Below are 57,671 nucleotides of genomic sequence, written 5' to 3'. Positions count from 1 at the left end.
GTTCTGCACATCCCTCACCCCTATCTGCCTACAATGGTTTCTTCGGAAACAAGCATTTCAGTAGAGCTAATGAATACTTAAAGACATACGGAGAAACAGAAATCGTTTGGTGACGACTTTGTCTAAAATTATAAGTTGAGAGTTGAAAATTGCCGTACAGCATAATAGCACAGCAATCTTCAACTCTCAATTTTTACTTTCCTGAGAACCATAACTTCCGTTCTCAATCCGTTAACTGATATACCCTATCTTTTTCCACCTCTCTTCTCCAATCAGGCTGCACAGAACAAGCAATAATGCATAAATATACACTCAAGAATTGACATTTTAGACTATTTAACACTACACTATCACACAAAAGATAGCTTTACCGATGCTTTAGAACATATTATAAAGATGTTTTAATAACCATTTGTTATTATTACAATGTTTCTTCATAAACAAAATTGTTATTTTCATATTTATTAATATATTTGCATTCAGAAATGGCATAATATACAAAATTAAACCTCAAGAAACTTATGATTAAAAAATTAATGTTATTATTAACATGTTTGCTGGCTGGCACAAACATAATAATAGCGCAAACCTCCAAAGTAACGGGCGTAGTAATCTCTGAAGAGGATAATTTACCGGTCGTTGGTGCCTCCGTTTCAATTATTGGTACTGATATGGGGACCATTACTGACATAGATGGCAACTTCACTTTATCAAACATTCCAAGCGCTGCACATAAAATACGAATATCATTCATCGGTCTGGCAACATACGAAGGTGAAATCAAACCCAACATGAAAGTTATCCTAAAATCGGATTCACAATTGGTTGATGAGGTTGTAGTAATCGGATATGGTACGGGCAAAAAATTAGGTTCGGTAGTAGGTTCAGTTTCTACGGTTAATAACAAAGTATTAGAAGCAAAACCAACTATGAATTTTGCAGATGCACTCCAGGGACAAGTTGCTGGTATGCAGGTATTCACTTCTTCGGGAGAACCTACAGCCACTTCTTCGATGCGAGTACGTGGATACACCTCCCTCAATGCAGGAACTTCACCTTTATATATATTAGACGGTGCACCGGTTTCAAATGACGTTTTCACTTCTCTCAATCCAAATGATATAGAAAATGTAACAGTATTGAAAGACGCCTCTTCAACCTCTATCTACGGTGCACGTGCAGCCAATGGAGTTGTCTATATTACAACCAAAAAAGGGAAAATGAGTGAAAAGGCAAATATTACGATTCGCGGACAATACGGAATCTCCCAATTACCAGATTTCAAAAAGGACATGATGAATGCACAGGAATTTATTCAGTTCAAATTAATGTGTGACCCTTCTCTGGCTAATAATGCACAGTTTCAGGCTGATAAAGCCAAGATAGAAAAATATGGTTTAAGTATGGATTGGGCCGACTATGTATTGAGAGATAACACTCCAACCTATTCTATAGATGCGAACATAAGCGGTGCTTCAGGTTCTACAAATTATTATGTAAGTGCAGGTCATTTTGATCAGGAAGGCACCTCATTCCAATCGGGCATGACTCGCGAGAACTTCAGGGTTAATCTCAATACTAAATTAAAAGACTGGTTAAAGTTTGGAGTAAACTCCGCCATTTCCTATCAGGATTACGCAACCACTCTGGGTATCAGAGACAACAATGAAGGCGCCTGGGTTAATTCACCACTTATATTGGCACGTACAGGCCGCCCTATCGATTTTCCTTATGAAATCATAGAGAACGAAAATGGAACATGGTCACGCGGAGAAGATTTACTATATTTACCGGGAACAGGATATACTAACCCAATGATGATTTTCCGGAATTCATCTATCAAGAATGAACGAATTTTAGGTAACCTAAACACATTCATTGAACTAACTCCACTAAAAGGACTGACCATAAAAGGAGCACAGGCTTTTGAAGGATATATATATAAATACAGAGGAGTAAACTACCCTTGGGAAGATAATGAATTCAACGGAAATGTCTCTGAGCAGTTTCAAAGAGCAAGCAACTGGACTTTCACCAACACAGTTGAATATAAACATACATTTGCAAAGAAACATTTCGTGACGTTACTAGCGGGACAAGAATCAATCATACACAATGCAGATGGTTTCTCTGCTTCAGGCAAAGGTATTGAGGACAAACGACTGACTCAATTATCCGCCATTTCGGCTTCATCGGCAAAAGTTGACGGTGCACGTTCCGAGTACGTATTCAATTCCTATTTTTTCCGTGGAGAATATAACTATGACGAAAGATACTATCTGGATGCTTCATTCCGTAGAGATGGCTCTTCACGTTTCAGCAAAGATCATCGTTGGGCTTCTTTCTTCTCTGTTGGAGCCATGTATAATATCAAAAACGAAGCTTTCCTTAAGGACACAAAATGGTTGAATGATTTACGGCTAAAAGTCAGTTATGGAACCACTGGAAATTCAGAAATCGGAAACTATGCTTCCTTAGGTATGGTAGCTGGTAGTGGTAAATATAACTATAATAATCAAAGTGGCTGGGTAATTGGTACAGTTGGCAACTCCGATTTGACATGGGAAACTTTGAAAAACTTTTCAACAGGTATATCTACCCGGGTATTCGATCGTTTGGATTTCAGTATTGAATACTATCGAAAGAAAACTGTTGATATGCTAATGGACGTACCCTTCTCACTCACTACCGGACATTCCACCGGTATGGGAAATGTAGGTACTCTCTTGAATACCGGAGTTGACCTGAATATGAATCTTGACCTTTTGAACACCAACAACTTCAGATGGAGCGTATATGCCAATTTCAACTATAATAAAACCAAAATTGAATCTCTGTTCAATGGGCTGGACGAACTGGCATTTCCACAATATGGTTTGAAATATCAGGTAGGGCATGATCCCAATGAGTATTACTCGGTGTTATGTGCCGGAGTAGATCCCAGAGACGGTTCGCTCATGTACTACGACTTAAATGGTAATAAAACCAAGACATTCACCATGGACAACATGCAATTTACCGGAAAGAAAATGTTTGCTCCTTGCAGTGGTGGTTTCGGAACATCTTTGGGCTGGAAAGGAATAACCATGATGATAGATTTTTCATGGATAGGTGAAAGATACCTCATTAACAACGATCGCTTCTTTACAGAAAATCCAACCAATTCAAATATGGTTAACATGAATAAACGCATGCTCAGCATGTGGCAAAAACCTGGTGACATCACTGATGTACCGCGCTATGGCACTGCAAGCGAGAATTTACTTCGTACCAATTACTTTTTAGAGAATGCAGCGTTTGTCCGTTTAAAAAACCTGACTATAGCTTATGAATTACCCAAAAACATATTGAAGAAAACCAAAATCATAGAAGGAGTCAGAGTATTTGCTACCGGACGTAATCTACTCACATTCACCCAATTCTCTGGTATAGATCCGGAAATTGATTCGAACCTGGCATTAGGAGACTATCCCAACTCAAGGCAATACACAATAGGACTGGAAGTTAAATTTTAAAGAACTACAAATATATGAAAACATTAAAGTCAATTATATTAACCTCTATCTTAACACTAACACTGGTATCCTGTAATATGGACAAGTATCCTTATGACAAGATCCCTTTAGATAGTGCTGCCAAGTCATTTGCTGATTGCCAGAAATTGCGCACAGGGATGTACCGCGACTTGCGGATCATCGGAGTTTCAGTCAATGCACTGGCATCTGAAATACAAGCGGATGGTTTTATTCCGCTCTCTTACTTTGGCAATCAACTCGGAGCCATCTACCGTTGGGAAGCAAACGCCTCAGAAAGTACTTTTTCTACTGTATGGAGTAATTGCTACGTCACTATTGCCCAATGTAATTTACTCATTAAAAGCATAGAAAAACTTCAGGAGGAAGATATATTTGAGGTAAGTGAGCAACCAATAATAAAAAACTATCTCGGAGAAGCATATCTGATCCGTGCTATTGCTTACTCTCAGTTAGCTGAAAAATTCTGTGCAGCTTATGACCCGACTACTGCAGGAAACCAATATGGTATCCCCTTGGTAGACGAATATGCTCCAACATCCGATAACACTAAATATCCTTCACGTGCTACTTTAGCTGCAACCTATGACTTTATCAAAGAAGATATCAGGTTGGCCAAAGAAAACCTAAGTGCTAAAGGAGCGCAATCATCGGAATACCTGACAGTAGATGCCCTAAGCGCATTCGAAGCACGAATAGCCTTACTAACCAAAGACTACGACACCGCCATTGAAAGCTCCGAAAGCTTACTTAAAAGTGCACGGTATCCACTCATCAATAATGAAGCGAAACTCAAAGAGATGTGGAAAAATGATATTACTACGGAAGTAATCTGCCAACTATTCTGTTCTAAACAAGAATTGGCTCCTACTATTGGAAACTACTTCCTGGACGATATCAACGACAAACCGGTATTCCTCCCTTCTAAAGATATCATCAACTCGTTCAGAGAGAAAGATATACGCATCAACTGTTATTTTGCTTTCAAAGAGATAGCTTTCTCAACAAATCAAAAACAGAGATTAATAGTCTTCACTAAATATCCCGGAAATCCGGAAATGTATGAAGGGGTTAATAACTATGTGAATAAACCCAAAATTTTCCGTATTGCTGAACAATATCTTATCACAGCCGAGGCCTATTACCTGAGAGGAGAAGCGGGTGACGAATCAATGGCATATGATATATTATTTGAGTTAATGTCAGCTCGTGATGCCTCCATCCAATATGCACCGGTGACAGGATTGACCCTCAGAAATCTAATCCGTGCCGAACGCGAACGTGAGTTATTCGGCGAAGGATTCCGTCTTGTTGATTTAAAACGATACGGTGAAGAGTTCAGACGTCAAACACCTCAATCAGTACAACTATCCTATGAACTAGCTTTAGATCTGAATGTGAAAACGGATAACATACGTTGGGTATGGCCTATCCCTAAAGCGGAGATAGATGCTAATCCTCAAATTAAGAACCAACAAAACCCAGGTTACTAATCTCAACACATAAAATGAAACTGTTATGAATTATTTCAAATTACTAACCATATTCCTCTTATCATTTACTATGATTGCTTGTAGTAGTGATGAAGATTTTAATACCAAAGAAGCTACTGTTGAATTTCAATCGGCTGAAATTGAGGTAAAAGAGCTTACCTCCATCCTTAATCTGCCCATCGTAGTAAAAGGAGAGCGTAACGGACTCATAAAAGTACACGTTATCCTGAAAGAAAACAATAGTGGCTTTGAAAGTGAAAAAGCGATCCTCATAACGGAAGACCACCTATCCATTCCGATGCGAACAGAGTCAGTAAATGTGGAAACCCTTCTTTCAATAGCCAATGAGCAGATAGTGCAGAACCGTTCTTTTTCAATAGCAATTGCAGATGTAGAAGGGGCAACTGCCGGTTCAATAAATACGTGCAAAATTAATATAGTAGAAAACAGTCCTATAGAAGGAAAATACTCGATGGAAGGAAAAAGCCAGCTTCCGACTCCAACCGGAGTAACGGGCTATGCATGTACTCTTACTTCTGTAGACAATACCTTCCAACAGATATATTTAGACTTTGGACATGGTGGAGCTGCTATCGCAGATGTAGAAGAAACAGAAAATGAAGGAGAGTATAAATTGACTATTATAGCCAGCCAACCTGTAGGAATGTATAGTGATAACAGAGTCGAACTCACTCACAAACAGATATCAGGTGGTATGTGGGTTAAAACCTCCGACCCTATAACAGGTATTTACAAAGACAAGGTAATCAGCTTCGAAGTTGGTCATGCTCTCGGTTTAGAAATTCCGGCTTTAAACAGCTGGTTAGGTCTTGTAGGCAGTTACACTGATGACAATGGAAAATCGGTTCCATTAAAGTTCATTAAACAATAAATAGATTACTCACAATTAAAAAAACATGCGCTTATGAAAAGATTATTACTTTTGTTGGCATTGCAATCAACAGCACTGGTAGCAATGGCCGAAGAGCCGGCAAAGCACCTCTTCTATGAAGACTTTGCAGCTGAAGAGAATTTCACCAATAATTGGGTGGTACTTGATAATAATAATGACAAATCAACCTGGCTGAATGACAGAGACAGTAACCCCGACGCTGATGGCGGAATAGGAATAGCAAGGTATCAGTATAACAGCAAGAATGCAGCAGATGATTATCTCACTACAAAAAATCCTGTTACCCTGAAGGCCGGAGCTAATTGTATCTCTTTTTACTATCGCACATCATCGTCAACTAATTATCCGGAAAGATTTGAAGTACTCTATGGAAAATCAAGTGACGTTTCCACAATGACGGTCATAGCGTCTTTGATAGACAAAAAATCCAAAGAATGGGTTGCCAGTATCAACGACTTTGAAGTAGCAGAAGCCGGAGACTATTACTTCTCTTTTCACGCTATATCAGAAAAGAATAAAGGAAGTATCTATATAGATAATATAGCTATTGATGAAGGTAGTTTTAATGGAGTTCCGGACATTGCTTTGGAAAATCTGATACTTCCTCCTTCCGATTGTACATTGGGAAGTAGCCCTATCAAAGTAACTGTCAAAAACTTAGGAACAGGACCTATCAACGGTTTCAGCCTATATTATGAACTGGAAGATGAAGATATCAAAGTAACACAAGAATTTACCGACATAATAGCTGTAGATGCTTCATTGGATGTTACTTTTACCACACCTGTTGATTTTTCATCTGTAGATCAAGGATACAATATAAAAGTAGTAGCTCAGTGTGCAGGGCAAACGAATTTTGCCAATGATACGGTGGCTGGTCGTGTTATCAATCTGTCACCTGCCCTATTACCGTTTGAATCTAACTTCGAGAAAGCCATTGATCTGCTAAACTGGAATCCTATAACCCCTAATGGTTGGATTTATAAGTCCGGAGCTTATAAAGCAGAAGTACCTTCTTCTTTATTATCCAGATGTATTCATATGGAACCGGGTAACTATCGTCTCAGCTTCAATTACAGTGCAGGAAGCGAACTGCTTATCGGAGGTATAAAATATGACCTGTTTAACATTACATTTGGAAAGAGTGGAAGTGATATGGCTAACTGGAGCGAATTAGGGAAATTCAAAGAATTTACTAATTATACTACAGTTAAGAAAGATATAACATTTACTGTAACCGAAGAAGGTAACTACGGTATCAGCTTCAACGCAACCGAATTATCTTATCTTGAGATATTCAGCATCAGCGTAAGTAAGATTTTGGAACATGATATTAAGGTAGAATCAATCACCAGCGAAGAGAAATACCCAAGAATGATTCCTCAATTCCACATCAAAAATACAGCACAGAAGTTTGAAGTAACTGTTGCAAACTATGGACAACAGGTTGAAAACAACATCAAACTGAACGTGAAAGCTTATGATGATGTTTTAGCAACTACCACCATCCCGACCCTGGCTGTAGGAGAAACGAAGAAGGAAACCTTCAATTTCAATCTGGATAATATAGTAAGCAGTAAAGAGCAAGTACCTGCTTTCTCTGTCGAAGCTAGCATTGCTCAGGATGATGACCTTGTAAACAATACAGCTCAGCTTACAACGATTGTAACCGATTCTATTTATGCCTGGGATAACCCAACCGATTTCAAATTTGGTGTAGGTAGTGGTAGCGGTCCCGTTGCATTTGGTGCAGCATTCACTATACTGAAAGAGGACGTATTAACCTCACTCAGCCTTGGTTTCATGCTTAAAGAAGAACAAGCCAACGATAAAATCACCCTGAACGTATATAAAATAAACACTAATAATAACTCAGAGATAGGAGCAACGATGGTTACTAAATCTGTACTCAGAGGTAAAGGTGGAGAAGAAATCGTTTACAAACTCCCTGAAACAAATCTTGCTCCCGGTAAATATATGTTTGAGGTAAAACAAGAAAGTGCAGTGAACATGGGATTAGTATGTGACCAATCAAAAGATGGATTAATTGCAGCATCCAAAAATGGATTCATGAGTGAACTACCTGGTTATGGTGCTCCTTATATCCGTCCAAACTTTGGCAAGAATGCTCCTACTGGTATTAAAAATGATACTACTGTGAAAGCAGAATTATCACTTTATCCAAACCCTGCAAGCGAGCTGGTCAACATCAAGACCAATGGAAACCAGATTAAAAATATTACGATCCATAATCTACTCGGACAAACTGTACTTACTGCTACAGGTAATGAAACATCTGAACAGAGTATGAATATCAGTACACTTAGTTCAGGAACTTATCTGGTTGTAATTGCTACCGATGCAAAAACAGAAACAGTAAAACTGATTGTAAAATAGAAATATTCTATAAATAAAAAGATCAAAGCCAACTAGTCATCGAACTAGTTGGCTTTTTTATTTCTTTAAAGTTCTATGGAATATATACTTAAAAGCAGAGGGAGTTTTTTAATACCACTGTATATTACTCTGCGTCTGACTTCTTTGCTCCCACTTTAAATCCTGCAAGATACTTGCATTAGCACTGATCTTAAAGTTATAGTATTTCCAACGTCCAAAAGGAGAGAGACTTGCTGACATATTGAAACAGTGTAAGTCACGGGAAATAGTCATTGACGTCTGAGTTACTTCTTTCGCCTGAAAATCGTAACCGGTATTAAAAGACACCTGCCAGTTATTTGAAAGCTTGATATTACCGGAAGCATTAATATTGTGCGTATAAGTAAACGGATAACGCATTGAATGCACATTAATAGGCTTACTCTGATCTTCACGAATATTAAATGAATAGTTCACACTCAAAGACCATGGCATCTTGAACACCTGATAACCATCAGCGTCCGCCTGTGCCTTCTCCACTTTTTTTGTGGTTCCGGTATCATTTCCGGCATCCATATCTTCGCTGTCTTCCCCATTCTGATCCTTGTCTTTATCCTTCTGATCCTTGTCGTCTTTAGGCCCAAACCATTTCTTCCAAGTTTCATTATTGAAGGTATAATTAAATGAAGATCCCCAACCGGAGAAACGTCCGAAACGTCCGTAAGACCATTCTGTACGATCACCAGTCACAACCCTGCCCTCTTTATCAAACGTATAGGCATATGTAGCAAACGTAGAATTCAGATTGAAAGTATAGTTCTTCGTCAGTTTTAAGCGTAGACGCAAAGTAAGGTCACTCCACGGTCTCTTCTCAGCAGCCATATTATAAGAAATATAACCTCCTAATTCATCAATCAGACTTATCTTTTTAATAGAGTCATTCCGGTCCTTAAACTTCATCTCTATATTGTTCGACAAATCAAAAGTCACTGTCCCCTGTTTCTCACGTGGCGCTGTACCGAACTGCTGACTGGTATAAGGAGAAAAATACGACATGTTTCCATTGGCATCTTCATGTTCCTGCCAATACTTCCCAAAACCCGGCGCACCGCTCACACTCACCTGCGGAGTAACAACATGACGAATCTGTATCTCTTTCTTCTTCATAAAAAGAGGCTTATACATACCATAAAGTTTCGTACTCAATCCCAAAGAGAAATTATAATTGGACACGCGATTAAATCCATAAATAGTATCGGTAGCCACCCATTGACGCTTTTCCTCATCATAATAATTATCAGTCTTATGGGTATACCAGCGTTCTGTGTAATTGAATGACGGGGTCAGATTGAAATATTTGAAAAGAGTAAATGTAGCACTTACTGGTATGGTGTGCTGCATAGCATTTTTCCAATCCTTTACCAGATTTGATTTAAACAACCGATCATCTTTAGTTGTAATAGAATTTGTCAAACGACCGGTATATTGAAATGAAATCTTTTCATACCAACGCTCTGCACCTGTTGCTTTTTTCCTCTTGAACGGAAAACGGCGGGTCAATGAAATGTTAAGGTCAGGTAATGTTACCGCAATAGAAGAATCCTTCATTGTTTGCGCTATATTGGCAGTACCCGAAAGTGTCAGACCGATATCCGGAAAAGTGCGTGAGTAACTGACGCTTGATGTTTTGGTATTCTGTGTCAATAACTGCGAATTATACAAATTACCGATATTGGTACGTTCGTAACTACTGGTTGAGAAGTTTACACTTGCCGAAAAAGTAGCATTGGGGGTTGCTTTAGGATCCTGCCGATGACTCCATACAATCTTAAAGTCTTTTGATACCGAATAGTCCGGCATATTCTTATCTCCCGTCTTCGTCACTTGATAATCGGCCATCAAAGAACCGGAAAACTTATAACGCATGTTGTAATTCGTCTCCAACCCCAGCCTCCACGAACCTTTCGTAAAGATATCACCTGTTACTTTCAAATCCATCAAATCACTGATAGCAAAGTAATATCCTCCATCCGATAGACCAAATCCACGGGCAGAATCATCAAGAACAGTAGGCATAATAAACCCGGAAGAATAACTGCTGGAAAAGGGAAAGAAGAAAAAGGGTACAGCCAATGGTAACGGTACATCTTCCACCACCAGATAAGCGGGCCCCGTTACCACATTCTTTTTCGGACGGACTTTAGCTTTTGTTAGTTGAAGATAAAAGTGAGGATGATCATGATGATCACAGGTAGTATACCTACCATTCTGCATAAACAGCTCATCATCAGCACCTTTTTTCGCATTATTACCGGTTACATATCCTTCACCTTGCTGACTGACAACGTTATTAATATATCCTTTTTTACTCTTAAAATTGTAGCGGATAGCCTCGGTGTCATAAGAAGTATCACCGTCTTTAAAAACAGGTTTTCCGGTTTCTACTCCCAGTGAATCTTTCACACCACGAGCATACACCGTACTACTATCCATATTCATAGTGATAATTTGTGCTCCCAGCTCTACCTTCTGATAGTTCACTTTTCCATCTCCGTAAAGGTGAGCATATCCTCCTTCTTCAAAAACAATGGAATCGTTTGCCGAATAGATCACCGGAGCATCCAGCGGTTGTTTCTTAATGGGTTTAGCAACAACAGAATCTGTTCTTACCGAGTCAGTCGTCAAAGAATCTGCATTCAGAGCTGCCGGAGGGTTAAATGTCTCTACACCTCCTTCTACTCCCCTGTTTCGGCGACGTTGAGACATGGCCTCATCAGGAAGCACCAGTAAGACAAACAGTAGTATAAATGATATTAATGTATTTGCTTTCAATGGCGTCATTAACTAATAGTTTACGCTTGAAGGGGCAAAAGTACACAATCTTCATCAATTATACATCGGAATCTCTCTTTTTAATTATTTTTTAGTGCTACAAGAATAGCTCACACCAGCGATTGAAACGGCTCAGTCCCTCCTCTCCATACTTCGCAATACTTTTCCGGGCACCTTCTACCGTTTTTTCTCTGTCAAGATGAGTCTTTGAGTAGAATTTATCCGCAAAACATATTACCTGTTCTTCCATACTCACAGGAAGCATTTCGCGATGAGGAATCGGAAGCTGTTGACGAATAATTTCCTTCAATGAAAGCCCGGCACCCGTATGCCTTTCACATACCAAAGCATGTAACGGAAAACCTTCTTTACGCATTAAATCCGCTCCCAGATAACCATGGCAGATGTAAGGTTCTGTTCCAAAACAATAAATAGGAGCAGCATCCGTCAGAAAAATACCAAGATCATGAAGCATGCCTGCTTCATAAAGAAATGTTTCATCAAGATTTAACTCCGGATGCCGCGCAGCTATCCACAGTGCTTTGTCGGCCACCGACTGGCTGTGTACTAATAAAATATGTTTCAATTCATTATCCTGCGGATAGTATTTATCAATTATATCAATCGGATTCATAACTTCACCTATTATAACTTGTAATAATCAATACAAATAGATATTTTTGTGCAATATTACTAAAAAATACCGAGATGCACCGAAAAATAATCTTCATTCTCACCAGCCTGTTTATCGGCATTAGCACCCTCTTTGCAGAAGGCACTCTCGTTACCGGAGCAGAACGTACCGAAGAATACCTGCCACTGTTGAAAGGGAAACGGGTAGGAATGGTAGTTAACCACACCTCCATTGTTGGTGAAGAACAAACCTGCCTGCTCGATACCCTTTTACAACTAAACATTAATGTAGTGAAAGTGTTCGCCCCGGAACACGGCTTCCGTGGCAATGCTGACGCAGGTGAAACGATAAAAGACGGAAAAGACAGTCGGACAGAAACTCCCCTCATCTCACTCTATGGGAATAATAAAAAGCCTACCATGCAACAATTGCAGGATATAGATATTATTATATTCGACATACAAGATGTAGGAGCACGATTCTATACCTATATCAGTACAATGTTTTATGTAATGGAGGCTTGCGCTGAGAATGGGAAAGAGATGATTGTACTTGATCGGCCCAATCCTTGCGACTATATAGATGGCCCCATTCTTCGTCCTGCTTTCCGTAGTTTTGTAGGTATATTGCCTATCCCTATACTCCACGGTTGTACCATTGGCGAACTGGCTCTCATGATAAATGGTGAAGGGTGGATAAATAAAACCCCGGACGCTTGCCGGTTGACAGTCATTCCCATGACGGGCTGGGAACACGGCCAACCTTATTCTCTTCCCATTAAGCCCTCGCCTAATCTGCCCAATGATCAGGCTATACGGTTATACGCTTCTCTCTGTCCGTTTGAAGCAACCCGTATCAGTGTGGGGCGGGGTACAACCTTCCCATTTCAGGTGCTCGGTGCACCGGATAAAAAGTATGGTGACTTTACATTCACTCCGCATTCACTACCCGGTTTTGACAAGAATCCCATGCACAAAGACCAACTGTGTTATGGAGAAGATTTAAGAAGAGTTGCCAATATAGATGGATTCACTCTACGTTACTTCCTGCGCTTTTACTGGAAATCAAATGCCGGGAGCGCATTCTTCGACCGGGCACGCTGGTTCGATCTTCTAATGGGTACAGATACTGTACGTAAAGAGATTTTAGCAGGAAAAAGTGAAACAGAAATACGGGCAGGATGGAAGACGGAACTGCAAAAGTACAAAGAAATGCGGGAAAAGTATCTACTATATTGATTCGGAACACGAATGTTTCATCTTGTTTCAATCCTTTGAGAAAATATTCTCAACGCATTGAAACTAAATTCTCACCGTATTGAGAAATCTTTCTCAATAGATTGAAACAAAATTCTCAACTTAATGAAACAAAGCGAAACCTTAAAGGACAGCATATACTCCCTCCCATCAAACAATTAATAAACAACAATTATAGACACATAGCAATATGGAAACAATTCAAATACAATACTATCAATCCATATGCGGGAAGTTAATACTTGGATCTTTTGAAGAGAAACTCTGCATGTGCGATTGGATGAATGAGGAACGTAGAGCAGTAATTGACAAACGACTACAGAACACACTACATGCTAAATATGAAATAGGAAATTCTGAAATAATAACGGAAGCAATGGCGCAATTAGATGAATATTTCTCTCGAAAAAGAACTGCATTTGATATTCCATTAGCCTTTATCGGAACAGACTTTCAAAAAGCCGTATGGAATGAATTACTTAATATTCCTTACGGAACAACCATATCTTACGCAAAACTATCGCAAAGATTAAACAATCCTAAGGCCATCCGTGCAGTAGCAGCAGCCAATGGTGCAAATCCCATTTCCATATTTGTCCCTTGCCACCGTGTTATTAGCAGCAATCACAAATTAACCGGATATGGTGGTGGGCTAGCAGCCAAAAAGATATTATTAGAATTAGAAGCAGGCATAAAACACCTACTGTAAGAGAATAACAAAAAAACTAAGAAAGCTTGGATAACGATTTATCAATCGTCCTTAATGCCCTTTTAATGATATATTTTGTTTCTATCGTGTCGCTTTCTTTCTCCCATCGTTTACAAAGTTCTCTCACAAATTCAGGTTGTGTCTTGCTTGCATCGTTCAACCAATTCCCAACGCTGTTCTGAACATACTTGGATTTATCGGATTTTAATGGTTCTAATATAGATAATCCTAATTTAGGATTTTGTTTCAAAACCTCAATATGTTCACACCAAACACCTCGTGGCCTGGTTGCTTCACTTGCAAACCGTCTTATGTTTTCATCACTATCCATTGCCCATGTAGACAATATCGCAATGCTTTCAGATAGATTTCGTATAATACTTTTCCTCACATCAGCCCAAGCACACTCTCTAACATTAAAATGTCTGTCTGTAGCAAATGGTCTTATTTCCTGAAGCATTTGCCCAATACCCAATTCTGTGTTTTTTCCTATAATGTAAGTTGCCCAGCATCTAACTATATCCGATTGATGCGTTGAAATAATATATAAAAGTTCGCTGTCATTATGAACCTTTATCTGTTCAAAAATCCCTGTTGCAATTATTTCATAAACTGTTTTTGGAGTTCGTTTTTCCAGCTTATCTATCTGATTCAAAATCGGTTGTACATATTTCCCCCTGCAGCATTGGCCTAACAGGTTCTCGAGCAATTTCATCCGATCTACCCCAAGATACTCCACCAAGTTGGCCGATTCTATTTCGCCATGATTCAGTTGATTCAATACATCTTCAGGAATATCTTTGATAGATCTTGCTCCTTTCCTTTTAATTTCTGCCATTCTGATTTTTTTAGATTTTCATCGGTTTGAATTAACCGATTGATGAATAAACTTTTAAATACTGTTCCAAGATACACCTAAAATTGGTAAAGTCATTTATTAAATGATAAAACGTATATCTGTTTTTCCGAATTATCCTTAAATGCTTCTTCTTCAAAACCGCCAAACTTGTGAAGAACATTAAATCCAGCACATTCCAGATATGAATCTAATTCTTGAGGAAAAAACAATCTCATATCCATATTTTGGATTGAATGAAACTCACCATTTATAAAATAATGCCATTCGATACGATTTATTTGGGTTGCGCTTTCATAATGCATTATTTGTTTTATCAATACTTCTCTTCCATCGCTGGTTGTATATTCAGCAACTACTTTTTGTTCTTTTTCGCCTTCAACAATATATTGAATATTAGGGTTAAAGCAATCAAGCAAAAATAAGCTCCCTTCTTTGAGATGATTCTCAACCCTCTTTAACGTCTTAAATAAATCTTCATTTCTATATAAATGATGGATTGAATTGAATGGGATAAAAATAAAATCAAACTTTTCCTGCAAGTTTAATGTTCTAATATCTGCTTCAATGAAATTAATCTCTAATCCTGCTTCAGAAGCTTTTACCTTTGCCTGTTCAAGCATGGATGAAGTGTAATCAACCCCACAAATATTGTATCCTTCCTTTGCAATTGAAAGCGTAAGTCTGCCTGTACCACAGCAAAGTTCAAGTATCCTAGCATCCTTATTTTTCGGCAACCACTTTTTGTAAAATTGCAAATCAGACAGGAAGGTGTTTAATCCATCATAAATATTTGCGTCATAAATCAAATCACCTACCTTATAATCAGTATTCATCTTATCCCCATATTATAAACTATTAATTATCATTACTTTACAACTATCACCCTATTTCTTTCTCTTTTTCCACAACTGATAACTATTGATAATATTTTGCCACAAAACATAACTTCCCGGAGCAACAGAGGAAAGAGGATTCAAATATGTATGGGCCATCCAAATAGCTAAAATGGTATTCTTTTGCCCTAATGCCTGACCACCACTAATACGATCATTATACAAACTACCAAGTGTTTTTCCAAAAAAGAATTGCAGGCAGCAAACTACCAAAGCTGCAAGAGCAATCATGATTTCAGTTATCCCATCTGCCGAATCGTTAATTAAAGAAGAGAGGGTCTGTGCAGTAACAATAGCTAGAGATACAGCCCAAAGATAGAATGCCAGTTCGTGATAATTCAACAATGTACGGTGTACGCGAGGTACAAAACGTTGTAAAAACCATGCAACTAAAAAAGGACAAATCAATAAAGGGAAAACTTTACTCAATATCAACAAAAAAGAATCAAAGAAACTAATATCGGCATGTACCTCAATCAATGGAAACAAAATCGGAACAGCAATAGCAGCACCAATATTACCGATCAATGTATAAGTAGTCAAGCTGGCAGCACTCCCCCCTAATTTAGAAGTAATTACAGCAGCAGCAGTAGCTGTAGGGCAAATAATACAAACCATTGCTCCTTCTGCTACAATCTTATTAAAACGGAAAAGAAGTAAATAAACAGCAATAGCTCCAAATATCTGAATCAAAAGTAACCATAAATGCAGAGGCTTCGGCTTTAAATCACGAGGAGACACCTTACAAAAAGTGAGTAGCAACATGGTAAAAATAAGTACCGGAGTCAAGAAAGAAAGAGTGATAAATAATGGATAACCAACGGCCCCCACCAACATGGCAATGGGCAATGTCCAATTCTTCAGGAACTTAAGCATCGCTATATCATTTATAATTTTAAAACACAAAGTAACAACGAATCATGGAAATAAACCCATGAAATATGGAAAAAAATACAAAACTTAATAGTGAATAGCAAGTTTTCAGCAAAATTCTGCTACATTTGCATCGTCATTCCATATAAAATGAGACGTCATAGATACTACATATTATATACATTCATTTGCCTTTGGCTACTTAGCTCCCCGCTTTGTATCAGTAATTCATGGGCAAAAGACTTTGTTGTCGTGATTGACCCCGGGCACGGTGGGCATGATCCTGGAGCCGTAGGTAAGATTTCTAAAGAAAAGAATATCAACTTGAACGTTGCATTAAAGCTGGGAAACATGATCAAAAAAAACTGTGATGATGTGAAAGTAATCTTTACCCGCACTAAAGATGTATTTATCCCACTGAATCGTCGTGCAGAAATAGCCAATAATGCCAAAGCCGATCTGTTTATTTCCATACATACCAACGCATTAGCCAATAACCGCACTGCCAAAGGTGCATCCACCTGGACGCTCGGTCTTGCCAAATCGGACGCTAACCTCGCTGTTGCACAACGTGAGAATTCAGTAATCCTTTACGAAAGTGATTATAAAACCCGTTATGCCGGCTTTAATCCCAACTCGGCCGAGTCGTATATCATCTTTGAATTTATGCAGGATAAATATATGGAGCAAAGTGTGCATTTGGCGTCCCTGGTACAAAAACAATTCCGCCATACCTGCAAGCGAGTAGATCGTGGAGTGCACCAAGCCGGATTTCTTGTACTAAAAGCAAGCGCAATGCCAAGTATCCTGGTAGAACTGGGATTTATTTCAACTCCTGAAGAAGAACGTTATCTCAACTCCGAAGAAGGAACCGGTACATTGGCTAAAGGAGTCTATCGTGCTTTTCTTACTTATAAGAAAGAACATGAGATTCGCCTGACAGGTGTCAGCCGTACTATCATTCCTGATGACGAAGAGATGTCGGAGAACGAACTGGCAGCCACACAGCCCAAAGAAGAAAAACCAGACAGTGCACCAGTCCAAACGGAGTTGGTAGCACAAGCTAAACCACAGCAACGTCCTATCACAGTAGAAAGTGCAACAAATAGTGGAGAAATAACGTTTAAAATACAGATACTAACTTCGTCAAGTCCACTGACCAAAAACGATAAACGTTTAAAGGGATTGAAAGACGTAGATTATTATAAAGAAAAAGGATTGTATAAGTACACTTATGGAGCCTCAACCGATTATAATAAAGTATTAAGAAGTAAACGTGCTATTACAGATAAATTTAAGGATGCTTTTATTATAGCTTTCCGGGATGGAGAAAAAATGAATATTAACGCAGCAATTGCAGAGTTTAAAAAGAAACGAAATAAATAAGAGAACAGAAATGAAATACATTACAAAAGAAGTCAGAATAGGAATAGCGGGAATCATTGCCCTGTGTATACTCGTTTATGGTATCAACTATCTGAAGGGAATCAATATGTTCAAACCTTCAAGTTATTTCTATGTAAAATTCCAGAATGTAAACGGATTGGCTAAATCAAGCCCCGTTTTCGCTGACGGAGTACGCGTCGGTATTGTACGTGACATTTATTATGACTACAATCAAGCTGAAAATGTAATAGTAGAAGTAGAATTGGATACAGAGCTCCGCATCCCTAAAGGAAGTTCTGCCGAATTGGTATCCGAATTGATGGGTGGTGTAAGAATGAATATCCTTCTGGCAAATAATCCCCGGGAAAAATATGCGATAGGAGACACAATCCCAGGTAAATTGAATAATGGAATGATGGAAAGTGTAGCTGCACTCATGCCACAGATAGAACAAATGTTACCGAAATTGGATTCTATTATGATCTCCCTAAATACCATCCTGAACAACCAAAGCATTCCCGCCACGCTGCACTCTGTAGAAAAGACTGCTGCTAATCTTGAAGTAGCAAGTGGACAACTAAAGGTATTAATGGGACGCGATATTCCACAGTTGACAGGTAAACTAAATACAATCGGAGATAACTTTATTACCATCAGTGGAAACCTAAAGGAAATAGATTATGCTACTACATTCAAGGAAATTGAACAAACACTAGCCAACGTAAAAATGGTTACAGAAAAGCTTAACAGCAAAGACAACACAGTAGGATTGTTACTAAACGATCCGCAACTTTACAACAATCTGAATGCAACAACTGCTAATGCTGCAAGCCTGCTTGAGGACTTAAAAGAACACCCCAAACGATATGTACACTTCTCTTTATTTGGAAAGAAAGATAAGTAAGAAATTAGCGTTATATAGATTTTATCTAAATAACATCACATCCAATTGCAAGTCTTAAAAGCTTTGAAAAGTGCATAGATAGACTGAAAGAAATAAAATATAGGAATACTTATTTAAATATCTTTTTCCTGCGATATCACCATAACATTCTATTAGACAGAATATTATAAAAAAGCAATAGCCCCAACAATGGGGCTATTTTATCGGAGGATCATAAGTATCTGAAAGTAAAGACATTATTCTTTCAGCGAGAAACACAAGAAAAAATAGATTTGTTTTTCTCAAATAAGATTCCCAATTTTGCAAACGTAGAAGTTTTGCTTAATTAATAAATGTATTATAGCCGTTATGAGTGAATCCAATCATGTCGGGCTGTGGAACCGCTGTCTTGAAATAATTAGAGACAATGTTCCCGAATCGACATATAAAACTTGGTTTGTTCCCATCGTACCATTAAAATATGAGGACAAAACGTTAATCGTACAAGTACCCAGCCAGTTTTTCTATGAATTTCTGGAAGATAAATTCGTGGACTTGTTACGCAAGACTTTGTATAAAGTCATAGGCGAAGGAACCAAGTTAATGTATAATGTAATGGTAGACCGGACTTCAATACCGAATAAAACGGTAAATCTTGAAGCCAGTAACCGTTCTATAGCCGTGCCACAAACAAGTGTAATTCGTGGTAGTGGCAATAAAGCACCCAACCTATTACATGCTCCTGCACCGCAAGACCTGGACCCACATTTAAACCCCAATTATAATTTTGAAAACTTCATTGAAGGATACAGTAACAAGCTATCAAGAAGCGTTGCTGAGGCCGTAGCTCAAAATCCGGCTGGTACTGCCTTCAATCCCTTGTTTTTACATGGTGCATCAGGAGTAGGAAAAACTCACCTGGCCAATGCCATCGGAACAAGAATAAAAGAACTGTATCCCGGAAAAAGAGTATTGTATGTATCAGCACATCTTTTTCAGGTACAATATACCGACTCTGTTCGTAATAATACTACAAACGATTTCATCAACTTCTACCAGACAATCGATGTACTGATTATTGACGATATTCAAGAATTTGCAGGCGTTACCAAAACGCAGAATACTTTCTTCCATATTTTTAATCATCTGCACCAAAACGGCAAGCAATTGATTCTAACTTCTGACCGTGCACCTGTATTATTACAAGGAATGGAGGAGCGCCTTCTTACCCGTTTTAAATGGGGAATGGTAGCTGAATTAGAAAAACCAACGGTAGAATTACGCAAGAATATTCTGCGTAATAAAATTCATCGTGATGGATTACAGTTCCCTCCGGAAGTTATTGAATATATTGCAGAGAATGTAAATGAAAGTGTACGCGACCTTGAAGGTATCGTTATTGCTATCATGGCACGTTCTACTATTTTCAATAAAGAAATAGACCTCGATCTGGCGCAACACATTGTACGTGGTGTTGTTCGTAATGAAGCCAAAAGCATTGGTATTGATGATATCATCAATGTGGTATGCAAACATTTCGGACTAGATACTACTGCCATTCATACTAAATCACGAAAAAGAGAAGTGGTACAAGCTCGTCAGGTAGCAATGTATCTGGCCAAAACACATACAGATTTCTCTACTTCAAAGATTGGCAAGTTTATTGGTAATAAAGATCATGCAACTGTACTCCATGCCTGTAAAACCGTAAAAGGACAGTGCGAAGTAGACAAAAGCTTCCGTTCTGACCTGGAGAATATAGAATCATTACTAAAAAAGAAAGGAAATTAAATAAAAAAAGAGAGGCAATATCGTAATATAAGTATTGCCTCTCTTTTTTTTATTGTTTATATAAACCCTTGCTGTTTCAACACCTTCAACAGATTCTCAGACATAAACTCATTATCCTTTTTCGTATAACGGACATCTGTAAACACCTGAGCCAACGTTTCCTTCCGGTTTTCTTCTACAAATTGTTTACTTTCAGGTAACGACTCCTTGTAAGCATACAGTTTATCAATATCCTTCTCCGTATAATCATGATAATGCTCCTCATGAATAGCAGCCTCTAAAGGCAATCGATCTACTTGGGCAGGAATACCATCGGGATAACCTACCGTCACTGTAGTTATCGGGAAAACAAGTTCCGGAAGCTTCAAGATATCAATAATCATTTGTGGATTATAAGTAGTAGTACCCAAATAGCAAATACCCAATCCTGCTTCTTCTGCCAATGTGCAGAAAGTTTGTGCTACCAGCAATGTATCCATCGCCGCGTTCATAAATGACATCAAGTTATTATACCCCGGTATTGCTTTACGTTGCTCGCACCATTTTGTGAAACGGCGAAAGTCTGCGCAAAATGTAAGTACTACCGGTGCTCCTTTCACCATTGGTTGATTAAAGTGTGCAGGAGAAAGTTTTTCTTTCATTTCGCTGTCACGTGTGATAACAACGCTATATAACTGCATTCCTCCCATAGTAGAAGCACGGAAAGAAGCTTCAAGCAAATCATTTAACAAATCAGATGAAATATCTTTTTGTAAGTACTTTCTGATTGTTCTTCTATTCTTAACGGTCTCAATCATATCTTTTTTCCTGCAAAGATATAAAAAGAATTTTTATTTTGCCATTCATGCTAAATAGATTAATTTTCTTTTTGGAAAACTTTAAGCATTGAACAAAACAACCATTTTATTGTTTATCAATAGCTTATCATTTAGAAATGGAAAACTTGCAGCCATCCAGCAATTTGTCTCATTTTTATTTTGATATACCAAAAAACATTCATAGCTTTGCAGCACGTTTGTTAATGATAGGTAAGCTTCTACACATTTTCTTATTTATTAAAGTAATCTAAGACACATACCAACGTGGAAAAACAAATTTATTCTTACGAAGAATCCTTTGAAGAATCTTTACGTTATTTCAAAGGAGACGAACTTGCTGCCAGAGTTTGGGTAAACAAATACGCAGTTAAGGATTCTTTCGGAAATATTTACGAGAAATCTCCGGAAGACATGCATTGGAGAATTGCAAATGAAGTGGCACGTATCGAAGCCAAGTATACAAATGGCCTTAGTGCAGAAGAATTATTCAACCTGCTCGACCACTTTAAATACATTGTTCCCCAGGGTAGCCCAATGACAGGTATTGGTAATGACTATCAAGTAGCTTCATTATCCAACTGTTTCGTAATTGGAGTAGATGGTGCAGCTGACTCCTATGGTGCTATCATCAAAATTGACGAAGAGCAAGTACAATTAATGAAAAGACGTGGGGGTGTAGGTCATGATCTTTCACATATCCGCCCTAAAGGCTCTCCGGTAAAAAACTCGGCACTGACTTCCACTGGATTGGTTCCTTTCATGGAACGTTATTCTAACTCCACCCGCGAAGTGGCACAGGACGGACGTCGGGGTGCATTAATGTTGAGCGTATCTATCAAACATCCGGATTCAGAAGCATTTATTGACGCTAAGATGACGGAAGGAAAAGTAACCGGAGCCAATGTTTCCGTAAAATTGGACGATGCATTTATGCAGGCCGCAGTAGAAGAGAAACCTTACATACAGCAATATCCGATTGATTCGGCCAATCCAACTACCACTAAAGAAATTGATGCTTCTACCTTATGGAAAAAGATAGTGCACAATGCATGGAAATCAGCAGAACCGGGTGTATTGTTTTGGGATACAATTATCCGTGAGTCTGTACCCGATTGTTATGCAGACCTGGGATACAAAACCGTTTCGACTAATCCTTGCGGCGAAATCCCTTTATGCCCTTACGACTCTTGCCGTTTGCTGGCTATCAACCTTTACTCATACGTGGTTAATCCGTTCAAGCCAGATGCTTACTTCGATTTCGATCTGTTCAAGAAACATGTGGCACTTGCGCAGCGTATCATGGATGATATTATCGACCTTGAACTTGAAAAGATCGAGCGTATCATGAAGAAAATAGACGAGGACCCAGAAAACAGTGAGGTAAAACGTACCGAACGCGAACTATGGGAAAAGATCTATAAGAAGAGCGGTCAGGGAAGACGTACCGGTGTAGGTATTACCGCCGAAGGTGACATGCTTGCCGCGTTGGGTCTGCGATACGGTACAGAAGAAGCGACGGAATTCTCTGAAGAAGTTCATAAAACTGTAGCTCTTTGCGCTTATCGCTCGTCAGTGGAAATGGCCAAAGAACGCGGTGCCTTTGAAATATACGATACAGAACGCGAAAAGAATAACCCGTTCATCAATCGTTTGCGCGAAGCAGATCCGGAACTGTATGAAGATATGAAAAAGTACGGACGCCGTAACATAGCCTGTCTTACTATCGCTCCAACCGGAACAACAAGTCTGATGACGCAAACAACTTCGGGCATAGAGCCTGTGTTCCTGCCTGTATACAAACGTCGCAGAAAAGTAAATCCGAACGATACCAATGTCCATGTTGACTTTGTAGACGAAACGGGAGATGCCTTTGAAGAATATATCGTATTCCATCATAAGTTTGTGACCTGGATGGAAGCTAACGGATACGACCCTGCTAAACGTTATTCTCAGGAGGAAGTCGACGAACTGGTAAGCAAATCACCCTATAATAAAGCTACTTCTAACGACGTAGACTGGTTAATGAAGGTAAAAATGCAAGGACGTATCCAGAAATGGGTAGACCACTCCATCAGTGTAACGATTAATCTGCCAAACGATGTAGACGAGGATCTCGTAAACCGTTTGTATGTGGAAGCTTGGAAATCGGGCTGTAAAGGTTGTACAGTATACCGCGACGGTTCACGTTCAGGAGTATTGATCTCTGCCAAACCTGAAAAGAAAGAGGGCTTGCCTCCTTGCAAACCACCTACCGTAGTTGAAACCCGCCCATCTGTATTGGAAGCCGACGTAGTACGTTTCCAGAATAATAAAGAGAAATGGGTAGCATTGGTAGGTTTACTCGATGGACATCCTTATGAAATATTCACCGGTTTGCAGGATGATGACGAAGGTATCTTCATTCCGAAGAGTGTCGTTTGCGGACGCATTATTAAGAATGTGGACGAAAACGGAAACAAACGTTATGACTTCCAGTTTGAGAACAAGCGCGGATATAAGATGACAATCGAAGGTCTGTCCGAGAAGTTTAACAAGGAATACTGGAACTATGCAAAACTGATTTCCGGAGTGCTTCGTTACAGAATGCCAATTGAACAGGTTATCAAACTGGTAGGTTCGCTACAACTGGATAGTGAAAATATCAATACCTGGAAAAACGGTGTGGAACGTGCATTGAAGAAATATATCCAGGATGGTACGGAAGCCAAAGGCAAGAAGTGCCCGAACTGCGGAAACGAAACATTAGTTTATCAGGAAGGATGCCTGATATGTACGACGTGTGGGGCTTCAAGGTGTGGGTAAATTGATATTCTTTCTTTTGCCTTGATGCAAAAGAAAGAACCAAAGAAAAGATCAAGGCTGCATTTACTTCGCTACAAAACTCCGGTAAAAAGCTAAAGGGGCTCGAACTCGCTTCGCTCAGACAATCGCCCCTTTGACGCTTTTTGCCGGAGTTTTGTTTAACGCTACGTAAATGAGGCCGAGGAACCATTCGGCAGGAATGCGCTGATATGGTATGAATGAGACTAAATCATGGAGCGATTTATTTGCTATCTGTTACAGAATAAAAGATAGATAGGTTCTAAGATTCTATCTGCAAATAGAATCTTAAAGCATAACCAAAAGAATCAAACAATCCCCCTGCCCTATCATAACCGTTGCGGCCTCATTTTTTCTCCGTTAAGCGAACGCCCGTAGTGAAGCGTTAAAAAGGGGCGATTGTCTGAGCGAAGCGAGTTCGAGCCCCTTTAGCGGAACGAAGGAAGTGAGTAGGAGAAAAAATGCAGCCTTGATCTTTTCTTTTGGTATCTTTTCTTTTGCATCAAGGCAAAAGAAAAGTACATCCCAACACAAACGTTTGCATAACATTTTAAATTACTTCTAAGAATTCAGATACACAATATATAAAAAGAATGTCTTATACTTGCATAATCAATCGTTCATAATCAAAATCTAATATATATGATAGTATCATTTAATATTGAATATCGTACCAGCTGGGGAGAAGAAGTAAGAGTCACGGGCTCCATCCCCGAATTGGGAGAAGACAATCCCGAATGCTCCATTCCCCTTCACACTGTAGATGGAATTCACTGGACAGCAGAGACTGAAATACAAGTCCCCAATGAAGCATTTGTGAACTATAGTTATCTCATCTGGCAAGACGGGAAAGTGGTCCGCAATGAGTGGAATAGTTTTCCCCGCCGCCTATATCTAACAGATGACAGTAAGAAAAGATACTGCATCAATGACTGTTGGAAGAATCTTCCGGAACAGCAGTACTTCTATAGTTCAGCTTTTACCGAATCATTGCTGGCACATCACAGTAGAGCAGGCGTACCTCAAAGTTACAAAAAAAGCTTAGTGATAAAAGCATATGCTCCACGCATCAACGAAGACTATTGTGTGGCTATCTGCGGCAATCAGAAAGTATTGGGCGATTGGAATCCTGACAAAGCATTGTTAATGAGTGATATCAATTTCCCAGAATGGCAGGCTGAGATGGATGCAAGCAAACTTAAATTCCCGCTGGAATACAAATTCATTCTCTACAATAAAAAGGAGAAACGTGCCGAAACATGGGAAAATAATCCAAATCGCTATATGGCTAACCCGGAATTGAAAGCGAACGAAACGCTTGTCATCTCCGACCGGTACGTCTATTTTAATATCCCCGCATGGAAAGGTGCCGGCGTTGCTGTGCCCGTATTCTCGTTAAAATCAGATAAGAGCTTTGGCGTAGGAGACTTCGGAGACCTGAAACGCATGGTTGACTGGGCTGTAAGTACGAACCAGAAAATAGTACAGATCCTGCCAATTAACGATACGACGATGACTCACACCTGGACGGACTCTTATCCGTACAACAGTATCTCTATCTATGCTTTTCACCCCATGTATGCCGATCTCAAAAAGATGGGTACACTGAAAGACAAAGAAGCAGCTGCCGCCTTTAATCAAAAGCAGAAAGAGCTGAATGCACTTTCTACAATTGACTACGAAGCAGTGAATCAGACAAAGTGGGAATACTTCCGTCTTATCTTCTGCCAGGAAGGTGAAAAGGTGTTAGCTTCCAAGGCATTCAAGAAATTCTTTGAAGCCAACAAAGAGTGGTTGCAACCATACGCTGTATTCAGTTATCTGCGCGATGCTTTCAAAACGCCTAACTTCCGCGAATGGCCCCGCCATAACGTATACAACGCAGAGGAGATAGAAAAGATGTGCCAACCGGGAGCTGTCGATTATCCCTTTATCTCAATCTATTTCTATATCCAATTCAACCTACATCTGCAATTGCTTGAAGCGACTACATATGCCCGCGAAAACGGGGTAGTACTGAAAGGTGACATTCCTATCGGTATCAGCCGTAACAGTGTGGAAGCCTGGACGGAGCCCTACTATTTCAACCTCAACGGTCAAGCCGGTGCCCCACCCGATGACTTCTCTGTAAACGGCCAAAACTGGGGATTCCCAACCTATAACTGGGATGTTATGGAACAAGATGGTTACAGCTGGTGGATGAAACGTTTCCGTAAAATGGCGGAATACTTCGATGCCTACCGTATCGACCACATTTTAGGTTTCTTCCGTATCTGGGAAATACCGATGCATGCCGTTCACGGACTATTAGGACAGTTTGTACCCGCCCTGCCAATGAGCCGGGAAGAGATAGAAAGTTATGGACTTCCTTTCCGTGAAGAATTCCTGAAACCTTATATACACGAATATTTCTTAGGACAAGTGTTCGGACCACACACCGATTATGTGAAACAGACATTTATCGAGCCAACTGATACCTGGGAGGTATACCGTATGCGTGATGAGTTTGACACGCAACGTAAAGTAGAAGCCTTCTTTGCCGGAAAAACAGACGAGGATAGTATATGGATTCGTGACGGACTGTACGCACTGATCAGTGATGTATTGTTTGTCCCCGACCGTCAGGAAGCAGATAAATACCACCCGCGTATCAGCGTACAACACGACTTTATCTACCGTTCGCTGAACGACTGGGAAAAAGCTGCCTTCAACCGTTTGTACGATCAGTATTACTATCATCGCCATAACCAGTTCTGGCAGCAGCAAGCAATGAACAAGTTGCCACAGTTGACACAATCTACCCGTATGTTGGTATGCGGTGAAGATCTCGGCATGATCCCCGACTGCGTCCCGTGGGTAATGAACGACCTGCGCATTCTCAGTCTTGAGATACAGCGCATGCCAAAGAATCCAACTTATGAATTCGGTCATTTGAATGAATATCCGTACCGTTCTGTCTGTACCATCTCAACACACGACATGTCTACTTTACGTGGCTGGTGGGAAGAAGATTATCAGCAGACACAGCGTTACTACAACACCATGCTTGGTCATTACGGTGCTGCTCCGGCAGTAGCTACTCCGGAATTGTGCGAAGAAGTAGTCCGCAACCATCTGTACAGTAATTCCATCCTCTGCATCCTCTCTTTGCAGGACTGGTTGGCAATAGATGGAAAATGGCGTAATCCAAACGTACAGGAAGAACGTATCAATATACCTGCCAACCCACGGCACTATTGGCGCTATCGCATGCATCTGACGCTGGAACAGCTGATGAAAGCAGAAAGCCTGAACGAGAAAATAAAAGAGTTGATTAAACAGACAGGAAGAAAGCCGGAAAAATAAGCTCCTGTCATCTCCTGATTTTCATAAAAAGCGCCTCTCCCTATTAAATCAACCGGGAGAGGCGTTGTTATTATCAAGATATCCTGTATCTTTGCGGCCATAAAATGAGACAAACACAACAATGGAAGATAACAAAAGCAAACGCATTGACTTTGTAGACCTCACCAAGGGCGTTTGCATCATTCTGGTAGTTATGGCCCACATTGGCGGAGCATTTACCAGGTTTGATGAAGACTCCATGGTATCTTGTTTCCGCATGCCGCTTTATTTCTTCATATCCGGTATCTTCTTTAAATCTTATGAAGGCTTCTTAGGGTTCTTCCTTCGTAAAATCAACAAGCTACTTATCCCATTCACTTTTTTTTATGTCGGAGCTTTTCTGCTAAAGTATGTCGTATGGAAAATAGCCCCCGGTGTATTTCATCTGCCGGTACAATGGAGTGAATTACTTGTTGTGTTTCACGGGCACGATTTAATCAAGTTCAACCCTCCTATCTGGTTTCTGATTGCACTGTTCAATTGTAATATTCTATTCTATTTACTCCATTTCTTACGAGACAGACATCTGAAACTTGTATTCGCCCTCACTCTGCTCATCGGAGCAATCGGTTTCTTCATGGGGAAATACCGTTTTGAGCTGCCACTGTATGTAGATGTGGCCATGACAGCTCTGCCATTCTACGTTGCAGGTTTCTGGATACGCCGTTACAATTTCTTTCTCTTTCCGCATCGGCTCGACAAGCTGATCCCTCTGTTTATCATTGCCGCACTTGCCATCATGTATTTCGTTGCTTTCACCCCGGGGATGCGTACCAACAGTTATCATGGCAATATCTTCCAGTTCTATATAGCCGCTTTTGCGGGTATCTTTATGATTATGTTGCTGTGCAAGAGGGTAAAACACATACCTGTAGTCTCTTACTTAGGACGTTATTCGGTAATCACGCTTGGTATTCATGCACCGATACTTCATTTTTCCGGTCAGTTCGCATCACGGTATATTCATAACGAATGGGCATTAGCCTTCACACTGCTATTCATAACATTGGGCATCTGCATTGCCGTAACGCCCTTCTTCCTGAAAGTAATGCCCCAGGTGGTGGCGCAGAAAGATTTGATAAGAATCAGGTAAGAGTTCTATCCGGTTTGTTGTATCTTTGTAAAAGTATTCATCTTTTCAAGCCAAAATACAGTCATGAATATAAACGCCAGTTATATACATTTAGAGAATATACTCTTCTTTGCCCATCACGGAGTAGCTACACAAGAAACGATTGTGGGGAATGAGTTTTATATCAACCTGAGATTAAAAGTCGGTTTCGCACACGCCATTGAGACAGATGCAGTAGAGGATACGGTGAGTTATGCCGACGTATATACCCTATTGAAAGAAGAAATGGGAATCCCCTCCAAGCTGCTGGAACATGTATGCGGACGTATTGCAGAAAGATTATTCCGGGATTTTCCTGCCATTGAAGAAGTAGAAATAAAGTTGTCCAAACGGAATCCACCCATGGGAGCAGATATTGATGCGGCAGGTGTGGAGATGTTTTGCACCAGAAAATGAGCGATGAGGGGGAAGAATTTCACCCCATTATTGAGTACTTTTCCCCGGCTCCGGGGAAGGACATCCTCGGCTCCGGGGAGGAAGCTGTTCCCCGGAGCCGGGAATATCAGTCAAGAATCGATTGAATTCAGCATGGGGATAACGCAGAAGGGAACTCATTTTTGAGTCCCCCCATCGCCTGCCGAACCTCCCCGTGCGGGAAGCACTACTTCTTTTTCTTCCGTTTGTTTACCGATGCTACCGCTTCGGTCACTACCGGTTTATTTTCAAACCGCTTGGTATAGCCGGAATAATCGGGATGAGTCCGTTCATAATCGGGATCCATAAACAGAGGACTTGATATGATATGGTCAGCTGTAGAGCGGTTGCAGCAGAATACAATGTTCTCCACACCAGCCAAACGGGTCAATGCTTTCACATCCGTGTCGTGTGGTTGCAGCGTCATCGGATCAGTAAAGAAGAACAGATAATCGATCTCTCCGTCCACAATACGCGAACCCATCTGCTGGTCACCTCCCAACGGACCGGATTTCAGAATCGTAATATCCCATTCAACATCGGGATGCTTCTCTTTCAATGCTTCAAGAATCAGTGTGCCGGTTGTACCCGTACAATAGAACTTATGTCCCATCAACAGTTCTGAATTCCAAAGCACCCATTCAATCAGATCTCTTTTCATGGCATCATGTGCCACCAGACCTATTTTTCTTACTAACTTCTTTTCCATTTGCGTTATCCTTTAAAGTCAGACAATTGGGAGAAACGTTTCCGTCCCTTCACATAAAACTGCCACAAGATACTGCTTTTTATTCGTTCGGGAATAGAATCGACATAAGTTTTTCTCAGATTTTCTTCACGGGCCTTCAGGAAATAAGAACGAAGCCGCTTATATTCACTCCGTGCATAAAACACAGCTTTAACATTACCCAACTGCCCTTTCAATAAGTATTGAAGGGCGGCTACATAGTCGAGAAAAGCCCGTACGCGCATCACCTTATTCAGCTCCTGTGGAGGAAGATTTTTATAAAGCATGACAAGATTATTACGAAAATTGAGATAAGTCTTCCGTGGACTCTCTTTTTTCAGAGTTGCCGCCCCCACATGATAGACAACACTTTGAGGGATACAAACAATACTCCTCCCGCGTGAGCGAAGCCGCCAGCAAAGATCTATCTCTTCCATATGGGCAAAAAAGCGGGCATCGAGTCCACCTGCATCCATATAATCCGCCCGGCGGATAAACAAAGCTGCTCCCGTAGCCCAAAATACTGGAGCAATCGTATCATACTGCCCCCGGTCCTCTTCCACTTCATTCATCACACGTCCCCGGCAAAAAGGATAGCCGTAACGGTCTATGTATCCACCAGCCGCACCAGCATATTCAAACATCTGCTTCTGTCGCCAACTACGTATTTTGGGCTGGCAGGCAGCTACTTCAGGATGGGCATCCATATAGCTGACAAGTGGTTCGAGCCAATTCTCCGTTACTTCTACATCCGAATTAAGCAGAACCACATATTCTGCATCCACCTTTTGCAAAGCAAGATTGTATCCTTCTGCAAAGCCGTGGTTCTCTTCCAACAAGATCAAACGAGCCATTGGGAAATCATCCCGAAGCATGGCAACAGAAGAATCCGTAGAACCATTATCGGCCACACAAACCTCTATATCATCACTATCGGAATGGCAAAGTACCGACGGAAGAAAAGAGCGAAGCATTTCACAACCGTTCCAGTTTAATATAACAACAGATATCTTTTTCATAGTCTTTATAGAATAGTGCCTTTCAATGCTGTACCATCTTCATTAAGCTCTCCCAGCAATACATTGACCATTTTGTTATCCAACGAAGGGTCATTTTCCACTTCTACCCGGATATAATTGGCTGTAAAACCATGCATCGGCATGCCCGCCTTGGTCTTTTCCATAAGTACAGGCATTGTCTGCCCGATGTGACGGACATAAAAAGCCTGCGTTTTTTCGTCCGAAAGAGCCAGTAACCTCTGGCTACGCTTATGCTTTTCTTCGGGAGCTACCACATAATCTATCTTCAAAGCCTGAGTACCGGGACGTTCCGAATAACTGAATACATGCAGCTGGGTCACGTCCAATCCGGCAATAAAGCGGTAGGCATCTTCAAAATATTCCTCCGTTTCGCCACGTGTACCCACAATTACATCTACTCCAATAAAGGCATCGGGCATCACTTCCTTGATCTTCTTTATTTTGGAAGCAAACAAAGCCGTGTCATAACGACGCCGCATTAACTTCAGTACATCATCCGATCCGGATTGCAAGGGTATATGGAAATGTGGCATGAATCTGCGGGAATGGGATACGAATTCAATAATTTCATCCGTCAGCAAATTGGGTTCTATGGAAGAAATCCGATAACGCTCAATGCCTTCCACTTCATCCAGCGCTTTCACCAGATCAAAGAAAGTCTCTCCGGTAGTTTTACCAAAATCACCAATATTCACACCTGTAAGTACAATCTCTTTTCCACCTTCGGCAGCTGCCTGACGAGCTTGCTCTACCATAGAAGCAATCGTTCCGTTCCGGCTCCGCCCGCGGGCAAAGGGAATCGTACAATAAGAGCAGAAATAATCACAGCCATCCTGTACCTTCAGGAAAAAACGAGTACGATCCCCGCGTGAACATGAAGGTGCAAACGAACGAATATCTTTTGTAGCCGTTGTATACGCTTCTCCGGCTTTATGCTTTTGCAAATCGCCCAAATACTGAAGCAGATCCTTCTTTTGCTCAGCGCCCAGCACAACATCAACTCCCTCAATCTTCGCCACATCGCCCGGCTTAAGCTGCGCATAACATCCCGTCACCACAACAAAAGCTCCCGGATGCTGTTTCACCAACCGATGAATAGCCTGCCGACATTTCTTATCTGCCATCTCCGTCACCGAACATGTATTAACCACACAAATATCCGCACGCTCACCTTTACGTGCCGTACGCACACCTGCTTCACGCAGGATTTTACCAATAGTCGAGGTCTCTGAGAAATTCAATTTGCAGCCTAAAGTATAGTAAACAGCTGTCTTATCCTGAAATACAGTGGTATCTATCATAATTTTAACAAACGCATATTGGATGCAAAGTTACACAATCTATGAGAATTAAGTATTAAAAATTAGGAATTAACAACTAAAGGATTTAACCTCTCCACAGACTTTAATTACTATTTTTTAATTCCTAATTAAATTATTATTCCTATTTTTGCACAATTCACTAAAAAACGTGCAATGATAAAAGAGAATTTTATTAAGCTATACGAAAATAGCTTTCAAGAAAACTGGGACCTGCCTTGTTATACCGACTATGACGAGGACTCTGGTTACACATACGGGCAAGTGGCTGAAGAGATAGCCCGCCTCCATCTATTATTCAGACATTGTAGCCTCCGACGTGGTGATAAAATAGCCGTTATCGGAAAAAATAATGCCCGATGGTGCATCGCTTATATGGCAACAATCACCTATGGCGCAATCATCGTGCCGATTCTTCAGGACTTCAATCCGAACGATGTACACCATATTGTGAATCATTCGGAATCTGTTTTTCTCTTTACCAGCGATACCATTTGGGACAATCTCGAAGAAGAAAAACTGACCGGACTCCGCGGTGTATTTTCGCTTACTGATTTCCGCTGCCTGTATCAGCGCGACGGCGAAACGATACAGAAATTCATCAAGCATCTGGACAATGAAATGCACCGTGCATACCCCAAAGGATTCCACCGGGAAGATGTGCAATATACCACGCTTTCCAACGATAAAGTCATGTTGCTGAACTATACCTCCGGTACCACAGGCTTCAGTAAAGGCGTCATGCTGACAGGAAACAATCTTGCAGGAAATGTCACCTTCGGAATCCGCACCGAATTACTGAAAAAAGGAGATAAAGTACTCTCCTTCCTTCCGTTAGCACATGCTTATGGTTGTGCGTTCGATTTTCTGACGGCCACGGCTGTAGGTACGCACGTCACCCTGCTCGGCAAAACCCCTTCTCCGAAGATCATAATGAAAGCTTTCGAGGAAGTAAAACCCAATCTGATTATTACTGTTCCGCTCGTTATCGAAAAGATATACAAAAATACAATCCAGCCTCTTATCAATAAAAAAGGTATGAAATGGGCATTAAGTATACCCTTACTTGATAGCCAGATTTATGGTCAGATTCGTAAAAAGCTGATCGATGCATTAGGAGGACGTTTCAAAGAAATTATCATTGGCGGAGCCGCTATGAACCCGGAAGTAGAAGAATTCTTTCACAAGATCAAATTCCCATTTACTATTGGTTACGGAATGACAGAATGCGGTCCGCTCATCAGTTATGCCCCATGGAATGAATTTATCCCTACCTCTTCCGGTAAGATACTTGACATTATGGAAGCACGCATTTACAAAGAAAATCCCGAAGCCGAAACAGGAGAAATCCAGGTACGGGGTGAGAATGTTATGACCGGTTATTACAAAAATCCGGATGCTACCAAGGAAGTATTCACCGAAGACGGTTGGCTGCGTACAGGTGACTTGGGAACCATGGATGCCAATGGCAATATCTTCATTCGCGGACGATTGAAAACGATGATTTTAAGTTCGAGCGGACAAAATATATTCCCGGAAGAAATCGAAGCCAAACTAAATAACCTGCCTTTCATTCTCGAAAGTCTTGTTATTGAAAGAAATAAGAAGTTGGTAGCCCTTGTATATGCAGATTACGAGTCTTTAGATTCATTAGGCCTCAATCAACCGGACAATTTAAAGACCATCATGGATGAAAATCTGAAGAATCTGAATGCAACTGTAGCCAACTATGAGAAGATAAGTCAAATACAACTCTACCCAACAGAATTTGAAAAAACACCTAAGAGAAGTATTAAACGCTATCTATATAATAGTATAGCAGTGAATTAGGTATGTTTTAAAACATGTTGTGAGACAAATAGAAAGTGTACTTCAAAAAAAAATATAAAAAAAGTTGGCTTTTCGAGAACAACGTATTCTAAAAGTACATATCTTTGCAGCGTTTTAATAAGCAATTGATTGTATTACAGATTTTAAAAGCAAAGAAAATGAAAAAATTAGTTTTAGTATTCGCAGCTATCGCAGCAGTATCATTCGCATCTTGTGGAAACAAAGCAGCTGAAGCAGCAAAAGCAGAAGCAGATTCTATCCGTATCGCTGACTCAATCGCAGCAGTAGAAGCAGCAGCAGCTGAAGCAGCAGCGGCAATGGATACAGTAACTGTTGATAGCGTAACAGTAACAGAAACTGTAGTAGCTGAATAATTTTAGCTCTGAGAGAATTGAAAGTCTGGCGTGTAAAACACGAACAGACTTTTTTTTGTGCCTTAACCTCCCCCTTTCCGCCCAACATAAAAAAAAATACACTTAGCAGGTACTCGATATATACCCCATATTGAATATTTCCAATTAACACTATTAACAGATATCTGAAATACAGAAATTCTTTATTATAAAAGTACGTACTTTACATACTCAAGAATACGTTTATCTGGAACATAAAAGTACCTATTTAACACTCTATTAAATACTATTCTTTATATCGGATACATTAGATTATTTCCAAATTGAATATCAACCAATTACAGTTAAACAAGACTTTTCTTCCACCTCATCCTACAAATCTTCAAAAGAGATAGTTATCTTTTAAGCAAGCTCCCCTCCCCCTGACCTTGGCACATAAAAAAAGCCCAATCTCTTTCGAGATCAGGCTTCTTTATATTTAGTAAGTTCCAAATCTTATTCAGCAACCACTTCAAAAGGAATTTCTACAGAAACTTCCTTATGCAGTTTTACGATAGCCTTATAAGAACCAACTTCTTTTACTGCATCTTTTACTACGATTATCTTTCTGTCGATTTCGTGGCCTAACTTTGCCAGTGCTTCAGCAATCTGAATGTTACTTACAGAACCGAAAATAGTTCCCGTAGAGCTAACTTTAGTTGCAATAGTCAGAGAAACACCCTCCAATTTAGCAGCAATTGCTTCAGCATCTTTCTTGATTTTCTCAAGTTTATGAGCACGCTGTTTCAAGTCTTCAGCCAACATTTTCTTTGCAGAAGGAGAAGCGATGATAGCTTTTCCAGTCGGGATCAAATAGTTACGACCATAACCAGACTTAACAGTTACGATGTCATTCTTATAACCCAAGTTTACTACGTCTTCTTTCAATATAATTTCCATACTTTTCCTCCTTCTTATTTCATCATGTCAGTTACATAAGGCAATAATGCCAGGTGACGTGCTCTCTTCACAGCCTGCGCAATACGACGTTGGAACTTCAAAGAAGTACCTGTGATACGGCGCGGAAGGATTTTACCCTGTTCATTCAAGAATTTCTTCAAGAATTCAGGATCTTTGTAGTCGATATAACGAATACCACTCTTTTTGAAACGGCAGTATTTTTTCTTCTTAACGTCTACTGAAGGCGGAGTCAAATATCTGATTTCTGATTGAACTTGTTGTGCCATGATTAATCCTCCTTTTTGCTTGATTTAACACTTCTTCTTTTTGCAGCATATTCTGCAGCGTACTTATCCATCTTGAAAGTCAAGAAACGGATAACACGTTCGTCACGACGGAAATTCAACTCCAACTTGTCAATGACAGTCGGATCTGCGTTGAACTCGATTAGTTGATAGAAACCTGTAGACTTCTTCTGGATAGGATAAGCCAACTTCTTCAGTCCCCAGTTCTCTTCATTGATAATCTCAGCACCCTCAGCCTGGAGGATACCTTTGAATTTTTCTACCGCTTCCTTCATCTGAACATCAGATAAAACGGGAGTTAAAATGAAAACGGTTTCGTATTGATTCATACTCGTTTAATTAAATAAATAAATTATTTGATTTAAAAATGCGGGTGCAAAGTTAGGCATTTTATTGTGAACTACAAACTTTTAATCTTTTTTTGTATCACAAGATAGGAATTTACACAGAAGAGCTATACCTTTGCAAAGTTGTTGAAACAATAATTTCATGATAGAACAATTTAACTTTGACATCCGGCTTATTTTTGCCATTCTTAATGGCAAAGTTTCCGCGGCTATAAACCGGAAACTGTATCGTAACTTCCGTCAGGGCGGTTTGGAAATCAGTCCTGAACAATGGACCGTACTCATTTTTCTTTGGGAAAAAGACGGAGTTACACAACAAGAGTTGTGTAATGCAACTTTTAAAGATAAACCCAGTATGACCCGATTGATAGATAATATGGAACGTCAACATCTGGTTGTCCGCATTTCGGACAAAAAAGACCGCCGTACCAATCTCATCCACTTAACCAAAACCGGCAAGGAGCTGGAAGAAGAAGCACGCATTATAGCCAATCGTACCCTTATGGAAGCCCTAAAAGGCATCAGTGTGGAAGAATTAAGTGTGAGCCAGGAGGTCTTGAGAAAAATATTCTTCAATACAAAAGATTAAGCACCGGTAAGTATGTAAAAACAGACTATTTACGCTGATTAATAGTTTTTTTGCATAAATAATTTCGCCCGTTAAAGAATTATGCTTTAATTTGTGACCATGAATAAAATAATCTATTAAAATACACACACATGAAAGTCTTATTAAAGAATTTAGGATTAATATTAATTTTGGTCGGAGTAATCATTCTGATCGCCTGCTCCCTGACTGGTAATGTAAATAACAATACTATTTTGGGAACTTCTGTACTTTTAGTAGTACTGGGTCTTGTTTCTTATATTGTCATCAATAAGAAAATAGCAGATTAATATTTTAATGGAATTAAAAAAAGGTCCGGAAATGAATATTTCCGGACCTTTTTTAGTTTCGTTTCTCCTCTTCTTCTTAGTTTTCAACTTCGGGAGTAATTAATTTGTATCCTTTTCCATGAATGTTGATAATCTCAATAGAGTCATCTTCTTTCAGGTGTTTACGCAATTTAGTGATGTACACATCCATACTACGCGCATTGAAATAGTTGTCATCAATCCAGATAGTCTTTAAAGCGAAGTCACGTTGCAAAATTTCGTTAGCATGTGCACAAAGCAAACCAAGTAACTCAGATTCTTTGGTAGTCAGTTTCGTCTGCTTTCCTTCTGAAGCAAGAATCTGCTTCTGAGTATCAAAGGTAAACTTACCAATCTTATAGATGTTACTTTCCTTATTTTTCTTTCCGCGTACGCGTCTCAGAATAGCTTCGATTCTGAAAGTAAGTTCTTCCATACTAAACGGCTTGGTGATATAATCATCCGCACCAATTTTAAATCCTTCCAGAATATCTTCTTTCAGTGTTTTTGCAGTCAGGAAGATAATAGGAATTTCGGCATTAGCAGCACGAACATCCTGTGCCAAAGTAAATCCGTCTTTTTTAGGCATCATTACGTCAAACACGCACAAGTCATATTTATTCTTCAAGAAAGCCTTATAACCAGCTTCCCCATCGGGATACAACTCAGCAGAATAACCTTTTGCCTGTAAATATTCTCTTAAAAGCATGCCAAGATTTTCATCATCTTCGCACAATAAAATACGCAGTTTCTCGTCCATATCAATCATTTTTTAATAAAGGTAATGCAATTATAAATTTAGTTCCTACATTCAATTCGCTCTCTGCCCGAATGGTTCCTTTATGGTCCTGAATAATCTTCTTCACATAGGCCAATCCCAATCCGAAGCCCTTTACATCGTGCAGATTACCTGTATGCACGCGATAGAACTTATCGAACACCTTTTTAAGGTTTTCTTTCTTTATACCAATACCGTTGTCCTGTATAGAAATCATCAACTTACCCGGTTCATTCCAGGTTTTGACATTCAGTAACAGTTCCTCTTCCGGTTTCTTATATTTCACCGCATTGTCCATCAGATTGAAGATCACATTCGTGAGATGCATTTCATCTGCAAATATAACAGGATCGGTAGCCTCAAGGTTCGATGTAATCTTACCATTATATCGTTCTACTTTCAAAGTGAACGTATTAATCACCCCTGTTATCAGTTCGTTAGCATCAATCTCCTTCATCTTGAGTGTCGCCTTTTGCCGGTCGAACATTGACATCTGAAGCACCTTCTCTACCTGAAAGCGGAGTCGCTTCGTTTCATCATTGATCACTCCCGATATATGCTGGAACATCTGTGGCGACTTACCCACCGCAGGGTCCTTCAACATCTGTGCCGCCAGCGAAATGGTTGATATCGGTGTCTTGAACTCATGCGTCATATTATTGATAAAGTCATTCTTCATCTCTGTCAGCTTCTTCTGACGGAATACTATATATATAGTAAAGATAAACGTTATCAACAGTACTAAAGTGAATATCATTGACGGGATCATAAAACTCACCGAATCAAAGATATAATCCTTTTTCCCGGGGAAGTGTATCTTTACAATACTCATTTTGGCCGGCGGGTCATTCTGGAAAAGCGGCTGAGTATATGAATCTTCATTTCCTTTCCCTTCGTAGTCCGCACAGCGGTATACTTCCCGCCCGTCTTTATCGATCACCGTAAAGTGGTATGGCAACTCTATTCCATTATTAAGGAGTGCCGACTTCAGGTAGTCGTCCAGATCTTTAAATCTTACGCGTTCGCCTATCGACTTGTCACTGGCGCGGTAAACCATTTGCAGTGCAACTTCATCGAGCAGGACCCGCTGATACATATACCGATTCTTCACCGCATCGAGCAAAGATTTCGATGTTTTCGGAATCGTATTTCCACCATGTCTGCGCGAAATCATCATCTTGGGCAACTCTGACGGTTTGTTAGTCATTACTTTTAATTCAAAGTCCGTCATTATTCTTCCATCCGGTGATTTCACCGTAAATCGCTGTGTTTGCTGAACCAAATCATCCCCTTGCATAGAAGAGGAAGCGGTCAGCGCTTTCCGTTCCGCTTCAGTAATATCTTCCCTCAGCCAACGGTCGGTTTCTGCAAATTCCACATCTTTTGATACCTGATACAAGCTATTACGCACAGAGTTATCAAATTGTTCTTTGCGCATCTTCACCATTGCCTCTATATAACTTACCTGTAAGTAAAGTAATCCGAGGAAGGAAAGACCCATTACAATACCTAATATCCAGATTGTTGACTTTTTCATAGCAACAAAATTAACACTCCCTAATTAACATACCTAACACATTAACCTATTTTAATCGTCCATTCTCGTAAATTAACCGAAAGGCAGTATTTAGCTCATGTTCTGACGACTATAACAAAACAATATATCCTTTGGTTTGCAAATTTAATAAAAAATTAAATCTTTCTCTTAGGAATTTCTACTTTTCTTAATCATTGTTAAGCAAAAAAGCCGCCCCCCTTTCGAGCGAAAGAAGGACGGCTAAAGCATTATAAACGAATAATTACTCCTCCACCTGTTTGGCTTCGAAGTCTTTTATTAACTTATCCTGTACATCAGAAGGCACAAGTTCATAACTTGCGAATTTCATAATGAACGAAGCACGCCCTCCGGTGAGTGAGCTAAGCGCTGTTGAATAAGAAGACATTTCTTTAAGAGGTACTTTAGCAATTAGTTTTTCAAATCCTTTCTCGCTATTCATACCCATAATCATGGCACGACGTCCTTGAAGATCCCCCATCACATCGCCCATCTTATCCGACGGTACAAATACCTCTACGTCATAGATGGGTTCCAGAATCTTCGGACCGGCATTCTTGAAGGCTTCGCTGAAAGCATTACGCCCTGCCAGCATGAAGGAGATTTCATTGGAGTCTACCGGGTGCATTTTTCCGTCATAGACAATAACGCGTACATCACGGGCATAAGACCCCGTCAACGGACCTTGTTCCATCCGAGACATGATACCTTTCAGAATAGCAGGCAGGAAGCGTGTATCAATAGAACCACCTACGATACTGTTAACAAATACCAATTTTCCTCCCCATTCCAATGGAACTTCTTCTGTTCCTTTCACATTAATCTTGAACTCCTGTCCGTTAAACTTATAGGTATCGGGCACGGGCATGCCTTCTTTATAGGGTTCGACAATGAGGTGTACTTCACCGAACTGTCCGGCTCCACCCGATTGTTTCTTATGGCGATAGTCGGCACGGGAAGCTTTTGTGATTGTTTCACGGTACGGGATTTTCGGTTCCTCGTATTTCACCTGTAGCTTTTCATTGTTTTCCAGACGCCACTTCAAAGTACGGAGGTGGAATTCTCCCTGTCCATGCACCAGTGTCTGTTTCAATTCTTTAGACTGTTCAATAACCCACGTCGGATCTTCTTCACGCATACGGTTCAAGATGCTCATCATCTTTTCTACATCTGCTTCATTGACAGGTTTAATGGCACGCGAGTATTTTGAATTGGGATACTTAATAAAGTTAAATTTATTATCACAGTCTTTTCCATTCAGAGTATTGCCTGTTTTTACGTCTTTCAGTTTTACAGTAGCGCCAATATCACCTGCGCAAAGTTCTTCCACTTTGACACGATTGGAGCCGGCCACTACGTAAAGTTGTGCCATACGCTCTTTTGAGCCACGGTCGGCATTAAGCAAATCGTCACCTTCGTGCACTTTTCCACTCATAACTTTAAAGTAGGATACTTCACCGATATGGGGTTCAACGCTTGTTTTGAAGAAATAAAGGGAAGTAGGGGCATTTACATCAGGAGCTATTTCTTTTCCGGCTGTATTGGTCACTTTTGGCATTTGAGAAACAAAGGGAACAACGTTGCCTAAGAACTCCATCAGGCGGCGTACTCCCATGTCTTTGCCTGCACATACACAAAATACGGGGAACATTCCACGGGCGGCAAGTCCTTTGCGGATACCATCGCGCATTTCGTCTTCTGTCAGCGAGTCTTGCTCAAAGAACTTTTCCATGAGTTCTTCGTCATTTTCAGCAGCAGCCTCTACAAGTGCCTTATGCCATTCCATAGCCTTATCCATTTCTTCGGCAGGAATATCTTCGATGATAGGGGCTCCTCCTTCAGGTTTCCAGGAGTACTTTTTCATCAACAGGACGTCGATCAGCGAATTAAACTCGGGACCTGTATTTATCGGATACTGGATAGGAACAACTTTTGAGCCATAAGCTTCTTTTAATTGTTCGAGGATATTATCATAATCGCATTTATCATTATCAAGCTGGTTGACAAGGAAAATGACGGGTTTATTCAGTTTTTCGGTGTAGCGGAAATGATTCTGTGTACCAACTTCAACGCCGTATTGGCCATTGAGAAGAATTATTGCGGTGTCGGTCACATTCAGTGCGGTAACTGTGCCTCCTACAAAGTCGTCCGAGCCCGGACAGTCTATCATATTCAGCTTTTTATTGTTCCATTCTACATGGAATACGGTGGAGAAAACGGAGTAGCCATACTCTTGTTCAACGGGGAAATAGTCACTAACTGTATTTTTGGCGGCAATAGTTCCGCGACGTTTTATAACACCACTCTCGAAAAGCATTGCTTCCACGAGAGTGGTTTTCCCAGATCCAGAACTTCCCAAGAGGGCTATGTTCTTAATTTCGTTCGTCTGATATACCTTCATAATCAATAAGATTTAAATGAATTACTCAGTATGTTCTCGCATACCATTTATTTAAGTGTCGCAAATTAGGAATTAATAAGGGGAAAAGCAACAAAGGACACAGTGTTACTAAACAATGTTATGCAACACATTGTGTAAATCATCTTCCTCGGCTCCGGGGAACAGCCTCCTTCCCGGAGCCGAGTGCTTCCCGCACGGGGAGGTGCGACAGGCGATGGGTAATTATTAAAATACAGATAATAATACCTGGGGAAAAGTTTGATTCCTTTCTGTATGGATTTGGGTGTATTTCACCACAGAGTAACACGGAGTTCCACAGAGTTTAAATCTTTATTGAAACGCAGATTAACGCAAATTTTCGCAAAGGGAAACAAATATAAGATAAAAAACTACAATCTTTTAATCTGTGTTTATTTGTGTTAATCCGCGTTTTATTAGATAAATAATGCTCTGTGAAACTCTGTAGTGAGTTTTGCTCATTGCTATTCAGTTTTGAACTTAATGGTGTTTGTCATTGCTATCAGTCTCTTTCTCCGGTATTGATAAAGTTCTATCTCGTAGAGTAACGTATGAAGCCCCGGTGTGTAACATTGTTTTAGATGTACATGTAAAGCAGTACGACATGTGCATGTGGGACAACACGACATGTGCATCTCATGCTGCTTTACATGTACATCTAAAACAATAAAGTGATTGGCTAAACGTAGAGGAGAAAACTGATTATGGCAAAGAAAGCAAAAGGTAATAGAGTACAGGTCTGCACACCGGGGAAAGGAACATTCCTTTCTGAGAAAGACAAAGTACAACACCGAACAAGGGGATCGATGCCGTCTACAGGTACTTCCGCCATCGAAAAGATAGGGTCATAATCTTCGTCACTGTACGGTTTTGAATGTATTTCACCACAGAGGACACAGAGGGCACAGAGTTTTAAATCTTTATTGAAACGCAGATGAACGCAGATTTTCGCAAAGGGAAATAACGATAAAATAAAGAACTACAGTTTTTTAATCTGCGTTCATCTGCGATCATCCGCGTTTCATCAGAGAAAATAATATCTCTGAGCCCTCCGTGTCCTCTGTGGTGAACTGATTCATATCGGATCTGATTTGAATCAATTCCACTAACAGGTATAGTAAATAGTTAAATCCTCACACACAATAACCACTTTATGAACCTAAAATCTTACTTTTGCGGACTAAACAACATAACCAGACTATGGCAGGTATCTACATTCATATTCCTTTTTGTAAAACCCGTTGTATCTACTGTGATTTCTACTCCACCACACACAGTGAACTCAAAGAGAGATACATCCACGCCCTTTGCCGCGAATTGGAGATACGCCGGCAATACCTGCAAGGGGAACCCATAGAGACAATCTACTTTGGAGGCGGTACTCCATCGCAGCTTTCCGGAGAAGATTTTCAACAAGTTTTTGACACCATTGAAAAAACTTACGGAATAAAGCAGGTGCAAGAAATCACTTTAGAGGCCAATCCGGACGATCTCACTCCGCAATATGTGCAAACGCTTACCAAGTTGCCTTTCAACCGTATCAGTATGGGGTTACAGACTTTTGACGAAGCGACCCTGCGCTTGCTCAACCGCCGGCACACAGCGGCACAAGCAATCACTGCCATAGAGCGCTGCCGGGAAGCAGGATTCCGGAATATCAGCATCGACCTCATCTACGGACTGCCCGGAGAAACGGCAGAACGCTGGGAACACGATCTGACACAGGCTATCGCACTGAACCCGGAACATATCTCTGCCTACCACCTGATCTATGAAGAGGGTACACCTATATATAAGATGTTGCAACAACACCGCGTCAGCGAAGTAGATGAGGAAAGCAGCGTATACTTCTTCTCCAGCCTCATTGACCGGCTCACGGCAGCCGGGTATAAACATTATGAGATATCCAACTTCTGCCGCCCGGGATACCCTTCACGGCACAACACCTCGTATTGGCAGGGAATTCCTTATCTGGGTTGCGGCCCTTCGGCGCACTCATTCAACCGTCGTGAACGAGAATGGAACATAGCTTCCCTCAATAAATATCTCCAGGGAATTGAAAGCGGAGAACGGGCTTGCGAAACAGAGATTCTGGATACTACCACACGATACAATGAATGTATCATCACTTCCATACGTACCAGCCAGGGGCTTTCACTGACAAAGTTAAAAGAAGAGTTCGGTACAGAACTGTGGCAATATTGCCTCAGCATGGCCGCCCCTTCTATTAAAAACGGCATGCTGGAAGAAAGGGAAGGCAATCTACGCCTCACCCGCAAAGGGATATTTATATCCGACAGTATCATGAGCGACTTACTTAAAGTAGAAGAATAACACAAAGACTTTCACCATGACCGAATCAGAAGTACGAAAACTACTACGGCAGATGAAGGAATGGAGTTCTCAAACTGCCTTCCGCCGTTTTTATGACCTGACGTACGACCGCCTGTTCCGCATTGCCTATTATTATGTGAAACGGGAAGAGTGGGCACAGGAGATTGTGCTCGATGTGTTTCTAAAACTTTGGGAGCAACGTAGCACACTCCCTGAAGTGAGAAACATTGAAGACTATAGCTTTATACTTGTCAAAAATGCATCCCTCAATTATCTGGAGAAGGAGATGAGACGGGATACCCTCACAAGCCATGAACTACCCGATGAAACAGAGGACTCTTCCCGTTCGCCAGAAGAAGAATTGATCAGCGAAGAGCTTTTTGCCCGTTATGTGAAAGCACTGGACCGCCTGCCTCAACGTTGCCGGGAAGTGTTTATACGCATACGCGAAGAGAAACAAAGTTATGCTCAGGTGGCAGAAGAATTGGGCATCAGCACCAAAACTGTAGACGCCCAGCTACAGAAAGCAACCGGACGCCTGAAAGAGATGATCATACGTGCCGAGATAGATTAACATTTATTTACCAGAACGGCATAGGGAATCCGTCAAAGACGCCTGTCTTTATGAGTGAATAATGTTTTTAATCAAAAATAGACTGACGTATGAAAAGATTCTATTCTCAGGCAGCCATGACACTGTTGGCAAGCCTCTTGTTGCTGGCATGCGACAACAAGAAAAAAGACTATCCTACAAACTATGTAGGGTTTGAGCGCTCAACACAAACCTACTATTACGACCCGGCCAATCAGGAAGAAACGTTGGAAGTAAAAGTAATTGCCGTTGACAAAAAGAAAGAAGACAGAGAAGTTAAACTAAACATTCACCAGTCCAACATACCAGGGATAGGTACGATTTATAAGCTGACCAACGACCGGCTGACTATAAAAGCCGGGAAGAAAGAAGCAAAGACAACCATCGTACTCTCTCCGAAGAAGGCCATAAGAGGGCAAGTCATCCAGATAAGCTGTACACCACTGTGGAAAGGTGGGCAAACATCCAAACTGGCTATTGAACTGATGCCCAAATAAAGGTACTTCCCGCACGGGGAGGTGCGCCAGGCGATATTTAATCTTCAAAAACAGAATGAAATATACAGAAACAGAAGCAGAGAAAATACTCGAAAAGCTCATAGCCTCTACCCGTTCTCCAAGAGGACGGTTTTCGGCAGAAGAGAGTTACAAATTGTTGGAAAGACGGCTGCCTGCCCTTAATAAACGCACCTTCGGGATGAGGGGCATGCGAATATTCTCAGCAGCGGCAGCAGTTATCTTACTTTGCGTGATGAGCTGGCTGGCATATGACTATATGGGTCCGGTGGACATGCAAACCGTCTCCACTTTTGCCGAATGCAGGAGCATACAGCTCCCGGACGGAACGAAGGTGACGCTCAACCACTTCTCTTCACTGACCTATCCGGAACGTTTTCGCGGAAAACGACGCGAGGTAACGCTAAATGGCGAAGGCTATTTTGAGGTAAGCAAGAATGCAAAACATCCGTTCATCGTACGGGCCGAAGCCATCAGAGTGCAGGTGTTGGGTACTCACTTCAACATAGAATCCTACCCCAATGATCCGGAAGTAAAAACAACTCTGTTTGAAGGGTCTGTAGCTGTAACCATTGCCAACAACCCGGAACGTATTATATTACACCCTAATGAAAGTGCTATATATAATAAGGAAAACGGAAGTCTGACCCTTGCAACACCCCAAAATGCTGCCGAAGAAATAGCCTGGCGAAGCGGATCATTCATTTTCAACCATCTGCCTCTACAACAAATCGTCCGGGAACTCAGTAATTCATTCGGAGTAGAAATAAAAATTGAAAATGAAGCATTGTACAACTACCACCTTACAGCACGATTCAGCAACGGAGAAAGCCTCGAAGAAATCCTGTATCTGCTACAGCAAGGAAGAGATTTTGAGTACAAACGAAACGATAAAGGTATAATTATCAATGCAAAGCAATAGCTGGAGTGCTTCCCGCACGGGGAGGTGCGACAAGCGATGATTTATTAAAACGCAGATGAACGCAGATTTTCGCAAAGGGAAACAAATAGATAATAAAGATCCACAGTCTTTTAATCTGCGTTTATCTGCGATCATCCGCGTTTCATCAAAGATTTAAACTCGGTGGAACTCTGTGTTACTCTGTGGTGAAATACATTCAAAACTGATCAATCATGAAACATATACATATATCTCTTATAAGAAGCCTGATGCTGATAGGCGGAGTGCTCCTTTTCGCATTACAGACACAGGCACAGAAAGCTGAAACAAAACTTTCGTTCAGCATTCGCAATGCCACACTGGAAGAGTTCGTCAAACGAATAGAAAACTCTACCGGTTTCTCTTTCATTTATGGAGAAGAAGTGAAGATTAACCACCGCATCACACTCGATGTCAAACAAAAAACAATACCGGAGATACTCGATCTGGCCTTTGCCAATGAACCCGTAAAATACCAGATAACCGGACGGCACATCCTTTTGCAAAAGAAAAAACAAAAACCGGTAAGCCGCAAGTTCACTATCAGCGGATATGTGACAGACGGAGCGTCCTCCGAGACGCTGATTGGTGCTAACATCCTTGAGAGTCGTCAACAACGAGGCACTACTACCAATCCTTACGGTTTTTATAGTATCACTTTACCCGCAGGAGAGACAGAACTAAGTTTTTCGTATCTGGGATACACCACCCGACAGTACAAACTCGAATTGAGTAAAGACACTCTGATCAACGTTCTCATGCAAGACAACAACCAGCTGGAAGAGGTGGTCATTGTATCCGACAAAGCAGAAGCAGGCATAACCGCCACGCAAATGGGAGCCCAGGAAATACCTATTGCACAAATCAAGAATACTCCCAGTATTCTGGGAGAGGCCGATGTGATGAAAACCATTCAACTGATGCCTGGCGTACAGGCAGGTGTAGAAGGATCTGCCGGACTGTATGTACGTGGCGGCGGCCCGGACCAGAATCTTATCCTGCTGGACGGTGTACCGGTATACAATGTAGACCACCTGTTCGGTTTCTTCTCTGTTTTTACGCCGGAAGCAGTGAAAAAAGTAACACTTTTCAAGAGTTCCTTTCCCGCCCGCTTCGGTGGGCGGCTTTCGTCAGTGGTAGATGTGCGTAGCAATGACGGAGATATGAAGAAATATCACGGTACGCTCAGTGTAGGACTTCTTTCCAGCAAAATCCAGTTGGAAGGGCCAATCATCCGGGACAAAACATCCTTTAATATTTCGGCACGCCGTTCTTATATAGATCTGATAGCGAAACCTTTCATGCCGAAAGATGATAAAATAAGCTATTACTTCTACGATATAAATGCTAAAATCAACCACCGGTTCTCAGACAGAAGCCGCCTGTTTCTGAACTTCTACAACGGAAAGGACAGTTATTATTTTAAAACAACGGATTCTTCTTCATCAATGTACAAAGACAAGATGTCACTCAACTGGGGAAACACTATCGCTACCGCCCGCTGGAACTATATATTCAACCAGAAACTATTCAGTAACACCACCGTAGCTTACAACAAGTACCGGATGGATGCTAACTCTACAGTATACACAAAAACAGATCTCATTGAAAGCACAAGTGAGAGTAATTACCACTCCAACTACCACTCGGGCATCTGCGACTGGAGTTATCTGATAGATTTCGACTATAACCCCACGCCTGCCCATCATATCAAATTTGGCGCAGGGTATCTCCATCACGATTTCCGCCCGGAAGTAGCTACCTCCAAAATACAGGAAAAGGAAGATGGAATAACCAAACAGGATACCCTCTACAACAGTATCTCCAACAGTACAATCCAGGCACACGAAGTATCCGCTTATATAGAAGATAATTTCGACATAGGTTCACGGCTACGTATGAATGTAGGGCTGCACTTATCGATGTTCCGGGTACAGAAGAGAAACTATTTCTCGGCTCAACCACGTGTTTCAGCCCGGTATCAGCTGACCAGACATACCGCCCTAAAAGCTTCTTATACAAAAATGAGCCAATACATACATCTGCTCTCCTCCACTCCCATCTCTATGCCCACAGATCTTTGGGTGCCTGTAACCAGCAAAATAAAACCGATGCAAGCCCACCAATATTCATTGGGAAGCTACTACACGGGACTTCCAGGCTGGGAATTTTCTGTAGAAGGATATTATAAACAGATGCGTAACGTACTGGAATACAAAGAAGGAGTCAGTTTCCTTGGCTCTTCTTCCGGATGGGAAAACAAAGTAGAGATGGGTAAAGGACGTTCCATGGGAATAGAGTTCATGGCACAGAAAACTACTGGAAAAACAACCGGCTGGATAGCCTACACACTTGCCAAAAGTGACCGGAAGTTTGCCGTAGGAGGTATCAACAACGGAGAACGGTTTCCCTATAAATACGACCGCCGCCACAACCTGAGCCTGGTGGTAAATCATAAGTTCAACAACCGGATTGATATAGGCGCTTCATGGATATTCTCTACAGGAGGCACAGCTACGATTGCCGAAGAAGTTACTGCCATCATCCGCCCGGGAGAGGATGCCATACAACAAAAAGATTACATAGAGAAACGCAATAACTACAGATTGCCTGCCAGCCACCGGTTGAACATAGGAGTAAACTTCAACAAAAAGACCAAACATGGAGTACGCACCTGGAATATAAGCCTTTACAACGCTTACAATGCCATGAATCCAACAATGATATACAGTAATAACTCCGGAGGATATACCTCTTATATCAAAAACCAGGAAGATGGAAAGGTATATCTTCAATACATACCAGCCAAACGAAAGATCACCAAATTAACGTTATTACCCTGTGTTCCTTCAGTAACTTACACCTATAAATTTTGAGCATTATGACAACAAGATACATACTTCCACTTCTTATGCTAATAATATTCATCTGCAGTTGCGAAAACGAAATAGACTTCAATAAAGCCGCCCGTCCACCCAAACTGATAATGAACGCATTGATCAATGCCGACAGCACAAACAACATACTCTACCTGAATAAAACAGGGCAATATGTTATAAGCGACGTCACCAATGCCAGTGTAGAAGTGCGGGTAAACGATGTATTGGTGGAAACACCCAAAGCAATACCTATCCCCACCGGAGATTTTGTATCCTTACAGAAACGTTTCCTCATCACCACCAAATTTCATCCGGGAGACAAAGTACGTATTGATGCCCGCACCGGAGACGGAGAATTTCATGCCTGGGCAGAAGTAGTAGTGCCGCAACCACCAATGCCTATAGAAAAAGTAGATACCGCTACTGCTCTTGTCTGTGAATATGGCAACTATTACAACCGGTTGCTTCGCTACCGTATCACCTTCTCAGACCGTCCGGACGAAAAGAACTACTATCGTCTCGTTCTGGAACGTCGTTACACACTGTATGCAACCATGTACAGACGGGGTACAATAAGCGGCAGCCTGGCACTAAAAGATACAGTACTTACACAACAAAATTTCCGAATGCTCCCTCGTGAAGATGTAGTCTTGACAGACGGACATCCCACCACCTCTGAAGATGATGAAAACGGCATGTTTGAACAAGCCCAGAACATATATGGAGTATTCGATGACAGCCGCTTCTCCGGACAGTCGTACACAATGACGGTGTATCCATCCGGCTCAGATAGCTGGCCCTATCTCTTTGAATCCCACGATGTCACGCGGAGAACACTAGATACTTACGTCCGGATACTTAGTATCAGTGAAACGGATTTCCAGTATTTAAAAGCACTGAATCTTAGCGAATCGGACTTTGCAGATGACGTAACCATGGAACCTGTCACTTTTGCCAGCAATGTTCATGGAGGGCTTGGCATTGTAAGTATCAGTACAGAAACAAGTGTAAAAATCAACATATCCGACGAAGAATATGACCAATATAATCCTTATTAAAAGCCATGAAAACCATCTATCTATTACTCCTGACCAGCCTTCTCCTCTGTTCCTGCCGTAGTAGCCGGAGCATGCAGAAGGAGATAAACCCAATGAAGTCCGATCTGTTTTACGAACTTACCTCCCCCGCTTATCAGGGAGAAGCCAAACGAACCGTATATCTGGACTTTATTGACTACTCCAATCTGGACTACTATACCACAGTGAAAAAAAGAGGAGGATTTGCCGTTCCTCTACTCCTCTATATCTACGAAACCAACCGCTTCAACGTCCGCCTGGGTGAAGGCTCGCTGACACAAACTTATCGTGAATTTCTCACCGAAGCTTTGCTGACCGAATGTAATACTCCCGATTTCATCCTGAAACCATCTCCTGTGCGCCCCGTCAGGAAAAATGCACGCCGAATGCCCAGAGAGCTATTAGGAGACAGTATTCCAACTGCCCTACCCGACTCTGCATTAAGCCTGAAAGTGAAAATACTTCATAATGAAACCTACTCCGGAGTAAAACTGAAAGAAAGCAGTTACCTGTGGTTCGGTGGTGAATACATCACTTTCCCCAATCATCGTGCCAATGATGCCAATACCGACTTATCCATTGTTGTACGTTTATCAAGAGGAGACGATTGCCTGCTGGACAAAACCTATACCGTCCATTACCAGCAACAAGCCCCCGACCGTGGATACGAAAATTCCGTTCAGGCCAACGAAATTTGTCTGCGTACCATGACCGAATGTCTTTCAATAGCAACCAAAGAAATAGTAGAAAATATCTGTCAGGAATTAAACCTGATACTGGCTGCATCCTGAGAAAATAGTATCTTTGCAGCCTAATAATGTAAAAGATATGTTCACTATCATAGGAATAATGCTCACCGGGATGCTCACCGGCTATCTGCTACGCAGTAAAAAGCTTTCATGGATTCATAAAGTTATCACACTATTGATATGGTTACTGCTTTTTCTACTGGGCATTGATGTAGGAGGAAATGAAACCATCATCAAAGGATTGCATACCATCGGGCTGGAAGCCATCATTATCACACTGGGTGCTGTTGCAGGAAGTGTATTGGCGGCATGGGTATTGTGGTACTTTATATATATAAGGTATAGAAAGGAGATAAAACAATGAAAGGTAGTCTCATCATAGTCTCATTCTTCGTTGTGGGCACCCTTTGTGGCTTATACCACCTGATTCCATCTGATTTCATACATAGCAAACTAAGTTATTACGCCTTGTGCGCACTCATGTTTTGTGTAGGCGTCAGCATTGGCAATGATCCTAATACACTGAAAAGCTTCCGTTCGCTCAACCCACGACTGGTGTTTCTTCCCATCATGACCATATTAGGAACATTAGCTGGCTGTGCTGTAGTCAGTCTGTTCCTGAGCCATCGTTCACCGGCCGATTGTATGGCAGTAGGTGCAGGATTTGGTTATTACTCTCTTTCCAGTATCTTTATCACTGAATATAAAGGCCCGGAGTTAGGTACTATCGCACTCTTATCAAACATCATACGCGAAATTATCGCTCTGCTTTGTGCCCCATTATTAGTCAGATACTTTGGACGCCTCGCACCCATTTCTGCAGGTGGTGCCACGACAATGGATACTACCCTTCCGATCATAACCCGCTGCTGCGGAAAAGAATTTGTGATCGTTTCCATATTTCATGGTTTTATAGTAGACTTCAGCGTGCCCTTTCTCGTAACATTATTCTGTTCCGTGTAGGCAAACATATTACAATTAGATTACAAAATCTCCTCTATTTCACTCTTTTTATTAGCATATTCTTGATCTACATCAAGAAATGATGTTATATAGCATACTTTACTCCTCAACTTCTTTTATGTTCTAAAACATATCCTTATATTTGCATAGGTAAAAAGAAAGACTAAGCGCTTAAGTCGGTTTTCAATAGGTATTAGATTTAGTTTTAGGATTAGTTTTTAGGTATAACAATTAAAAAGTAGGTATTATGAAAAGATTAGGATTAACATTAGTGGCAGTACTCTGCCTGGCTGCGACTACTTTTGCAGCAGGAAACCAACCTACTACTGCAAAATGGGAAGGTAACATCAATGTAAATAAGTTAAGTCAATATTTGAATCTGAATTCAATGCAGAGCGAAGAGGTCTCTAATATCTGTGAATATTTCACAGAACAAATGAGCCGGGCTGCCTCAGCTAAAAAGAATAAGGAAGCAAAATTGCACAATGCAATTTACGGAAACTTGAAATTGATGAAAAGAACGCTCACAAATGAACAGTATAGCAAATATGCAGCATTACTGAACATTACCTTGAAAAATAAAGGTATCGAGCTGAACAAGTAAAATGATTATTATATAAATGTAAAAAGAGTGTCAACAGTTTTATCTGTCGGCACTCTTTTTTTTATCTATCTTCAGGTGCTGTTACCTTCATCACCGGATAGTCACCAATGTCGCCCCGAAACCATATTCCTGAAAGGAAGCATCCTGATAACGGCAGGTACTGTATTTACGTTTCAATTCGTCAAGCAAAGCTTTCCGGAGCACTCCATCACCCTTACCGTGAATGAAAACGATTTTCTGTTCGCGTTTACCCTTATACTTCTCCATTACCTCACGGAATTTATCCAGCTGATAATTCAAGATTTCACTGTTACTCATACCATGTGCATCATCCAACAATTCATTAATATGGAGATCTATTTCTATAATACCATTCGAGCTGCTACGTTTGACTATCGGTTGTGATCTGGGTTTCTCCACCTCTTTTTTCTGCAATAAAGCCACTTGAATATCTTCTGCAGAAACATAGACCTGTTTGACAGGCACATCATTCGTTACGATATCATACACCAGAGCCGGTTCTTCAAAGAAATCTGACTCGCGGAAAGTATGCAGTTTATAGAATTTCACCGTATCAATACGTAATTCCACACTAACGGCGGGTTTCATTGCAAAAGTCTTACCATCTTTAAAAGCAATGAATTGTACGGCAACACGTTCCATCTCATTCAACACATCTTTAGCAAAATCTTCCAGAAAGAGCTTTGTATTAGGATCTACTAACCCGTGTGAACGAACTTTCCATGCCTTTCCTTCGGCACTGAGGTATGTATAATAGAGATAGTAATTGCTATCATTCACCAGATAAGCCTCAAAAGAAGTACTGCTGATAGCTTTCACATCTTCGGGCACAAAAGCCAGCATCACATTAAGCATATCACCACCACGCGTTTCGGGTTGACGTTGCACCGCGGGCATCTCCGGTTTCATTGGCTTAGCCGGTTCTTCGGCTTTTGAGGGAGCAGGAGCTGCTTTTCTTTTCATATTATAATCGTCCGTATCAATCACCACACATTCACGCATCGGCATCGGGATATCAAACCCGTCTGCATCTTCTACCAAAACGATGTCTTTTCCCTGGAAACCTTTCACAATTCCTCCGCCTACTTCGCTGAGGAAACGTACTTTATCACCTATTTTCATCTTTATATTTACAATTTACCATTTACAATCTACAAATTAGGGCAAATATAGTTACTTTTGCGGTCGCAATGAAAGAAAAGATGAAAGAAAACCCAAAACATATCCGTATTAGCGAATACAACTATCCCTTGCCGGATGAACGTATTGCCAAATTCCCTCTCCCGGTGCGCGATCAATCCAAGCTACTTGTCTACCGTCGTGGCGAGGTTACAGAAGATGTCTTTACATCCCTTCCTGAATATCTGACAGAAGGTAGCCTGATGATATTCAATAATACGAAAGTCATCCAGGCCCGCCTGCATTTTCGTAAAGAAACAGGAGCACTGATAGAAGTATTTTGCCTTGAACCGATCCAGCCGAATGACTACGTATTAAACTTCCAGCAGACCCGGCATGCCGCATGGCTCTGCATGATTGGTAATCTGAAGAAATGGAAAGAGGGTGCATTACGTCGGGAAATGACTGTAAAAGGACATACACTTATGCTTACCGCTACACGTGGCGAATGTCATGGTACAAGCCATTGGATAGACTTCTCATGGGACAATCCGGAAGTTACTTTTGCTGATATTCTGGAAGTGTTCGGAGAATTACCGATCCCCCCATATCTGAACAGAGAGACACAGGAGAGTGATAAAGAGACTTACCAAACGGTATATTCAAAGATTAAAGGTTCTGTGGCCGCCCCAACAGCCGGGCTCCACTTCACACCGCGGGTACTGGATGCCCTTTGCGAAAAGGGTATAGACCTTGAAGAACTGACATTGCATGTGGGTGCCGGGACTTTCAAGCCGGTGAAAAGTGAAGAAATCGAGGGGCACGAGATGCATACGGAATACATATCCGTGTCACGCTCAACCATCAAAAAACTTATCGATCATAACGGTTGTGCCATCGCTGTAGGAACCACTTCTGTGCGAACTTTAGAAAGTCTATACCACATCGGAGTGACATTGGCTGCCAACCCACGAGCTACGGAAGAAGAACTGCACGTGCGACAGTGGCAACCTTATGAAAAGTATGATGAGATTCCGTCAACAGTTGCCCTGCAAAAGATTTTAGGATATTTAGATCGCAACGGTATGGAAGCTCTGCACACCAGTACTCAAATCATTATTGCACCCGGATACAACTATAAGATAGTAAAAGCAATGGTCACCAACTTCCACCAACCACAAAGCACACTGTTGTTGTTGGTTTCGGCTTTTGTAAAAGGAAACTGGCGGACGATTTATGACTATGCCCTGGATCATGACTTCCGTTTCCTTAGTTACGGAGATTCATCGTTACTGATACCCTGAAAAAGTTAATTCATTTAATCATGCAAAACGATAATAATGAAGAGATGTTTCCCATCGTTGATGAGGAAGGAAATATCACCGGAGCCGCTACCCGCGGCGAGTGCCACAGTGGAAGTAAACTGCTTCATCCGGTAGTGCACCTGCACGTATTCAATAGTAAAGGAGATTTGTACTTACAGAAACGCCCCAAATGGAAGGATATCCAACCGGGCAAGTGGGATACGGCCGTAGGTGGCCATGTAGATTTGGGCGAAAGCGTAGAAATAGCGCTGAAACGCGAGGTTCGGGAAGAGTTAGGCATTACAGATTTTATACCGGAACACCTGACCTGTTATGTTTTTGAATCCGCCCGCGAACGCGAACTGGTTTTTGTGTACAAAACGGTATACGACGGAGACATCCACCCCAGCGATGAGCTGGATGGCGGACGCTTCTGGACCTTAGAAGAGATAAAAGAGCATATAGGAAAAGGGATATTTACTCCTAACTTTGAAGGAGAATTCAAGCGCGTCTCTTTCGACAAGTTATGATCGTTATTTCTTTTCTATCCACTGAACGATAGTTTCTGAGAACGGACTTTTTTTAGGAGGCACCATTCCTACCCAATTTCCGTTCTCATCAATCATAAACTTCTGAAAATTCCATTGCACGGGGGCGTCTTGCACTCCGTTCAGTTTCTTTTCTGTCAACCATTGATAGAGGGGAGCTATGTTTTTACCTTTCACTGAGATCTTCGCCATCATCGGAAAGGTGACATCATAGTTCAGCGTACAGAATGTAGCAATCTCTTCATTAGTTCCCGGTTCCTGCCCCATAAAGTTATTGGCAGGAAAGCCGATGATAACAAAGCCATCGTCTTTATATTGATCGTATAACTCCTGTAGCTCTGCATATTGCGGGGTGAGTCCACACTTTGAAGCAACATTTACGACCAGAACTTTTTTCCCTTTCAGTTGAGAGAGATTATAGGGTTTACCATCAATAGTGGTTACGGCGAAGTCATAGAAAGAGTTGCTCTGCGCAGCGGCAGCGATTGAAAGTACAAGAGCTACGATGAGGGAAGAAATGGTTTTCATACTTGTTTCTATTTGTGCTTTCCACACCGGAAGTTATGCTAAACGACAATAACGACTATCAGTGGAAAGCGAATGTTAGGACTTAGTTGATAATACTGTGAATCGGTTCACCACAGAGGACGCAAAGGGCACAGAGTTATTATCTGATTGATTTAAAAACAATTAAAGTTCTGTGCTCTCTACTTCCTCTATGGCGAACCAATTCACAGTAATAACAAATAACATAGGTACAAAGTTGCAACAATTCGCTATTTAGAATGCATAAGAAAGTCCTAAAGAGAGTTTTAACAGGCTACCTCCGTCACCTTCGATTACTACAACATTTCCTCCATAAGAGCATTGGAATTCAAGTAGGAACTTTTTCAGCTGCACATTGCAACCGACCTCTCCAAGCAATGACAATTGACCACAATAGTAATCAAGGCTCCCTGTGGAGCCACCAGAGTAACCACTTGTGAAACTCATTTCATCATAATTAAGCCCTATTCCTGCCGAAAGGTTAAAGATTTTACTGGCGCGCCAGTTCAAATGAGCAGGAACATAAAAGGCATGTTGGTCTGCTTCACCCGACATAAGATTAACTCCTGTAGAGTATTCATAAAAGGCACCAGTATATAGTCCTAATTTTGATTTACCAAAGTTCGTTCGTGCCCGTACACCAACCTGACACCCTATTGTACTAAAATCGACTAAATTCTTATATACGGCCGCTGCCGATATTCCTATAACCCACTTTCTATCTACATTATTCCAATAGTGTTTTTGCCCCAAAGAACTATCCGCTGTATGCAGCTCTTTACTTCTCTTTGCTTTTGTCACTCCATCAGGCAATTCAATAGAGCAGATAGAAGATGTCCTATCTCCTACTTTAAACCTCTTACTATTAGACCGCCCCATATAAGACACACTAATATCGTGCATTCCATAAGGAAGATTCACCGTATAAGGGGTTTTGCAGTTATCCAGCCGTTCGTTATTAATGTCGATGTCTGCTTCTACATTTTCTCCACCATATTTGGCAAAGATAGCTACCGCTTTCTTCTCTTTCATGGAGAAATTATGAGACATACGGCTATGCTCGTTAACATTCAGTTGCAACGTATCCCGGATATTTCCTTGTACAGCTACCAGTGTATGCGGTCCGTAGGAAAGAATGACACTGGCACGCGGTAATCTTCCATAAGGCTTGCCATCTACTTCAAGCAAAGTTCCTTCCAGTTCACTGCTTAGGCTCATAGAGTGTGTTTTACGCATATCGTAATCAAAATAAGCACGTTCGTCGGAAACATTGATCTCTTCTTCTTTTGTCAACCCATCCAGCGTTAACGTTACTGTGTGTTTTCCATAAGTCGCTTGTTTCTTTTCGCAGGGGGTTACTCCCACATATTCGCCATCGAGCATCACCGTAGCCCCTCCGGGTATACTATTGAATGAGATGTCCTGCATCTTTTCATTCTCTAACACAATCTCGTATATCTTCTTCTCTTCCAATTTGAAAGGTCCTACTTTGCAGGCACCATGCCCGGGATTGTTGAAAGTGATTTCAATCAGATCGCCGGCTGTGACGTATAGCCAATAGGCTTCGGGATGTTTGTCTGCCGCAGGAAATTCCTCCGCAGCTTTATTGCATCCTGCACTGAAGTAGGTGACAAATTTCCGGCTCTCTTCAGGGAGCATATTGCGGAATTTCACAATGAGCAGGGCAGCCGGAGAGCCGTTGTCGTCCATCGGCCATTGAGCCTTTAGATACTCATAGGTTACATCTCCTTTACCCATATCCCCGTTTTTTGCCTGAAAGCTCAAGCAACGGAAAGAACCGGGCACATACTTCAACTGTGCGGATGCACTCACTGCTGCAATCATCAGCAACAACCCCATTATTAACTTCTTCATATTCTTCTATGTTGTATTCCTAATAATTGAATACTTTTTTATTTGTTATTAACTTTATAAATCAATTAGTTATCTCTTTT

49 protein-coding genes (1 of these 49 running past the window's edge) are annotated in these 57,671 nt (G+C 41.0%); 31 read left to right on the top strand and 18 right to left on the bottom strand.

Annotated elements, in window-relative coordinates:
• The 5 genes from HCG69_RS07500 to HCG69_RS07480 form a co-directional block, all read left to right on the top strand.
• Positions 1 to 113, top strand: the 3' portion of a protein-coding gene (locus tag HCG69_RS07500; protein WP_221649538.1) for a uracil-DNA glycosylase. Its footprint begins 550 nt before the window's first position; 113 of the gene's 663 nt are visible here — the last part of the coding sequence; its start codon lies beyond the left edge, outside the window; its stop codon occupies positions 111 to 113.
• Between the two features lie 408 nt (positions 114 to 521).
• Positions 522 to 3,515, top strand: coding sequence for a TonB-dependent receptor (locus HCG69_RS07495; RefSeq protein WP_221649537.1), 2,994 nt, complete (start codon positions 522 to 524; stop codon positions 3,513 to 3,515).
• A 14-nt stretch (positions 3,516 to 3,529) separates the two neighbouring features.
• Complete coding sequence (locus HCG69_RS07490; RefSeq protein WP_221649536.1) at positions 3,530 to 5,026, top strand: RagB/SusD family nutrient uptake outer membrane protein; 1,497 nt, start codon at positions 3,530 to 3,532, stop codon at positions 5,024 to 5,026.
• Between the two features lie 25 nt (positions 5,027 to 5,051).
• Positions 5,052 to 5,918 carry a hypothetical protein gene (locus HCG69_RS07485; protein WP_221649535.1) on the top strand — a complete coding sequence of 289 codons (867 nt, stop codon included), beginning with the start codon at positions 5,052 to 5,054 and terminating at the stop codon, positions 5,916 to 5,918.
• A gap of 33 nt (positions 5,919 to 5,951) precedes the next feature.
• On the top strand, positions 5,952 to 8,336 hold the full coding sequence (locus HCG69_RS07480) for a T9SS-dependent choice-of-anchor J family protein (protein ID WP_221649534.1): 2,385 nt from the start codon (positions 5,952 to 5,954) through the stop codon (positions 8,334 to 8,336).
• A gap of 108 nt (positions 8,337 to 8,444) precedes the next feature.
• On the opposite strand, the gene HCG69_RS07475 is transcribed toward HCG69_RS07480, so the two are convergent.
• Together HCG69_RS07475 and HCG69_RS07470 are read right to left on the bottom strand one after the other, a co-directional pair.
• Positions 8,445 to 11,156 (bottom strand): putative LPS assembly protein LptD, encoded by a 2,712-nt coding sequence (locus HCG69_RS07475; RefSeq protein ID WP_221649533.1) that lies wholly within the window; start codon positions 11,154 to 11,156, stop codon positions 8,445 to 8,447.
• An 88-nt stretch (positions 11,157 to 11,244) separates the two neighbouring features.
• Positions 11,245 to 11,781, bottom strand: coding sequence for an HD domain-containing protein (locus HCG69_RS07470; RefSeq protein WP_221649532.1), 537 nt, complete (start codon positions 11,779 to 11,781; stop codon positions 11,245 to 11,247).
• 74 nt (positions 11,782 to 11,855) lie between these two features.
• On the opposite strand from HCG69_RS07470, the gene HCG69_RS07465 reads away from it, so the two are divergent.
• The gene (locus HCG69_RS07465; RefSeq protein ID WP_221649531.1) at positions 11,856 to 13,019 is read left to right on the top strand and encodes an exo-beta-N-acetylmuramidase NamZ domain-containing protein; all 1,164 of its coding nucleotides are present in this window, start codon (positions 11,856 to 11,858) and stop codon (positions 13,017 to 13,019) included.
• 208 nt (positions 13,020 to 13,227) lie between these two features.
• Complete coding sequence (locus HCG69_RS07460; RefSeq protein ID WP_221649530.1) at positions 13,228 to 13,746, top strand: methylated-DNA--[protein]-cysteine S-methyltransferase; 519 nt, start codon at positions 13,228 to 13,230, stop codon at positions 13,744 to 13,746.
• Positions 13,747 to 13,762: 16 nt separating this feature from the next.
• On the opposite strand, the gene HCG69_RS07455 is transcribed toward HCG69_RS07460, so the two are convergent.
• From HCG69_RS07455 to HCG69_RS07445, 3 genes are all read right to left on the bottom strand, one after another.
• Positions 13,763 to 14,584: a DNA alkylation repair protein gene (locus HCG69_RS07455; protein ID WP_221649529.1), complete on the bottom strand. Its 822-nt coding sequence runs from the start codon at positions 14,582 to 14,584 to the stop codon at positions 13,763 to 13,765.
• Positions 14,585 to 14,676: 92 nt separating this feature from the next.
• Positions 14,677 to 15,438 carry a class I SAM-dependent methyltransferase gene (locus tag HCG69_RS07450; protein ID WP_221649528.1) on the bottom strand — a complete coding sequence of 254 codons (762 nt, stop codon included), beginning with the start codon at positions 15,436 to 15,438 and terminating at the stop codon, positions 14,677 to 14,679.
• Between the two features lie 51 nt (positions 15,439 to 15,489).
• Positions 15,490 to 16,374 (bottom strand): transporter, encoded by an 885-nt coding sequence (locus tag HCG69_RS07445; protein ID WP_221649527.1) that lies wholly within the window; start codon positions 16,372 to 16,374, stop codon positions 15,490 to 15,492.
• Positions 16,375 to 16,521: 147 nt separating this feature from the next.
• Between HCG69_RS07445 and HCG69_RS07440 the strand changes: the two genes are divergently transcribed.
• The 3 genes from HCG69_RS07440 to dnaA all read left to right on the top strand — a co-directional run bounded on the left by HCG69_RS07440 (position 16,522) and on the right by dnaA (position 20,431).
• The gene (locus HCG69_RS07440; protein ID WP_221649526.1) at positions 16,522 to 17,757 is read left to right on the top strand and encodes an N-acetylmuramoyl-L-alanine amidase; all 1,236 of its coding nucleotides are present in this window, start codon (positions 16,522 to 16,524) and stop codon (positions 17,755 to 17,757) included.
• Between the two features lie 10 nt (positions 17,758 to 17,767).
• Complete coding sequence (locus HCG69_RS07435; RefSeq protein ID WP_221649525.1) at positions 17,768 to 18,661, top strand: MlaD family protein; 894 nt, start codon at positions 17,768 to 17,770, stop codon at positions 18,659 to 18,661.
• Between the two features lie 348 nt (positions 18,662 to 19,009).
• Complete coding sequence (dnaA, locus tag HCG69_RS07430) at positions 19,010 to 20,431, top strand: chromosomal replication initiator protein DnaA (RefSeq protein ID WP_221649524.1); 1,422 nt, start codon at positions 19,010 to 19,012, stop codon at positions 20,429 to 20,431.
• Between the two features lie 56 nt (positions 20,432 to 20,487).
• On the opposite strand, the gene HCG69_RS07425 is transcribed toward dnaA, so the two are convergent.
• Positions 20,488 to 21,228: an NADPH-dependent oxidoreductase gene (locus HCG69_RS07425; RefSeq protein WP_221649523.1), complete on the bottom strand. Its 741-nt coding sequence runs from the start codon at positions 21,226 to 21,228 to the stop codon at positions 20,488 to 20,490.
• Between the two features lie 285 nt (positions 21,229 to 21,513).
• Here HCG69_RS07425 and HCG69_RS07420 point away from each other — a divergent pair, with 285 nt between their 5' ends.
• The 4 genes from HCG69_RS07420 to folB all read left to right on the top strand — a co-directional run bounded on the left by HCG69_RS07420 (position 21,514) and on the right by folB (position 28,981).
• On the top strand, positions 21,514 to 24,051 hold the full coding sequence (locus HCG69_RS07420; protein ID WP_221649522.1) for an adenosylcobalamin-dependent ribonucleoside-diphosphate reductase: 2,538 nt from the start codon (positions 21,514 to 21,516) through the stop codon (positions 24,049 to 24,051).
• 660 nt (positions 24,052 to 24,711) lie between these two features.
• A complete protein-coding gene (locus tag HCG69_RS07415; protein ID WP_221649521.1) occupies positions 24,712 to 27,414 on the top strand; it encodes a 4-alpha-glucanotransferase in 2,703 nt (900 codons plus the stop codon).
• Between the two features lie 121 nt (positions 27,415 to 27,535).
• Entirely contained in the window at positions 27,536 to 28,546 is a 1,011-nt protein-coding gene (locus HCG69_RS07410) for an acyltransferase family protein (RefSeq protein WP_195660228.1), read from the top strand.
• A 63-nt stretch (positions 28,547 to 28,609) separates the two neighbouring features.
• Entirely contained in the window at positions 28,610 to 28,981 is a 372-nt protein-coding gene (folB, locus tag HCG69_RS07405; RefSeq protein WP_221649520.1) for a dihydroneopterin aldolase, read from the top strand.
• A 205-nt stretch (positions 28,982 to 29,186) separates the two neighbouring features.
• Here folB and HCG69_RS07400 read toward each other — a convergent pair whose 3' ends face one another.
• The 3 genes from HCG69_RS07400 to mtaB are packed head-to-tail and all read right to left on the bottom strand — an operon-like array spanning position 29,187 to position 32,067.
• On the bottom strand, positions 29,187 to 29,708 hold the full coding sequence (locus tag HCG69_RS07400; protein ID WP_221649519.1) for a methylglyoxal synthase: 522 nt from the start codon (positions 29,706 to 29,708) through the stop codon (positions 29,187 to 29,189).
• Positions 29,709 to 29,713: 5 nt separating this feature from the next.
• Complete coding sequence (locus tag HCG69_RS07395) at positions 29,714 to 30,745, bottom strand: glycosyltransferase family 2 protein (protein WP_221649518.1); 1,032 nt, start codon at positions 30,743 to 30,745, stop codon at positions 29,714 to 29,716.
• Between the two features lie 5 nt (positions 30,746 to 30,750).
• Positions 30,751 to 32,067: a tRNA (N(6)-L-threonylcarbamoyladenosine(37)-C(2))-methylthiotransferase MtaB gene (mtaB, locus tag HCG69_RS07390; RefSeq protein ID WP_221649517.1), complete on the bottom strand. Its 1,317-nt coding sequence runs from the start codon at positions 32,065 to 32,067 to the stop codon at positions 30,751 to 30,753.
• A gap of 174 nt (positions 32,068 to 32,241) precedes the next feature.
• Between mtaB and HCG69_RS07385 the strand changes: the two genes are divergently transcribed.
• The gene (locus HCG69_RS07385; protein ID WP_221649516.1) at positions 32,242 to 33,915 is read left to right on the top strand and encodes a long-chain fatty acid--CoA ligase; all 1,674 of its coding nucleotides are present in this window, start codon (positions 32,242 to 32,244) and stop codon (positions 33,913 to 33,915) included.
• A gap of 158 nt (positions 33,916 to 34,073) precedes the next feature.
• A complete protein-coding gene (locus HCG69_RS07375) occupies positions 34,074 to 34,289 on the top strand; it encodes a hypothetical protein (RefSeq protein WP_002562533.1) in 216 nt (71 codons plus the stop codon).
• Between the two features lie 474 nt (positions 34,290 to 34,763).
• On the opposite strand, the gene rplI is transcribed toward HCG69_RS07375, so the two are convergent.
• The 3 genes from rplI to rpsF are packed head-to-tail and all read right to left on the bottom strand — an operon-like array spanning position 34,764 to position 35,841.
• A complete protein-coding gene (gene rplI, locus HCG69_RS07370) occupies positions 34,764 to 35,207 on the bottom strand; it encodes a 50S ribosomal protein L9 (RefSeq protein ID WP_221649515.1) in 444 nt (147 codons plus the stop codon).
• Positions 35,208 to 35,221: 14 nt separating this feature from the next.
• Positions 35,222 to 35,494, bottom strand: coding sequence for a 30S ribosomal protein S18 (rpsR, locus tag HCG69_RS07365; protein WP_002562536.1), 273 nt, complete (start codon positions 35,492 to 35,494; stop codon positions 35,222 to 35,224).
• 2 nt (positions 35,495 to 35,496) lie between these two features.
• The gene (gene rpsF / locus HCG69_RS07360; RefSeq protein WP_002562537.1) at positions 35,497 to 35,841 is read right to left on the bottom strand and encodes a 30S ribosomal protein S6; all 345 of its coding nucleotides are present in this window, start codon (positions 35,839 to 35,841) and stop codon (positions 35,497 to 35,499) included.
• A 160-nt stretch (positions 35,842 to 36,001) separates the two neighbouring features.
• Here rpsF and HCG69_RS07355 point away from each other — a divergent pair, with 160 nt between their 5' ends.
• On the top strand, positions 36,002 to 36,448 hold the full coding sequence (locus HCG69_RS07355; protein WP_221649514.1) for a MarR family winged helix-turn-helix transcriptional regulator: 447 nt from the start codon (positions 36,002 to 36,004) through the stop codon (positions 36,446 to 36,448).
• Between the two features lie 131 nt (positions 36,449 to 36,579).
• Positions 36,580 to 36,756, top strand: coding sequence for a hypothetical protein (locus tag HCG69_RS07350; RefSeq protein WP_221649513.1), 177 nt, complete (start codon positions 36,580 to 36,582; stop codon positions 36,754 to 36,756).
• A 76-nt stretch (positions 36,757 to 36,832) separates the two neighbouring features.
• Here the strand turns inward: HCG69_RS07350 and HCG69_RS07345 are convergent, their stop codons facing one another.
• The 3 genes from HCG69_RS07345 to HCG69_RS07335 form a co-directional block, all read right to left on the bottom strand.
• The gene (locus tag HCG69_RS07345; protein WP_002562540.1) at positions 36,833 to 37,534 is read right to left on the bottom strand and encodes a response regulator transcription factor; all 702 of its coding nucleotides are present in this window, start codon (positions 37,532 to 37,534) and stop codon (positions 36,833 to 36,835) included.
• A 1-nt stretch (position 37,535) separates the two neighbouring features.
• Complete coding sequence (locus HCG69_RS07340) at positions 37,536 to 39,089, bottom strand: sensor histidine kinase KdpD (RefSeq protein ID WP_221649512.1); 1,554 nt, start codon at positions 39,087 to 39,089, stop codon at positions 37,536 to 37,538.
• A gap of 262 nt (positions 39,090 to 39,351) precedes the next feature.
• Positions 39,352 to 41,508: a translation factor GTPase family protein gene (locus tag HCG69_RS07335; RefSeq protein ID WP_007486948.1), complete on the bottom strand. Its 2,157-nt coding sequence runs from the start codon at positions 41,506 to 41,508 to the stop codon at positions 39,352 to 39,354.
• Between the two features lie 722 nt (positions 41,509 to 42,230).
• Here HCG69_RS07335 and HCG69_RS20645 point away from each other — a divergent pair.
• From HCG69_RS20645 to HCG69_RS07280, 11 genes are all read left to right on the top strand, one after another.
• A complete protein-coding gene (locus tag HCG69_RS20645) occupies positions 42,231 to 42,377 on the top strand; it encodes a hypothetical protein (protein WP_255585506.1) in 147 nt (48 codons plus the stop codon).
• Positions 42,378 to 42,726: 349 nt separating this feature from the next.
• Positions 42,727 to 43,860, top strand: coding sequence for a radical SAM family heme chaperone HemW (hemW, locus tag HCG69_RS07325; protein ID WP_221649613.1), 1,134 nt, complete (start codon positions 42,727 to 42,729; stop codon positions 43,858 to 43,860).
• 16 nt (positions 43,861 to 43,876) lie between these two features.
• Positions 43,877 to 44,434 (top strand): RNA polymerase sigma-70 factor, encoded by a 558-nt coding sequence (locus HCG69_RS07320; protein WP_221649511.1) that lies wholly within the window; start codon positions 43,877 to 43,879, stop codon positions 44,432 to 44,434.
• Positions 44,435 to 44,523: 89 nt separating this feature from the next.
• Entirely contained in the window at positions 44,524 to 44,949 is a 426-nt protein-coding gene (locus HCG69_RS07315; RefSeq protein ID WP_221649510.1) for a hypothetical protein, read from the top strand.
• A gap of 55 nt (positions 44,950 to 45,004) precedes the next feature.
• On the top strand, positions 45,005 to 45,889 hold the full coding sequence (locus tag HCG69_RS07310; protein WP_221649509.1) for a FecR family protein: 885 nt from the start codon (positions 45,005 to 45,007) through the stop codon (positions 45,887 to 45,889).
• A 212-nt stretch (positions 45,890 to 46,101) separates the two neighbouring features.
• Complete coding sequence (locus tag HCG69_RS07305) at positions 46,102 to 48,783, top strand: TonB-dependent receptor (protein WP_221649508.1); 2,682 nt, start codon at positions 46,102 to 46,104, stop codon at positions 48,781 to 48,783.
• A 5-nt stretch (positions 48,784 to 48,788) separates the two neighbouring features.
• Entirely contained in the window at positions 48,789 to 49,844 is a 1,056-nt protein-coding gene (locus tag HCG69_RS07300; protein ID WP_221649507.1) for a DUF4249 domain-containing protein, read from the top strand.
• Between the two features lie 5 nt (positions 49,845 to 49,849).
• Complete coding sequence (locus HCG69_RS07295; protein ID WP_221649506.1) at positions 49,850 to 50,653, top strand: hypothetical protein; 804 nt, start codon at positions 49,850 to 49,852, stop codon at positions 50,651 to 50,653.
• 37 nt (positions 50,654 to 50,690) lie between these two features.
• Positions 50,691 to 50,975: a LysO family transporter gene (locus tag HCG69_RS07290; RefSeq protein ID WP_221649505.1), complete on the top strand. Its 285-nt coding sequence runs from the start codon at positions 50,691 to 50,693 to the stop codon at positions 50,973 to 50,975.
• A complete protein-coding gene (locus HCG69_RS07285) occupies positions 50,972 to 51,574 on the top strand; it encodes a lysine exporter LysO family protein (protein ID WP_221649504.1) in 603 nt (200 codons plus the stop codon). The genes HCG69_RS07290 and HCG69_RS07285 overlap by 4 nt, the downstream gene beginning before the upstream one ends.
• Positions 51,575 to 51,821: 247 nt before the next feature.
• Positions 51,822 to 52,178: a hypothetical protein gene (locus tag HCG69_RS07280; protein WP_221649503.1), complete on the top strand. Its 357-nt coding sequence runs from the start codon at positions 51,822 to 51,824 to the stop codon at positions 52,176 to 52,178.
• A 90-nt stretch (positions 52,179 to 52,268) separates the two neighbouring features.
• On the opposite strand, the gene HCG69_RS07275 is transcribed toward HCG69_RS07280, so the two are convergent.
• The gene (locus HCG69_RS07275; protein WP_221649502.1) at positions 52,269 to 53,321 is read right to left on the bottom strand and encodes a DUF2027 domain-containing protein; all 1,053 of its coding nucleotides are present in this window, start codon (positions 53,319 to 53,321) and stop codon (positions 52,269 to 52,271) included.
• Between the two features lie 80 nt (positions 53,322 to 53,401).
• Here HCG69_RS07275 and HCG69_RS07270 point away from each other — a divergent pair, with 80 nt between their 5' ends.
• Both HCG69_RS07270 and HCG69_RS07265 read left to right on the top strand, forming a co-directional pair.
• Positions 53,402 to 54,622, top strand: coding sequence for an S-adenosylmethionine:tRNA ribosyltransferase-isomerase (locus tag HCG69_RS07270; RefSeq protein WP_221649501.1), 1,221 nt, complete (start codon positions 53,402 to 53,404; stop codon positions 54,620 to 54,622).
• A 20-nt stretch (positions 54,623 to 54,642) separates the two neighbouring features.
• Positions 54,643 to 55,152, top strand: a complete 510-nt coding sequence (locus HCG69_RS07265) for an NUDIX domain-containing protein (RefSeq protein ID WP_221649500.1) — start codon at positions 54,643 to 54,645, stop codon at positions 55,150 to 55,152.
• 3 nt (positions 55,153 to 55,155) lie between these two features.
• On the opposite strand, the gene HCG69_RS07260 is transcribed toward HCG69_RS07265, so the two are convergent.
• Positions 55,156 to 55,698 carry a glutathione peroxidase gene (locus tag HCG69_RS07260; protein ID WP_025868051.1) on the bottom strand — a complete coding sequence of 181 codons (543 nt, stop codon included), beginning with the start codon at positions 55,696 to 55,698 and terminating at the stop codon, positions 55,156 to 55,158.
• Positions 55,699 to 55,950: 252 nt separating this feature from the next.
• Complete coding sequence (locus HCG69_RS07255) at positions 55,951 to 57,591, bottom strand: PEGA domain-containing protein (RefSeq protein WP_221649499.1); 1,641 nt, start codon at positions 57,589 to 57,591, stop codon at positions 55,951 to 55,953.
• Positions 57,592 to 57,671 lie beyond the last annotated feature (80 nt).

This window comes from Bacteroides sp. K03 (genome assembly GCF_019734355.1).
GTDB lineage: Bacteria > Bacteroidota > Bacteroidia > Bacteroidales > Bacteroidaceae > Bacteroides > Bacteroides nordii.
The sequence above is the reverse complement of the archived record's forward strand: the minus strand, read 5'-3'. Positions and strand labels throughout refer to the sequence as shown.

Coding starts and splice junctions, on each gene's coding strand:
- HCG69_RS07495 (WP_221649537.1), top strand. CDS start 522: ATGATTAAAAAATTAATGTTATTATTAACATGTTTGCTGGCTGGCACA.
- HCG69_RS07490 (WP_221649536.1), top strand. CDS start 3,530: ATGAAAACATTAAAGTCAATTATATTAACCTCTATCTTAACACTAACA.
- HCG69_RS07485 (WP_221649535.1), top strand. CDS start 5,052: ATGAATTATTTCAAATTACTAACCATATTCCTCTTATCATTTACTATG.
- HCG69_RS07480 (WP_221649534.1), top strand. CDS start 5,952: ATGAAAAGATTATTACTTTTGTTGGCATTGCAATCAACAGCACTGGTA.
- HCG69_RS07475 (WP_221649533.1), bottom strand. CDS start 11,156: ATGACGCCATTGAAAGCAAATACATTAATATCATTTATACTACTGTTT.
- HCG69_RS07470 (WP_221649532.1), bottom strand. CDS start 11,781: ATGAATCCGATTGATATAATTGATAAATACTATCCGCAGGATAATGAA.
- HCG69_RS07465 (WP_221649531.1), top strand. CDS start 11,856: ATGCACCGAAAAATAATCTTCATTCTCACCAGCCTGTTTATCGGCATT.
- HCG69_RS07460 (WP_221649530.1), top strand. CDS start 13,228: ATGGAAACAATTCAAATACAATACTATCAATCCATATGCGGGAAGTTA.
- HCG69_RS07455 (WP_221649529.1), bottom strand. CDS start 14,584: ATGGCAGAAATTAAAAGGAAAGGAGCAAGATCTATCAAAGATATTCCT.
- HCG69_RS07450 (WP_221649528.1), bottom strand. CDS start 15,438: ATGAATACTGATTATAAGGTAGGTGATTTGATTTATGACGCAAATATT.
- HCG69_RS07445 (WP_221649527.1), bottom strand. CDS start 16,374: ATGCTTAAGTTCCTGAAGAATTGGACATTGCCCATTGCCATGTTGGTG.
- HCG69_RS07440 (WP_221649526.1), top strand. CDS start 16,522: ATGAGACGTCATAGATACTACATATTATATACATTCATTTGCCTTTGG.
- HCG69_RS07435 (WP_221649525.1), top strand. CDS start 17,768: ATGAAATACATTACAAAAGAAGTCAGAATAGGAATAGCGGGAATCATT.
- dnaA (WP_221649524.1), top strand. CDS start 19,010: ATGAGTGAATCCAATCATGTCGGGCTGTGGAACCGCTGTCTTGAAATA.
- HCG69_RS07425 (WP_221649523.1), bottom strand. CDS start 21,228: ATGATTGAGACCGTTAAGAATAGAAGAACAATCAGAAAGTACTTACAA.
- HCG69_RS07415 (WP_221649521.1), top strand. CDS start 24,712: ATGATAGTATCATTTAATATTGAATATCGTACCAGCTGGGGAGAAGAA.
- HCG69_RS07410 (WP_195660228.1), top strand. CDS start 27,536: ATGGAAGATAACAAAAGCAAACGCATTGACTTTGTAGACCTCACCAAG.
- folB (WP_221649520.1), top strand. CDS start 28,610: ATGAATATAAACGCCAGTTATATACATTTAGAGAATATACTCTTCTTT.
- HCG69_RS07400 (WP_221649519.1), bottom strand. CDS start 29,708: ATGGAAAAGAAGTTAGTAAGAAAAATAGGTCTGGTGGCACATGATGCC.
- HCG69_RS07395 (WP_221649518.1), bottom strand. CDS start 30,745: ATGAAAAAGATATCTGTTGTTATATTAAACTGGAACGGTTGTGAAATG.
- mtaB (WP_221649517.1), bottom strand. CDS start 32,067: ATGATAGATACCACTGTATTTCAGGATAAGACAGCTGTTTACTATACT.
- HCG69_RS07385 (WP_221649516.1), top strand. CDS start 32,242: ATGATAAAAGAGAATTTTATTAAGCTATACGAAAATAGCTTTCAAGAA.
- HCG69_RS07375 (WP_002562533.1), top strand. CDS start 34,074: ATGAAAAAATTAGTTTTAGTATTCGCAGCTATCGCAGCAGTATCATTC.
- rplI (WP_221649515.1), bottom strand. CDS start 35,207: ATGGAAATTATATTGAAAGAAGACGTAGTAAACTTGGGTTATAAGAAT.
- rpsR (WP_002562536.1), bottom strand. CDS start 35,494: ATGGCACAACAAGTTCAATCAGAAATCAGATATTTGACTCCGCCTTCA.
- rpsF (WP_002562537.1), bottom strand. CDS start 35,841: ATGAATCAATACGAAACCGTTTTCATTTTAACTCCCGTTTTATCTGAT.
- HCG69_RS07355 (WP_221649514.1), top strand. CDS start 36,002: ATGATAGAACAATTTAACTTTGACATCCGGCTTATTTTTGCCATTCTT.
- HCG69_RS07350 (WP_221649513.1), top strand. CDS start 36,580: ATGAAAGTCTTATTAAAGAATTTAGGATTAATATTAATTTTGGTCGGA.
- HCG69_RS07345 (WP_002562540.1), bottom strand. CDS start 37,534: ATGGACGAGAAACTGCGTATTTTATTGTGCGAAGATGATGAAAATCTT.
- HCG69_RS07340 (WP_221649512.1), bottom strand. CDS start 39,089: ATGAAAAAGTCAACAATCTGGATATTAGGTATTGTAATGGGTCTTTCC.
- HCG69_RS07335 (WP_007486948.1), bottom strand. CDS start 41,508: ATGAAGGTATATCAGACGAACGAAATTAAGAACATAGCCCTCTTGGGA.
- HCG69_RS20645 (WP_255585506.1), top strand. CDS start 42,231: ATGGCAAAGAAAGCAAAAGGTAATAGAGTACAGGTCTGCACACCGGGG.
- hemW (WP_221649613.1), top strand. CDS start 42,727: ATGGCAGGTATCTACATTCATATTCCTTTTTGTAAAACCCGTTGTATC.
- HCG69_RS07320 (WP_221649511.1), top strand. CDS start 43,877: ATGACCGAATCAGAAGTACGAAAACTACTACGGCAGATGAAGGAATGG.
- HCG69_RS07315 (WP_221649510.1), top strand. CDS start 44,524: ATGAAAAGATTCTATTCTCAGGCAGCCATGACACTGTTGGCAAGCCTC.
- HCG69_RS07310 (WP_221649509.1), top strand. CDS start 45,005: ATGAAATATACAGAAACAGAAGCAGAGAAAATACTCGAAAAGCTCATA.
- HCG69_RS07305 (WP_221649508.1), top strand. CDS start 46,102: ATGAAACATATACATATATCTCTTATAAGAAGCCTGATGCTGATAGGC.
- HCG69_RS07300 (WP_221649507.1), top strand. CDS start 48,789: ATGACAACAAGATACATACTTCCACTTCTTATGCTAATAATATTCATC.
- HCG69_RS07295 (WP_221649506.1), top strand. CDS start 49,850: ATGAAAACCATCTATCTATTACTCCTGACCAGCCTTCTCCTCTGTTCC.
- HCG69_RS07290 (WP_221649505.1), top strand. CDS start 50,691: ATGTTCACTATCATAGGAATAATGCTCACCGGGATGCTCACCGGCTAT.
- HCG69_RS07285 (WP_221649504.1), top strand. CDS start 50,972: ATGAAAGGTAGTCTCATCATAGTCTCATTCTTCGTTGTGGGCACCCTT.
- HCG69_RS07280 (WP_221649503.1), top strand. CDS start 51,822: ATGAAAAGATTAGGATTAACATTAGTGGCAGTACTCTGCCTGGCTGCG.
- HCG69_RS07275 (WP_221649502.1), bottom strand. CDS start 53,321: ATGAAAATAGGTGATAAAGTACGTTTCCTCAGCGAAGTAGGCGGAGGA.
- HCG69_RS07270 (WP_221649501.1), top strand. CDS start 53,402: ATGAAAGAAAACCCAAAACATATCCGTATTAGCGAATACAACTATCCC.
- HCG69_RS07265 (WP_221649500.1), top strand. CDS start 54,643: ATGCAAAACGATAATAATGAAGAGATGTTTCCCATCGTTGATGAGGAA.
- HCG69_RS07260 (WP_025868051.1), bottom strand. CDS start 55,698: ATGAAAACCATTTCTTCCCTCATCGTAGCTCTTGTACTTTCAATCGCT.
- HCG69_RS07255 (WP_221649499.1), bottom strand. CDS start 57,591: ATGAAGAAGTTAATAATGGGGTTGTTGCTGATGATTGCAGCAGTGAGT.